Raw genomic sequence first — 55,994 nt, forward strand, 5'->3', positions numbered from 1 at the left:
CCCGACCAACGGGGAGGATTTCCTCTCCGTCCGCGTAACGAGAGGCGACCCGCGTGGTCGTCTGGAGGACAAACCACATGGCCGACAAGTCCATCACCAAGACCGAGCTCGTCGCGAGCATCGCCAGCGCGACCGGGCAGAGCCAGTCCGCCGTGTCGGGCGTGCTCGACTCCCTCTTCTCCACCGTCTCCGAGGCGGTCGCCAAGGGCAGCAAGGTCTCGATCCCCGGTTGGATCGCCTTCGAGCAGGTCGCGACCTCGGCGCGCACCGGCCGCAACCCGCAGACGGGTGAGGAGATCTCCATCCCCGCCGGCAAGCGCGTCAAGGTGACCGCTGGCTCCAAGCTCAAGGCCGCCGTCAAGTAATTCGACCGCGAGTCGTCGAGGGGGGATGCCACACGGCATCCCCCCTCGTCGTCCCCGGGCGACGTAGGCTGGGCAGGTGAACCCCCGGCTTCTCCGTGTCGCGGGACCCGTCATCCTGATCGCGGTCTCGCTCATCGCCGTCGTCGCGGGGCTCGCCTACGGCGGCGGAGCCGCCGCGCCCCAGCTGGCCGACCCGGGTCCGGTGGTGCGGTGGGGGCTCCCCATCGCCACGGTCGTGGTCAACCTGTCGGCTGCGACCCTCGTCGGCTCGCTCGTGCTGGCGCTCTTCGCTCTCCCGGCGGGGGAGCGGCCGTTCGAGATCGCCCTCGACACGGCATCCATCGGCGCCGCCGTCTTCACCGTCGCCTCGGCCGCCACGGGCTACATGACGTTCCTCAACGTCCTCAACGCCAAGCCCACCCTCGACGCCGTCTTCGGGCAGCAGCTCGGCCGCTTCCTGGTCGAGAGTCCGCTCGGGCAGGCGTGGCTGCTGACCACGATCGCCGGCGCGGTGCTGACCGTGCTGACCTTCGCCGTGCGGTCGTGGATTCCGACCCTGCTGGTCGCGATCCTGTCGCTCGCCGCGCTGGTGCCGATGGGCACGCAGGGCCACGCGGGCGACGAGGCCAGCCACGACGCCGCCGTCATCGCGCTCGTGCTGCACCTGATGGCGGCGGCCGTCTGGCTCGGCGGCCTGGTGCTGCTCGTGGTCATCCGTCCCGCGATGTCGCGCACCCAGCTGCAGGCGACGATGATGCGCTACTCCTCGCTCGCGCTGGTCGCCTTCGTCGTGGTCGCCGTGTCGGGTACCGTGCGCGCCTCGATCGGGCTGCTGGGGCTGCAGAACCTCTGGTCGGCGTACGGCGTGCTGGTGCTGGTGAAGGTCTTCGCCCTCGTCGCGATGGGCGTGCTGGGCGCCTGGTACCGGCGCCGCCTGATCTCGCGCATGGCCGATGAGAACGGCTCGCGCCGCTTCTGGGGCGTCGTCTCGCTCGAGCTGGTGTTCATGGGCATCGCCAGCGGCGTCGCCGCCGCACTCGCACGCACGCCCCCGCCGGTCGAGGCGCCGCTGGTCGGGCAGACGCCCGCCGAGGTGCTCACCGGCGCCCCGCTGCCGCCCGAGCTGACCCTCGAGCGTTGGTTCACGGCGTGGAACGTCGATCTGCTCTGGACCTTCGTCGTCGCGTTCGCGCTGTTCTTCTACCTCGCCGGAGTCTGGCGCCTGCTGCGCCGCGGCGACCGCTGGCCCATCCACCGCACGGTGCTGTGGTGCCTCGGCATGTTCGGGGTCTTCTGGGTGACCTCGGGTCCGATCAACGTGTACCAGGACTACCTGTTCAGCATGCACATGATCGGGCACATGCTGCTGTCGATGGCGATCCCGCTCATGCTCGTGGCGGGTGCGCCGGTCTCACTCGCGGCGCGGGCGATCCGCAAGCGCGACGACGGCTCCCGCGGCGGTCGCGAGTGGATCCTCTGGGCGGTGCACAACCCGGTCGCCAAGGTGCTGACCAACCCCTACGTCGCCGCCGGGCTGTTCATCGGCTCGCTGTGGGGCTTCTACTACACCGACCTCTTCCGCTGGTCGCTGTACGGCCACGTCGGCCACATCTGGATGGTCGCGCACTTCCTCATCACGGGATACCTGTTCGTGCTGAGCCTGATCGGCATCGACCCGGTGCCCTACCGCCTGCCCTACCCGATGCGTCTGCTCGTGCTCATCGCGATCATGGCGATGCACGCGTTCTTCGGCATCGCGATCATGATGAACTCCGGCCTGATGGTGGCGGAGTGGTTCGGGGCGATGGGCCGCACGTGGGGCGCCACACCGCTGGAGGATCAATACGTCGGCGGTGGAGTCGCGTGGTCGGTCGGCGAGATCCCGACGCTCATCCTCGCGATCACCGTCGCGATCCAGTGGAGCCGCAGCGACGAGCGCCACCAGAAGCGGCGCGACCGCCACGTCGACCGCGTGGGCGACGTCGAGCTCGACCAGTACAACGAAGAGCTTGCCCGGCTGGCCGCCCGCGACGCCCGCGTCGCCGCCCGCGGCGGCAGCTGAGCGGGGTCAGTCCGACCCGGTTCCGCCTCCGACGAGGATCGACGCCGACCCGTCGGGCAGCACGCTGATCTGCCCGTCGACGCGGAAGGCGATGTCTTCGCTGACCGTGCGCACCGAGCCGTCGAAGATCGAGCGCACGTCGACGTCGATGTGGGCCACGGCCTTGGCCGAGGGGATGCGCCAGCCCGCGCCGTCGGGCACGACGGTCACGACGGGCTGCTGGACGATGGACCAGGTGGGCGCGTCGTCGATGCGGTTGCGCACCGTGTAGCCGAACGGGCAGCCGGTGGGCTGCAGCACCTGCTGCTGCGTGCAGGCCGAGAGGAAGTCCTCGACACGCTGCTGCACCACCTCGATGAACTGCTCGGTGGGCTGTGCCTGCACCGACACGGGGATGCCCGCCAGCGGGGCGTCGGCGAGCACGGCGACACCCGGGGTCGACGAGATCGCCGTGTCGACGGCGACCGAGTACAGCCCCGGCGAGAAGACGAGCAGGGGGAGGGATGCCGAGGGGTCGGCGTCGGCGCCGTCGACGGACACCTGTCGCTTGTCGACCTCGAAGCCGTTCACCGAGAAGCGCATCGACCCCTGAACGGACAGGTTCATGACCGACAGGGGGCTGCGGGCGAAGCGCCACCGCGGCAGCAGGCTCGATCCGGTGTCGTGGGCGACGGCGAACGTCGTCGTGCCGGTGTAGCCGCCGGCGGAGTAGGACACCGTCACGAGCGTGTCGTCTCCGTCGACTTCTTCGCCGGTGATCTCGGCATCCGTCAACGTCGTCAGCACGTCGGGGCGCAGCAGCGCCTCGGACGACGTGGCCGGAAGCCCCGCCGCCTCGAGCTCGGCGGAATCGACCACGACGCCGGGCACGGCCAGCGCCTCGGGGGTGCGGTGATCCTGCAGCAGTTCGAGGTAGTGCAGCACGAACGCCCGGGGGCTGTAGAAGTCGCGGTACAGGGACGCGGCTCCGGCCCCGAGCGCGGCGACCAGCAGCACGCCGATCAGGACCATCGCGGGGATCTCGAGCGGATGGCGCACGCGCGCACCCCGAACGCCCTCGGGCGTCGCGGGGCCCCCGCCTGCGTTGTCCACGCCTCCAGTGTAGAAAGCCCTCCTGCGAAGGTGCCCCGCGCGTCAGTCCATGACGAGCGACTGCACCACGGCGACCGCCGCGAGCTGCCCGCCCGCGATGGCCGCGGCGAGCGAGAACAGGGGACCGGGCAGGTGATCGGGGTGCGCGATGTCGCCCACGGCGTACACGCCCTCGACGCTGGTGCGCCCGAACGGGTCGGTGCGAGCGGCTCCCGACTCCTGCCGTTCGACGCCCAGGGCATCGAGCAGGTCGCTGCGCGAGCGCCACACGGGGGCGACGAAGGCGCCGGCGACCTCGAGGGCGCGGTCGGTCAGGTGCAGCACGAGACCGCCGTCGGAGCCCTCGACCTCGCGCACCTCGGCGGGGTCGATGACGTGCACCGCGGATGCCACGGGCTCGAGCATGCGCGCCAGCATTCCCGCGTGGGCCGTCGCGTTGATCACCGCGACCGGGCGCCCGGCGAACTCGTGGCCGTGGCAGAACGGGCAGTTGGCGACGGTGTCTCCCCAGTGCTCCGCGAGACCGGGGATCGGCGGGAGCTCGTCGGTCACCCCCGTGGCGAGGATCACCGCGTGCACGCGGAGGCGCTCGTCGCCGACGGCGACCGTGAGGGAGCCCTCGTCGCGCGTGACGGCCGCGGCCGCGGCATCCCGGATCTCGACCGTGTCGTACGCGGCGATCTCGGCGCGGGCGATGCGCCGCAGCTCGGCGGGGTCGCGTCCGTCGTTGGTGAGGAGGTTGTGCGCGTGACGCACGGTGGAGTTGCGGTACGTGCCCGCGTCGAGCAGCAGGGTGCGCCGGTGCATGCGGCCGAGGGTGAGGGCCGCCTGCAGCCCCGCGGGGCCGCCGCCGATGATGATCGCGTCGTACATGAGGAGTCCTTCCGCTTGCGTTCGCCTCCATCGTGTGACTTCATGTCGACATGAAGTCAAGCGCGTCGGTCGAGTCCATCGGAGAGACGGCGGCGAGGTTCGGCCTCGAGACCCACGTGCTGCGGCACTGGGAGGACGAGGGGCTGCTCCGCCCCGTCCGCGACGCGGCCGGCCGGCGGCGCTACGGCGACGACGACAGCGTGCGCGTCGCGGTGATCCTGCGCAACAAGGCGGCGGGCATGTCGCTCGAGCAGATCCGCGTGCTGCTCGACGAGGGGGCGCACGACCGGCACCGCGTGCTCGAGGAGCACGTGGCCGAGCTCGATCGCCGCGCCGCCGACATCGCGCAGGCCCGCGCCATGACCGAACACGCGCTGCGCTGCCGCGCGCACGACATCACCGCGTGCCCGCGCTTCCGCAGCCACGTCGCCGACGTGCTGTCGGGCGAGGCCCGGTGGCTGTTGGCCACGACCGAGCCGATGGGCGGCCCCGTCCCCCGCCCGCCGACCGAGGCGACGTGCGCGAACTAGCATGAACCGGTGACCACGCCGCCCCTCTCCGCCGAGCAGCAGGCGCTGTTCCGCCTGATCGAGGACACGCGCGAGCACGTCTTCGTCACGGGCCGCGCGGGCACGGGCAAGTCGACGCTGCTGCAGCACCTGGCGTGGAACACCAAGAAGCAGATCGCCGTGTGCGCGCCCACCGGCGTCGCCGCCCTCAACGTCGAGGGCCAGACGATCCATTCGCTGTTCCGCCTGCCGATCGGGCTCATCGCCAACGGCGACATCGACCAGAACGACGCGACCCGCAAGCTGCTCAACGCCATCGACACGCTCGTGATCGACGAGGTCTCGATGGTCAACGCCGACCTCATGGACGCCATCGACCGCTCGCTCCGGCAAGCGCGAGGGCGCCGTGCCGAGCCGTTCGGCGGCACGCAGATCGTCATGTTCGGCGACCCCTACCAACTCGCTCCCGTGCCGCCGCGGGGCGACGAGATGCGCTACATCCAGGACCACTACCGCTCGTTCTGGTTCTTCGACGCCAAGGTCTGGTCGGGGGAGTCGGCCAGCGACGGCCTCATCGACATCGGCCGCCACGGCGCCGACCTGCACGTCAACGAGCTCGTCGAGATCCACCGGCAGTCCGACCCGGGGTTCAAACAGCTGCTCAACGCCGTGCGGTACGGGCGGGTGACGGCCGAGATGGCCGGCATCCTGAACACCGCCGGAGCCCGCACGCCCCCGCATCCGGCCGACGGCGAGCACCCGATCATCACGCTCGCGACCCGCAACGACCGGGTCAACACCATCAACCGCAAGCACCTCGACGAGCTCATCGGCCGCACGCAGACCGCCAACGCCGAGATCTCGGGCGACTTCGGTCGGGGCGAGGCCAACTATCCGGCCGAGATGGAGCTGACGCTCAAGGTCGGCGCGCAGGTGATGTTCCTGCGCAACGACGCGGCGCAGTTCGGCGAGGCGCCGCGCTGGGTGAACGGCACGATCGGCACGGTCACCCGCATCGCGGGCGACAGCGTGCGGGTCGAGGTCGACGGCATCGAGCACGACGTCGAGCCGGCGGTGTGGGAGAGGTACCGGTACGCCTACGACCCCGGGACGAAGAACCTCTCGCGCGAGATCGTCGCCGAGTTCACCCAGTTCCCGCTGCGCCTGGCCTGGGCCGTGACCATCCACAAGTCGCAGGGCAAGACCTACGACCGCGCCGTCGTCGACCTCGGGGCGGGGGCCTTCGCCCCGGGGCAGACCTACGTCGCGCTCAGCCGGCTGACCTCGCTCGAGGGGCTCTACCTCACGCGCCCGCTGCGCCCGAGCGACATCCGGGTCGACGAAGACGTGCGCCGCTTCATGAAGCAGGCGTGGCTGTCGCGGCAGGACGCCGCGAAGGCGTGAGCCTCAGGCGACGCGCGAGCGCTTGGCGCGCGTGAGGTCGGCGAACAGCTCGGTCGTGAAGCGATACGCGACAAGCACCTCGGCGATCACGCGCTCCTTCTCGTCGTCGTCCCAGGGAGCCGCGTCGAGCTGCTCGCGGTAGACGCTCTTGAAGGCCTTCGGGTCGGCGATGTCGCCGAAGAGCAGGAAGCCGATGCCGTTGGTCTCGAACCCGAACCGGCGCTGCATGAGACGCCCGATCGACGGTCCGCCCGACAGGTCGCCGACGAAACGCGTGTAGTGGTGCGCCACGAAGCCGCCCGGCCAGGTCGCCGCGACGCGACGGATGCGCGAGACGTAGGCCTGCGTGGTCGGCAGCGGGGCGATGCGGTCGCGCCAGTCGGGACCGAGGAGGAAGGACAGGTCGGCCTCGAGCGCGGGCAGTCGCGAGTGGGTGCCGGTGAGGAACACGGATGCCACGGGGTCGGTCCGCAGGTGAATCGCGGCCTCTTCGAGCGCGGCGTAGATGAACCAGTGCTGGGCGATCAGCGCGATGTAATCGTCGCGCGTCCCCGACCCGGTGAGCAGCTCAGTCATGAAGCCGTCGCACTCGCGGGTCGAGTGCGCGCCGCTGGAGCGCTCGCGCAGGGCGGCGGAGAACGGGGCGACGGCGTTCATGCGGCCATCATACGCACAGGGTTAGGTTCGCCTAACCCTGATTTCACCGGGAGTCGGCGCTGTCGCGGCCCGTTCGTGATGCAGACGTGACGGCCCACGAGCGCAAGGGCCCGATTCGCCCAGGTGCCGTGTGTTTGAATCGAGAGAGTACGCGCTTCGTCGTGCGCGGAAGTCCTGGGGGTACACATGCGGGGATGGCGTCGTCCTGCGGCCATCGCGATCGTGGGCGCGAGTGCGCTCGCCGCGCTCCTCAGCGGCTGCACCGCGCAGGGATCCGTGTCGATCGACGTTCCCGCCCAGGTCGAGGCCGCGCTGCCCGACGCGACGGTCTCCGAACTGCAGGACGCGGTGAACGCCGCGATGACCGCGACCGGCTCCACCGGCGCGATCGTCGGTGTCTGGGCACCGTGGAGCGGCACCTGGGTGGCCGGTCTCGGCACGCAGGGGCCGGGCGGTGCCGCGGTGACCTCCGACATGGAGTTCCGCGCCACCGACGTCACGCGCGCGATGACCTGCGACGTGCTCTACAGCCTCGCCGCCGACGGCACGCTGAACATGAGCGACCCGGTCACCACGTGGGTGAGCGGCGTCCCCGGTTACGAAGACATCACCCTGCGTCAGCTGTGCGACAGCACGTCGGGGCTGAACGCCTACACGCCGGTGCTGCAGGGCCTGCTCGCGAACAACCCCGACCGCGTGTGGAACCCCCGCGAGCTGATGGCCTACGGCATCGCCGGCCCGCGCCTGAACGAGCCCGGCGCCACGTTCGCCGACGTCGACACCAACTACGTCCTCGCCGGCCTCGCCGTCGAGCGCGCGACGGGCCAGTCGCTGACGCAGGCCATCGCCGAGCGCGTCACCGGACCGCTGGGGCTGAGCGCGACCGGTCTGCCGGCGCCCGCTCCCGCCGCAGCGGGGACGAACGCGCTCGAGGGCTACTGGTCGCAGCGCAACGCCGAGGGCGCATTCACCTGCACCGACCCGGCCGATTACACGGTGCTGTCGTCGAGCTTCGGCGGAGCCAACTCGGGCGCGGTGACCGACATCACCGATCTCGGGCGCTACGCCCAGGCGCTCGCTGCAGGATCGCTGCTGCCGGCCGGTGACGACCGCTTCGCCACTCCCTACGCCGTCACCCCCGACAGCCCCACCTGGTTCACCGCCGCCGGCGGCGCCTACCAGGCCGGCTCGCTGATCGGACAGTACGGCGCGACCCCGGGCTACATCGTCGGAGCCTTCGCCGACCCGAAGACCGGAATGTCGGTCGCGGTCGTGCTGAACAACTCGGGCGGCGGCAAGAACTTCGGCGCCTGGCTCGCGTGGGAGCTCGCGGCGATCGCCTCGAAGGCCCCGGCTGCCCAGGGGCAGACCGCGCCCGAGGCGGGCCTGCCGTGGACTGCGCAGCAGATGCGCGACAACATCGCCGGCAACGCCATCTGCGCCCCTCCCGCCGGATGACCTCGACATGACCGCACGCGGCGGCCAGGGGTCGGCCGCGGCGCTGGTGTTCGCGGGCCTCGTCTGCCAAGAGGTCGGCGCCTCCTTCGCCGTCATGCTGTTCCCCGACACGGGGCCGCTCGGCATCGTCATGCTGCGCCTGGTGTTCTCGGCGCTCCTGCTGCTGCTCATCGCCCGGCCGCGGTGGCGCGGGCACACGGGGTCGGCCTGGCGCTCCGTCGTCGGCTTCGGCGTCGTGCTCGCCGCGATGAACGGACTCTTCTACCTCGCGCTCGAACGCCTGCCGCTCGGAGTCACCGTCACGATCGAGGTGCTCGGTCCGCTGACCCTGTCGATCCTCACGGCCACCGGTGCCGCGCGCTGGCTGTGGGCGGGGCTTGCGCTGGCGGGCGTGGTCGCCCTCGGCGCCGGCGGGTGGGACCGCCTCGACGCGCTCGGAGTGGTGTTCGCCCTCGGGGCCGCCGTCAGCTGGGCGCTGTACATCCTCGCGTCGGCCCGCGTGGGGCGGCAGTTCCCTCGGCTCGACGGCCTGGCCATCGCGATGACGGTCGGTGCGCTGATCGCCCTCCCGTTCGGCATCGTCCAGGCCGGCGCATCCCTGCTGCGCGTCGACATCCTCGCCCTCGGCGCGGCCGTCGCTCTGCTGTCGTCGACCATCCCCTACGCCCTCGAGCTCATCGCGCTGCGCCGGCTCGCGGCATCCGCCTTCGCGATCCTCATGAGTCTCGGCCCGGCCACGGCCTCGGTCGCCGGCTTCCTGCTGCTCGGCCAGCACCTATCGTGGCTCGAGATCGTCGGGATCGCCCTCGTCATCGTCGCCAGCATCGGCGCAGTGCTCGCCGCTGCGCGCCGCAGCGCCGGGGCACGGCATCCGGGACCCGACGCCGATGAGCCGCTGAGCGAGCCCGTCGGCTGAGCGGAGCGCTCTCGGCGTAAGGGATCCGTGAGGACCGGCGCCACGGGGGCCGTGCGCATAGGCATCCGGGGTACAACGGACTCATGCCCATCATCGACAGCGCCGTCTACGTCGACGGTCACCGCATCGAGAACCCGGCGAGCCTCGACCAGACCTTCGAATACATGGAGGCGCACGGGGGCATGGCCTGGATCGGGCTGCTGCGTCCCTCGCCCGAAGAGCTCGAGCGCGTCGCCGCCGAGTTCTCGCTGCACCCGCTCGCCGTCGAGGACGCGCTCGCCGGTCACCAGCGCGCCAAGCTCGAGCGCTACGGCGGCAACCTCTTCGCGGTGCTGCGGCCCGCGCGCTACCTCGACGAGACCGAGACGATCGACTTCGGCGAACTGCACGTGTTCATTGGCTCCGACTACGTCGTGACGGTGCGTCACGCCGAGGTCCCCGACCTCTCGCAGGTGCGCAAGCGCCTCGAGCACAACCCCGACCTGCTCAAGCGCGGGCCCGAAGCGGTGCTCTACGCGATCCTCGACGAGGTCGTCGACCAGTACGACCCCGTGGCGCGTGGGCTGCAGAACGACGTCGACGAGATCGAAGACGGCCTGTTCAGCTCGGGCGGCGCCGACCTCACGCAGCGCATCTACCAGCTCGCTCGCGAGGTCATCCACTTCCAGCGGGCCACCGAGCCGCTGCGCGACATGCTCGAGGCACTGCTGCGCGGCTCCGACAAGTACGGCGTCGACATCGAGCTGCAGCGCTCGCTGCGCGACGTGCTCGACCACGTGCTGCGTCAGTGCGAGAAGCTCACCGCGCTGCGGGCGATCCTCGACAACGCGCTCACCGTGAACGCCACGCTCGTCACCCAGCGCCAGACCGACACCGCCCTCGAGCAGAACGAACAGGTCAAGAAGATCTCGGGGTGGGCGGCGATCCTGTTCGGTCCGTCGCTGGTGGGCGGGATCTACGGCATGAACTTCAAGAACATGCCCGAGCTCGACTGGACTTTCGGCTACCCGATGGCGCTCGCCTTGATGGCGGCGACCTCGTTCGGGCTCTGGCTCACGTTCAAGCGCAAGCACTGGCTCTGATCGCCCGACCCGCGCTTGTCGGATAGCCCGTTGCGCGAATCGAGTGGTTCGATGGGTGGCATGAACGACACCCCTTCGCGCCCGGGCGACGCCGCCGAGCCGACGACCACCTCGACCGTGCAGCTCGAGGACAGCGGCTACCACAAGCGCCTGACGTCGCGACAGGTGCAGATGATCGCCATCGGCGGTGCCATCGGAACGGGCCTGTTCCTCGGCGCCGGTGGCCGCCTCGCGCAGGCCGGCCCCGCGATCGTCATCTCGTACGCGGTCTGCGGACTGTTCGCGTTCTTCATCCTCCGCGCGCTCGGCGAGCTGGTGCTGCACCGCCCGACGTCGGGCTCGTTCGTCTCGTACGCGCGCGAGTTCTTCGGCGAGAAGGCCGCGTTCGTCTCCGGCTGGTTCTACTGGATCAACTGGGCGACCACGACGATGGTCGACATCACCGCCGCGGCGCTCTACATGAACTTCTTCGGCAAGTACGTGCCCTGGATCGGAGCCGTTCCGCAGTGGGTGTGGGCCCTCGCCGCCCTCGTGACGGTCCTCGCCGTCAACCTCGTCTCGGTCAAGGTGTTCGGTGAGCTGGAGTTCTGGTTCGCGCTCATCAAGGTCGCCGCCCTCGTGGCGTTCCTGCTCGTGGGCATCTACTTCGTCGTGTTCGGTACCCCCACGGGCGCCCCCACCGGGTTCTCGTTGATCGCCGACAACGGCGGGTTCTTCCCCAACGGCATCCTGCCCGCGATCATCCTCATGCAGGGCGTGGTGTTCGCGTACGCCTCGATCGAGCTGGTCGGCACCGCCGCCGGCGAGACCAAGAACCCCGAGAAGGTCATGCCCCGCGCGATCAACTCGGTGATCTTCCGCGTCGCGATCTTCTACGTCGGCTCGGTGCTGCTGCTGGCCCTGCTGCTGCCGTACACCGCGTACACGAAGGACGAGAGCCCGTTCGTGACGTTCTTCGGCTCGATCGGTGTGCCGGGCGTCGACGTGATCATGAACCTCGTCGTGCTGACGGCCGCGCTGTCGTCGCTGAACGCGGGGCTGTACTCCACCGGCCGCATCCTGCGCTCGATGGCGGTGGCGGGCTCCGCCCCCAAGTTCGCCGCGCGCATGAACAAGGCGGGTGTGCCCTACGGCGGCATCGCGATCACGGCGTTCGTGGCCCTGTTCGGCGTGGTGATCAACTTCGTGGCACCGAGCGACGCGTTCGAGACGGTGCTGAACGTCGCCGCCGTCGGCATCCTGGTCACCTGGGCGACCATCATGCTCTGCCAGATGAAGTTCAAGCGCCTCACCGACCGCGGCGAGCTGGTGCGGCCGGCCTTCCGGCTGTTCTGGGCGCCGTACACGGGATACGCGACCCTGCTATTCCTCGCGGTCGTGCTCGTGCTGGTGTTCGTCGACTCCCCGCCGACCCTGCTGGTCGCGGTGCTCGCGAGCATCGCCATCACGATCGGCTGGTTCGCCTGCCGCAAGCGCATCGCGGCGCTCGCCGCCGAGCGCGAGGGCTTCACGGGCACGGTGCCGGTGGTGCCGAGCCCCTTCCCGAAGGCGCGCGACACGAAGGACTGAGCCCGCGGGCTCCGCGCGGCGCTCGGGCTTCGGCTCGGGCGCCGCGCTCGCGTGGGCGGGGCGTGCGTTGAGTGTCCAAAACGCGCCGCTGGAGCTCGAGCTCTGCGGCGTTTCTTGGACACTCAACAGGGGATGAGCCGGGCCTGCGGCGCGCGCGGGTCAGTCGATGAACGGCCAGCCGCAGTACGCCTCGGCGAGGGAGGCGCGGCCGTGCTCCGACTCCACGACGGTGCGCAGCTCGCCGACCTGGCGTCGGCGGTCGAAGTCGGTGGCATCCGGAGCCACGTGCAGCAGGCTCGTCATCCACCACGAGAAGTGCTGGGCCTTCCAGATGCGCCGCAGGGCCTTCTCGGGGTAGGCGTCGAGGCCCCGCTCGTCGCCTTCGAGCAGCAGGCGCCGCAGGGCGTCGGCGAGCAGGCGCACGTCGGCGATCGCGAGGTTCATGCCCTTCGCGCCGGTGGGAGGAACGGTGTGCGCGGCGTCTCCGACGAGGGCTACGCGACCGCGGCGCAGCTCGTGCGCGACGAAGCTGCGGAAGCGCAGCACGTCGCGCTGGAAGATCGGCCCCTGCTTCAGCGTCGTTCCGGGCACGCGCTTCTGCAGTTCCTCCCACAGCTGTTCCTCGCTGAAGGCCGCCGTGTCGGTGTCGGGGTCGCACTGGAAGTACATGCGCTGCACGGTGTCGGAGCGCTGGCTGACCAGCGCGAAGCCGTCGGGGGAGTTGCTGTAGATGAGCTCGTCGGCGCTCGGCGGCGCCTCGCACAGGATGCCGAACCACGCGAACGGGTACTCGCGGAAGAACCCGCCCTGGCTCGATCCCGACACGGTGGCCCGGGCGATGCTGCGCGACCCGTCGGAGCCCACGACGAACTCCGCCTCGATCTCGAAGGGCTGCCCGTCGGCGTCGCGCGCGATCACGCGGGGGCTCGAGGTCTCGGCATCCGCGATGCCCTCGGCGGTGACGCCGAAACGCAGGTCTTGACCGGCCGCGAGGCGCGCGGCGACCAGGTCTTTCAGCACCTCGTGCTGCGGGTACAGCCACACGGCACGGCCGACGGATGCCGCGAAGTCGATGCGGTGGCCCTCTCCCTCGAAGCGCAGCTCGATGCCGTCGTGACGGTGTCCCACGGTGCGGGCGCGCGAGTGCGCACCGAGGGTGTCGAGCAGCTCGACGGTGCCCTGCTCGAGGATGCCGGCGCGGATCGTGCTCTCGATCTCGTCACGCGAGCGCTGGTCGATCACGACCGAGGCGATGCCGGCCTCGTCGAGCAGGTGCGAGAGCAGGAGCCCCGCGGGGCCGGCGCCGATGATGGCGACCCGGGTGCGGACGGTGGTGGTCATGGCGTCTCCTTCGACGGTGGCTGTGTCCGATCGTGCGCGCCGCGCCCCCTCCGCACGGCACTATTCCCGTTCATCAGGAACCCGCGCGCTGCGCGTGAGGGGTCAGAATCTGTCGCCTGGACGGCCCGTAGGCGACAGGTTTTGACACCTCAGGCGAGGAAGACGCGAGGATCGGCCGGGGTGCAGGCAAACGGAGGCGGCAGGTCAGCGGCGGTAGCCCAGAGCGCGCTCGGTGTCGCGTGCGGCGCGGTGCAGCTCGACGAGGGCGAACTGGGTTTCGGCGTCGCGCGGGAGAACGGCTGAGAGGGCGGCGATGACCGCGCCGGTTTCATCCCGCACCGGCACGGCGACACCCGTCGAGACCTCGTCGACGTAGCCGGGGGCGACGACGCGTCCGAGGGTGCGGATCTCGGCGAGGGTGCGGCGGAGCGCCGCGGGGTCGACGATCGTGTCGGCCGTGACCCGCGCGAGAGGGCCCGCGAGCACGCGCTCCTGCAGGTCGTGCGGGGCGAAGGCGAGCAGAACGAGTCCCGACGACGACGCGTGCAGGGGAAGACGCCCGGCGACGCGGGTGATGTTCGCGCCGGAGTCGGGAGCGCTCAGCCGCTCGAGGAACAGCGCCTCGTCCTGCTCGAGGATCGCGAGCTGCGTGTGCTCACGCACGCGCTGCTGCACGCGTTCCATGTAGGGCAGGGCCGCCTGGCGCAGGCGCAGCGCGTGCGAGGAGCGGGTCGCCAGCTCCCACAGCCGCATGCCCACGCGCACGCGGCGTTCGTCGTCGCGCTCGAGGAGCCCGGCATCCACCAGTTCGTTCACGATCCGGTGCGCCGACGAGCTCGGCAGGCCCGCCCGACGACCGATATCGGCCGTGGTCTGCGCGGTGCGCGTGGGGGTGAAGGTCTCGAGGATGCGCACGAGTCGATCGGTCACCGAATCGCCGGAGGGGGAGTTCGCCACGACTCCACCCTGGCACGACTCCCATTCAGCGGGAACGCCTGGCCACGATGCGGGGCGGTGGCGGAGCATGGAGGGGTCGAAGGAGACCCCATGACGAACGCCCCCGCCGCGGCCCCCGAATCGCTGCTGGCCGCTCCCGACCAGGCGACGCAAGACGAAATCGTCCGCGAGATCAACACCCGCCACGCGCAGCTCGACGCCCTCGACGCCGCGGGCGAGCGCGTCGCCGCGACCGCGCACGACTTTCCGGCCTATCGGTCGAGCGTGCTGCGGCATCCGACGAAGAATCCGAAGCTCGTCGACCCCGAGACCATCGAGCTGTTCTCGCCCGCGTTCGGGCAGCGCGACGTCGCGGCCATCGAGTCGGACCTCACCCTGCAGCACGCGGGGGAGCCGCTGGGTGAGCGTATGACGGTGCAGGGCCGGCTGCTCGACTCGTGGGGGCGCCCGGTGGCGAACCAGCTCATCGAGATCTGGCAGGCGAACTCGGCCGGCCGCTACATCCACCAGCGCGACCAGCACCCCGCGCCCCTCGACCCGAACTTCACGGGGGCCGGCCGCGCGGTCACGAACGACGACGGCGAGTACCGCTTCACGACCATCAAGCCCGGCCCCTACCCGTGGAAGAACCACCGCAACGCGTGGCGCCCGGCGCACATCCACTTCTCGGTGTTCGGGTCGTCGTTCACGCAGCGGCTGGTGACGCAGATGTACTTCCCGGGCGACCCGCTGTTCGCGCTCGACCCGATCTACAACTCCATCCACCGGCAGAAGGACCGCGACGCCCTCGTCGGCGTCTACGACCACGACCTCACCTCGCCCGAGTGGGCGACGGGGTACCGCTTCGACATCGTGGTCGACGGGCCGGACGCGACCTACTTCGAGTCGGCGGGCGACGAATGATCCCCGCCAAGACGCACCGCGCCACCCCCGGCCAGACGGTCGGGCCGTTCTTCGCCTACGGCCTGGAGTTCCCGAAGCAGCACGAGGTCGTCTTCCCGCACTCGCCCGGCGCCATCGTGCTCTCGGGCACGGTGTACGACGGGGCGGGAGCGCCGATCCCCGACGCCCTCGTGGAGATCTTCGGGGCGGATGCCGACGGCTCGGTGCCCCGCGCCCGCGGCGCGTTCCGCCGTGACGACCACACCTTCACCGGGTTCGGACGCGCCTTCACCGACGACGAGGGGCGCTACTCGTTCTGGACGCGCGAGCCGGGCGGCATCCGGGGTCGTGCGGGGTTCTTCGCGGCGATGGTGTTCGCGCGGGGATTGCCCGACAAGCTGCACACGCGCATCTATTCGCCCGCGGACGACGACGCTCTCGCCGCCGACCCGCTGCTGTCCGCTCTGACGTCGCAGGAGCGCGCTAGCCTCGTCGCGACCCGGACGCCCGACGGGTACCTGTCGCACGACATCCGGTTGCAGGGCGAGAACGAGACGGTGTTCCTTGCCTTCTGAACCTCTCCCGCGCATCGATCTCGGGCTGCTCTCGCCCGTGAGCGTCGGTCACGACGCCCTGCTGTCCGACGAGTTCGTGCTGACCACGATGATCCGCGTCGAGTGCGCCCTGGTCGCGGCCTACGTCGCGGTAGGGGCCGCCCCGCGTGAGGCGCGCGCGGAGGTCGATCACGTCTTCGGGATCGACGAGAAGGGCGGCGCGTCCGCGCGCGTGCTCGACGTCGACGCCCTCGTGCGCGACGCGGTCGCCGGGGGAAACCCCGTGATCCCCCTCGTCGGTGCGCTGAAAGCCCACGTGCCGGCGGAGCACCGCGGGTGGATCCACCGCGGGGCGACGAGCCAAGACGTGCTCGACACCGCGCTCATGGTGGTCGCCCGCCGCGCGGTCGAGCAGACGAGCCGCTCGGTCGCGAACGCCGCCGTCTGGGCCCGACAGCTCGCCACCGCGCACGCCGACGAGGTCGCCGCAGCGCGCACCCTCACGCAGCACGCGGTGCCCACCACGGTCGGTGCGCGCGCCGCGACCTGGGCGCGCGGACTCGAGCGGGCCGCCGTGCGGCTCGATGCCCTCGTCTTCCCCGCTCAGCTCGCGGGGGCGGGCGGGACGCTCGCGTCGTTCGTCGAGATCACCGGATCGACGGATGCCGCCGACGCCCTGCCCGCGGCCTTCGCCCGGGTGCTCAAGCTCGATGCCCCCGACGCTCCCTGGCACGTGACCCGCTGGCCCGTGACCGAGATCGGCGACGCGCTCGTGCAGGCGATCGACGCGCTCGGCAAGATGGCCGCCGACGTCGCGACCCTCAGCCGCACCGAGATCGGCGAGGTGTCGGAGGGCGTGGGCGGCGGATCGTCGGCCATGCCGCAGAAGCAGAACCCCGCCGAGGCGGTGCTCATCCGCTCGGCCGCCCTGCGAGCACCGCAGCTGGGCGCGACCCTGCACCTCGCCTCGGCCCTCGCGGTCGACGAGCGCCCCGACGGCGCCTGGCACGCCGAATGGCCGACGCTGCGCGAGCTCCTGCGCCTGGCGGTGGGCGCCGCGGCGCACGGGTCGTCGTTGCTCGCGCGCCTGCGGGTCGACACGGCCGCCGCCGCCGCCGCCGCCGGTCTGACCGGCGGGCGCATCGTCAGCGAGCGCCTGCGCGGCGTGCTGGTGCCGCTCATCGGCGCCGAGCGCTTCGCGGCCCTGCTCGACGGCGACGACGACCTCGCCCCGCGCCTGCGGGCGCTGCCGGAGGCGGCCGGTCTCGACGTCGACACGCTGCTCGACCCGGCCGCCTATGTCGGCCTCGCCCCCCGCCTCGCCCGTGGCACCCGCCATGCCGGCGGAGGCACCGCGCACGACGAAGGAGCCGACGCATGAGCCTCGTCGCCCTGACCGAGCCGGTCGGACCGGCCGACGCGCCCCTCGTCGTGCTCGGGCCCTCGCTCGGCACCTCGACCATTCTGTGGGACGACGTCGTGCCCCTGCTCGCCGACGACCACCGCGTCGCCGCGTGGGACCTCCCCGGGCACGGGGCCGGGCCGATCGCGAGCGAGGCGTTCACCGTCGCGGATCTCGCGGATGCCGTGGCCGCCGCCGTCCCCGATGACACGTTCCTCTACGCCGGAGTCTCCCTCGGCGGGGCGACCGGCCTCGAGCTCGCGCGGCGTCACGGCACCCGGCTGCGGGGCGCCGCCATCGTGGCATCCGGAGCCGTGCTCGGAGACCCCGCGTCGTGGACCGAGCGGGCCGCCCAGGCGCGGTCGCAGAGCACCTCGAGCCTTATCGTCGGCTCGGCCCAGCGCTGGTTCGCGCCCGAGTCGATGGCGCGGCGCCCCGAGCTGAGCGGCCGCCTGCTGCACGCGCTGCAGGACGCCGACGACGACAGCTACGCCCGCTGCTGCGAGGCGCTCGCCGCGTACGACGTTCGCGCGACCCTGGGCGAGATCGCGGTTCCGGTGCTCGCCGCGTGGGGAGCGTTCGACCAGGTCGCCCCCGAAGCCAAGGCCGTCGAGATCGCCGAGGGCGTGCAGCGCGGGAGTATCGCCCGCATCGACGACGCCGGCCACCTTCCCCCGGCCGAACAGCCCGAGGCCGTGGCGGCTCTGCTGCGGTCGTTCTTCGCCTCCGCCTCGACGACCTCGTCTTTCCGAAAGGACGCCTGATGCCCACCGATCAGGAACGCCACGACCAGGGCATGACCGTGCGCCGCGCCGTGCTGAGCGACGCGCACGTCGACAGCTCGATCGCCGCGACCACCGACCTCACCGCCGACTGGCAGGACTTCATCACGCGCGTCGCGTGGGGAGACGTGTGGTCACGGCCCGGCCTCGACCGCCGCTCGCGCTCGATCGCGGTGCTGAGCTCGCTCATCGCGCACGGCCACCACGAGGAGCTCGCGATGCACCTGCGCGCGGCGCTGCGCAACGGCCTGAGCGTCGAGGAGATCCGCGAGGTCATCCTGCAGTCGGCGATCTACTCCGGCGTGCCGGCGGCCAACTCGGCCTTCCGCATCGCGTCGGAGGTCTTCGCGACGCCCGAACCGGCCTCGTCGGAGACGAACGAGGGGGCCGCGCCGTGATCGACAAGACCGTTCCCGACGTCGCGGCCGCCGTCGCCGGCATCAGTGACGGGGCCACCGTGATGATCGGCGGCTTCGGCCGCGCCGGGCAGCCCGTCGAGCTGATCGACGCGCTGATCGCGCACGGGGCCGGCGACCTCACCGTCGTCAACAACAACGCCGGCAACGGCGACACCGGTCTTGCGGCCCTGCTCGCCGCGGGCCAGGTGCGCAAGATGATCTGCTCGTTCCCGCGCCAGAGCGACTCGTGGGTGTTCGACGGGCTGTACCGCGACGGCAGGATCGAGCTCGAGCTGGTGCCGCAGGGCAACCTCGCCGAGCGCATCCGCGCCGCGGGCGCCGGTATCGGCGGGTTCTTCACCCCGACCGGCTTCGGCACCCAGCTCGCCGAGGGTAAGGAGACGCGGCGCATCGACGGCCGCGACTACGTGCTCGAATACCCCATCCACGCCGACGTCGCGCTCGTGAGCGCCCGCGCCGCCGACCGCTGGGGCAACCTCGTGTACCGCGAGACCGCCCGCAACTTCGGGCCCATCATGGCCGCCGCCGCCACGACCACCATCGTGCAGGTCGATGGGATCGTGCCGTTGGGCTCCCTCGACCCCGAGGCTGTCGTCACGCCCGGCCTGTACGTCGATCGCGTCGTCGCGGTCGGCGAGCGGGCGTGGCTGCGCGACGGTGCCTTCGTCGGCGGCGTCGACATCGAGGGCCGCGCGCTGGCCCCTGAGGAGGAAGCATGACCACCCGCATCTCGCGGCGCGATCTCGCCGCCCGCGTGGCATCCGACATCCCCGAGGGCGCCGTCGTCAACCTCGGCATCGGGGCGCCGACCCTCGTCGCCGACTACCTGCCCGCGGGGCTCGAGATCGTGCTGCACACCGAGAACGGCATGCTCGGCATGGGCCCCGCTCCCGAGCGCGGCCAGGTCGACCCCGACCTCATCAACGCGGGCAAGCAGCCCGTCACAGCCCTCGCCGGAGCGGCGTACTTCCACCACGCCGATTCGTTCGCGATGATGCGCGGCGGGCACCTCGACGTGTGCGTGCTGGGCGCGTTCCAGGTGTCGGCCGGTGGCGACCTCGCCAACTGGTCGACCGGCGAGCCCGGCGCGATCCCGGCCGTCGGCGGGGCGATGGACCTCGCGATCGGCGCGAAAGACGTCTACGTCATGACCGACCTGCTCACCAAGGGCGGCGAACCCAAGCTCGTCGCCGCCTGCAGCTACCCCCTCACCGGGGTCGGCTGCGTCTCACGGGTCTACACCGATCACGGCGTCTTCGACGTCACGCCCGACGGCTTCCGCGTGCGCGAGCTGTTCGGCGACAACACCCACGCCGAGATCGAGCAGCTCCTCGGTCTGACCCTTCTCGACCAGGAGAGCTGACCATGCCCGCTTCGTTCGTGTACGACGCCGTCCGCACCCCCTTCGCCCGGCACGCCAAGGCCTTCGCCGATGTGCGCCCCGATGATCTGGCCGCCACCGTCATGGCATCCGTCGTCGAACGCACCGGCCTCGACCCCGCGCGCATCGAAGACGTCATCTTCGGCGACGCGAACCAGGCCGGCGAAGACAACCGCAACGTCGCGCGCTTCGGCGCGCTGCTCGCGGGCTTCCCCTCGTCGGTGCCCGGCACGACCATCAACCGCCTGTGCGGATCGTCGCTGGATGCCGTGATCCAGGGGTCGCGCGCGATCGAGGCGGGCGATGCCGAGGTGATCCTCGCGGGCGGCGTCGAGTCGATGACGCGGGCCCCGTTCGTGGTCGAGAAGAGCCCGCGGCCCTTCCCCGCCGCCAACCAGACGATGTGGAACACCTCGATCGGCTGGCGCATGACCAACCCGCGCCTGCGCACGGACTGGACGATCTCCAACGGCGAGAGCGCCGAGAAGCTCGCCGAGATCTACGGCATCTCCCGCGAGGAGCAGGACGAGTTCGCCGCCCGCAGCCACCGCCTCGCCGCGGCCGCGTGGGCCGCGGGGCGCTTCGACGACGAGATCGTGCAGGTCGAGGGCCACGCGCTCGCGCGCGACGAAGGCATCCGCGACGACTCCACCGCCGAGGTGCTGGCGGGCCTGCGCCCGGCCTTCCGGCAGGGCGGGTCGGTCACCGCGGGCAACTCCTCGCCCATCAACGACGGCGCCTCGGCGGTGCTGCTGGGGGCGGAAGGGGCGATGGATGCCGAGCCCCTGGCCCGCATCGCCGGTCGGGCCGCGTTCGGGAACGACCCCGACGTGTTCGGTGTGGCCCCCGTCGAGGCGGCCAACCGCGCCCTCGCGCGCGCCGGGAAGACGTGGGCCGATGTGACCTTCGTGGAGCTCAACGAGGCGTTCGCGTCGCAGACGCTCGCGTGCGCGAAGCTGTGGACCGAGCTCAATCCCGCCCGCCTCAACGAGAACGGCGGGGCGATCGCGATCGGCCACCCCCTCGGCGCGTCGGGCGGCCGCATCATCGCGCGCGCGGCCCACGAGCTCAAGCGCCGCGGCGGGGGCGTCGCGGTCGCGGCGATCTGCATCGGTGTGGGGCAGGGGCTCGCGGTGGTGCTCGAGCGCTGACGGCGGGTGCCGGGCGGCTCAGGCGGGGTGGGGCGGGGCGGGAGGCGCCACGATGAGCCACACCGTTCGCGAGAGGCGGTCGAGCAGTTCCTGCCAGTCGTAGGCGCTCTGCGGGATCGCGGTCGCGGTGACGCCGAGGCCGAGGTAGCGCACGCTGAGGCTGTAGAACACCTCGAAGGCCCAGTGCGCGCTCTGGCCCGACAGCTCGACGCCGTGCTCGGCGGCGGCGGTGAGCACGGCGCGGATGAACACGTCCTGTCCCCCGTTTCCGGAGCGCCGCCCGCGCTCGAGGATGACCTCGTCGTCGACGCCGAGCAGGAAGAACGGCGACAACAGCTCACGGTGGCTCCGCAGAAGCTCGGCGTAGGCGGTGACGATCTGCGCGGTGGCGCGGGCGAAGCTCGACGCACCGACCCCCGCGGCACCGACCCGTCGGGCGGTCTCGACGTCGAGGTGATCGAACTCCTGGCTCTGCACGAGACGGAGCAGCTCGGCCTTGCCCGCGACACGGCCGTAGATCGACCCGATCGAGACTTCGGCGCGCGCGCTCACCTCCGCGAGCGAGAACTGTCCCGTCCCGCGTTCCTGCAGCAGCTCGAGTGCTGCGGCGCGCACCTTCGCGAAGGAATCGCGGCTGCGTTGCTGTTTGGGCTCCGACAGGCTGCTTCGGCCCGGTCGCGTCGTCACGGCACTTCCTCGTCTCCGTCGCCCGACGTCAGGCCGTCACCTCGATGAGCAGAGCCGATTGTGGCGGGAGGGCGAACTCCAGCTGAAGGGCACCCGCGGCCGACACGGCGACCTCGGTCGGCCCGTCGATGGAGCCTGTCAGCGAGGTCGTCGTGACGCTCGCCGTACGCCCGGTCCACGGGAGGCGGGTGAGCTCGAGGCGGACCGCGTCCACCCCCGACGAGGCCAGCTCCGCGCGCTGCGGAGGCAGCGTGAGGCCGAGCTCGATCCGCTGTTCGCCGATGGGGATGCGGAAGGTGAAACGGTCGTCCTCGCGGGGCGCGAGGGCGCTGTCGGGCGCGACGTAGTTCGTCACGAGCACGCGCACGTGCTCACCCTCTCGGCCGGCGATACCCACGAAGCCCGATTCGTCCGCGCCCTCGATGCCGAGGCGGCGACCCCGCATCGCACGCCCGGCCAGCGCGAGAGCACGGGAGCGCTCGTCGGGGCGCCCGTCGACGTCTCCGACGCCGCCCGGGTCGACGAAGCCGTAATGCGGGTCGCGGCCGCTGTCGGCGCGGAAGAAGAACGCGTGGTCGATCACCGTGTCCTGCAGGTAGATCGCGGTCGCGGCCTGGAACGCGCCCTTCTCCGCCGCGGGTGCGGAGCTGCTGGGCACGGCGAGGTAGTTCCAGTAGCAGAGCGTCAGCTCGGTCTCGGCGAAGCCGTGATCGTCGAGGAGGGCGCGCAGCTCTCGCGACACGTGGCGGTAGTCGAGCGGATCGCGGCTGCCGTCGGTGAACCAGAGGAATGAGAAGAAGTCGAGGGGGAGTCCGTTCTCGCGCACGTAGGCGAGGAACCCCTCCCGGTAGGGCGCGTCGTCTTCGAGGGGGAAGGCGACGGCGGGCCCTCCGACCGTCAGCGTCGGGTCCACGCGCTGCACGGCCTCGCAGAACGCGCGGTACATGGCGTAGAACTCCTCGGGGCGGCCGGCGAAGTGCAGCGGTCCGAAGTCGGGCTGATCTCCGAACTCGTAGATGCGGACGGGCGTGGCGGGGCCGTCCGCCCACCCCTGGGAGTAGTGCCGCACGATGTGCTCGACGACGCGGCCGTAGACCTCGACGTCTTCCGCCGGAAGCTTGTTGCGCGGGATCGAGCTGGCCACGGTGAACATCACCTCGGCACCGATCGCGTGCACGGACTCGACCCATCGGTCGGTTGCGGCGAAGTTGTAGCTCGCGGGATCGTCGACGTCGGCGCTCCAGTCGGGGAAGAGGCTCGTGGGGTCGTTCCGGGTGTCGAGGCGCGAGACCCAGTCGAACGAGCGCACCACGGTCACCCCCGCCTCACGCCACAGCGGCGTCATGTCGGGGAAGTCGGGGTGGCCGACGGCGGGGCCGGGCACGCCGCCGACTCCGTTCAGCGATCGGAAGCTGCTCTCGTCGGCGGCATCCACCACCAGGGTCCGCGTGCGGGATGCCGGGGTCGCGGCGGGGGCGTCGGGGTGCGACATGTCGACTCCTCAGAGGTCAGTAGGGCATCCGCAGAAGGCGGTTCGCGTATTCGTTGGCGATCGGCTCGTCGTGTCGCAGGTGGTCGATGCGCGCGCGGTAGGTCTCGTCGGTGACGGAATCGAACTCCTCGAGCATCGACTCGATCGAGCGGTCGTGCACCGCGCGCACGCGCGGCAGGCGCCGCTTCATGAAGTCGAACTGGGCGTCGAGCACCGCGTCGTTCCGAGCGAGTTCCTGCGCGAGGACGACTCCGTCCTCGATGCTCATCGCGGCCCCCGACCCGAGGTACGGGGTCATGGTGTGCGCAGCGTCGCCCATGATCATCACGCGGCCGCGGAACCAGGGATACGGCACCCAGACCGTCGAATAAGGCGTGTACGCGACGTTCTCGGCGTGGCGGACGTCGTCGAGCGCGTCGGCCAGGAACTCCGAGCCGCGGGTCAGGGTTGCGGCGCGATCGTGCATGATCTCGGCCATCCTGCTCGCGTCGTAGCGGGGGCGCCCCTCTTCGGCGACGGTGAGCACCATGTACATCGTGTCTTCCGACAGCGGGGTGAGCATGATCTTTCCGCCGTACCCCTGGCAGATGATCGGCTGCATGATCCGGCGTCGGTTGGGCAGCCCCACGCGCCATGCGACACCTCCGACGGGGCGCGGCGCGTGCTTCTCGCCGAAGTAGTCGCGGCGGATCTGCGAGTGGAGCCCGTCGAAGCCGAGCACGAGGTCGTAATCGGCGCTGTCGCCCCCGCTGAAGGTGACCGTCGCCGTGTCGTCGTGCTGCTGTATGTCCGCGACGGTCGTGCTCATGCGGAAGGTGCAGCCGTTGTCGAGGGCGTGGCGCGCGGCGAGTTCGAGGAAGGCGATCCGCGACATCGTCACGCACCCCGGAAGCCCTTCGTCCTGCGTGCCGTAGCTCATCGTGCTGAGCAGGTTGCCCTCGGCGTCGTAGTTGTCGATCCCCGGCGCGGTGTGCCCGATCTGCAGCACCTTCTCGAGCAGACCGATCTCGCGCACGGCGCGCAGGCCGTTGATGCGGAGTCCGAACCCGACGCCGGCGACGCTGATCTCCGGCTTGTCGTCGATCACGTCGACACGGGCGCCGATCCGGGCGAGAGCAGACGCGGCGCTCAAGCCGCCGATTCCGGCGCCGACGACGAGGATCCTCAGCGGGCGTGTCATGGGTGCTCCTCTTCGAGCGGTCGGGAATTAGAACGGTGATTCGGATTGCGACGCTAAACGCCCCGCCGGACACGCGACAAGCGATCGGGTCTGCGCCTCGCTAATGCGCGGCATCAGAACCCCTTATGTCTAATACCTGCAAAAGACGGATACCGTCGTACCGACCCCAGAGAGAAGGAGCGACGATGCTTCTCGAAAGAGACCTCATCCAGTCCGTCGGATTCCGCAACATCCGCGAGGGCGGCGAGATCACCGGATTCCAGTTCCGGGTGCGGATGCCGTCGTATCGCGGAATGTCCGCCTCGCTCATCGACGGCATCGGGGTGCGCATCCCGGGCCTCGTCGACGTCGCGCCCGACGTTGCGCTGTGGACCCTGCAGGGTCGGCAGTACTCCCTCGCCGAGCTCTGGGACGGCGACGGCGTGCGGTGGCCTCTCGAAGACGCCGCGCTCATCACGGTTCCCTTGGCCGGCGGTCTGCCCGACGGCGTGCACGAGCTCTCGATCGAGCTGCGCCTGCGCATGTCGTACATCCCGCAGGAGCACCAACCGAGCACCTACCGCGTCACCAAGAGCGTGACGCTCGCCCCCGAGGCATCCGGAGCCCCCTTCCGCTACGGCGTCTCGCTGTACAGCTACATGACCGACTTCGGCACCGTCATGGACCTCGAGACCGCCATGGCCTCGATCGCCGACCTCGGCGCCACCGGACTCGAGATCCTCGGCGAGGCCCACGTGCCGAACTACCCGAACCCGTCGCAGGAGTGGGTCGACGCCTGGTTCGCGCTGCTCGCGCAGTACGGCCTCGAGCCCACCAACTACGGCTCGTGGATCGACACGCGTCTGCACTCGAGCGGCCCGAACGGTCGCGACATGACGGTCGACGAGGGTGTCGCCGCCCTGCAGCGCGACCTGCGCCTCGCCAAGCGTCTCGGCTTCCGGTTCGTCCGGCCCAAGATCGGCGTCGTCTCGAGCGACCTGATCCCGCATCCGATCTGGACCGAGGTCGTCGAGGCATCGCTGCCGCTCGCCGAGGAGCTCGACGTCGTCATCTGCCCCGAGATCCACTCGCCGACCCCCATCAAGCACGAAGTCGTCGACGACTACATCGCCCTCATCCGCCGCACCGGCACGAAGCACTTCGGCCTGCTGCTCGACACCGGCATCTTCCAGGACCGCCCGATCCCGCTGAAGCCCGGCGAGCTGCCCGGACAGCGCCCGGCCTTCCTCGACGGCATCCACGTCGACCCCGCCGACGTGTTCGACGTGATCGAGAACGTCGTGTTCATCCAGGCGAAGTTCCACGACATCGACGAGAACCTGGACGACCAGCAGATCCCCTGGGAGCCGGTGCTGAAGGCCCTGAAGGACGCGGGCTACACCGGCTACCTCTCCAGCGAGTACGAGGGCGAGCGCGAACCCTGGCGCTCCATCGAACAGGTCAGGCGTCAGCACTCGCTGATGCGCCAGATCGCCGACCGCATCTGAAGGAACACGACATGCCCAATGGACTCATCCACGACGACAGCCTGCGCGCGCACCCCGACGGGCTCGCGTTGCGCCTGACCATCCCCTGGTACCGCAGCCTCTGGCTCTCGTCGGTGACGACGCTCGCCCTCACCGTCGACGGAGAAGAGGTGGATGCCGCCGACCTCCGCGTCGAGTTCGGCGACACCTCGTACGGCCTCGACGAGCTACCGGAGCAGAGCGAACGGCTGTGGTTCCTGCAGGAGCACCCGCTGCTCGTGGCCCGCCGCGCCCAGCCCGTCGCGCTCGGCGAGTCGCACGACGTCGTGCTGCACGGCGAGCTGCGCCTGCCGTACATGCAGATCGCGCCCGGTCGGGACGGCGGCCCCGGCCTGTACGTGCCCAACGTGGTGCACGACGTGAAGACCCTCACCGTCGTCGACGCGGATGCCGCGATCCCGGCGCTCGTGTCGGACGTCACGGCCCCGCCCCCGGCGGCCGAGGCCGACCCGTTCCAGCTGGGCCTGACGCTGTACTCGGCCAGCGCCGAGTTCCGCGCCGGGTACTTCGACTTCGATGGTCTGCTCGACCGGGTGGCCGAGCTCGGCATCGGACCGGGGATCGAGATCGTCGCCTCGCAGATGGTGCCGACCTACCCGGTCGTCGGCGACGACTTCGTGCGCACGTGGCGTGCGGCGTTCGACCGGCACGGGTTCGTCGAGAGCTCGTTCGGCGCCAACCTCGACATGGGCCGGCGCCGCGACCGCGACATGACGCCCGATGAGGAGTTCGCCTTCTCGAAGCTGATGTTCGAGGGGGCGAAGAAGCTGGGCTTCCCGCTCGTGCGCATCCAGAGCGCCAAGCCCGATCTGCTGCGTCGGCTGCTGCCGATCGCCGAGCAGCTCGAGTTGAAGCTCGCGTACGAGATCCATGCGCCGATGGGACCGAACTCCGACGCGATCCTGCGCGTGCGCGAGACCTACGCCGAGCTCGACTCGCCGCTGCTGGGCTTCGTGGCCGACTTCTCGTCGACCATGCACGCGATGTCGCCGACCCTGTTGCGCGCCGTCCGCCGTGCCGGCCTCGACGACGACGCGGTCGAGACCCTGCAGCGGATCTGGGCGACGGATGCCACGATGCAGGAGCGTCAGCAGGAGTTCCTCGGCTACCTGCGCGGTCGCGATTTCGACCCGGGTCGTCTGGGTTCGTTCGCGCACCTGGCCTTCAACATGCACGGGCACGTCGACCCGCGCGAGTGGGCCGACATCATGCCGCAGATTCTGCACGTGCACGCGAAGTTCTACGACATCGACGAGTCGGGTCGGGAACCCGCGATCAACTACCCCGAACTCGTGCGGGTGTTCGTCGAGGGCGGGTACCGGGGCTTCTGGTCGAGCGAGTGGGAGGGCCACGCCTTCGCCGAGCTCGGCGAGGTCGACCCGCTGCTGCTCGTGCGTCGCCAGCACGATCTGATCCGGTCGGCGATGCGGGCGGTTCCCGCGCGAGCGTGAGGTGCCGCGTGGCCCGACCCGGCGATGACGGCGCCGTGTCGGACCACGCGTGCTCGTCAGGCGGGAGACGTCCGTACGAGGATGCGTGCACCAACCTGTGGATAACTCTGGGGAGAACTGTGGGGAACTCCCCGTTTCCTGTGCAGGCGACCTGGGGATAACCCTGTGAGCGAGAGGATCTTCGAAACTACATCGGTGTTATTCGAAGGGGTGCGGGAGGCGTCCGAGCGGTGAGGGAGCGGCTCGGGCATCTTCGGCGTCAATGCGCCGGATCATCGATGTCTGCTTCCCGGCGCCCACCGCCGGGAGTCCAATGGAGTCGTCCTCGCGCCGTTGCGAGAGAGCCCAGAGGAAGGCACGACGATGACGTCTGCATCGACCACCACCCACCGAACTCACCGCGCGGGAACCCTGCAGGGCATCCTGCTTCTCGCGGGCAGCTGCATGCCGGTCCTGGGCTCCGTGCTCATCACCCCGGTTCTGCCGCAGCTGTCGCAGCACTTCGCCTCGACGCCGGGGTCCGAGGTGCTGGTGCCCATGATCGTGGCGCTGCCCGCGCTGTTCATCGCCCTCATGGCGCCCTTCGCGGGCCAGATCGTCGATCGGGTCGGACGCAAGGCGCTGCTGATCGTCGCCATGGTCGCGTACGCCCTGGTCGGCACCGCGCCGGCCTGGATGGACGGGCTGGCCGAGATCCTCGCCAGTCGTGTGCTCGTCGGCATCTGCGAGGCGGCCATCATGACCGTCTGCACGGCGCTCATCGTGGACTACTTCCACGACCAGCGACGCAACCGCTACCTGGCGGCGCAGACCGTCGCCACCACGCTCGCCGCGACCGTCTTCATCGCCGTCGGCGGTGCGCTGGGCGGAGGCGGATGGCACACGCCGTTCTGGGTCTACACGATCAGTCTGGTCATCGCGGTGCCGATGATCTTCGTGCTGTGGGAGCCGCGGTCGTCGGCCGGAGCGCGCGCGATGGAGTCGTCCGTGCGCGTACCGATCCCCTGGCGGCGCATCGGAGGGCGACTGCTGGTCAGCGTGTTCGCCGGGTTCACCTTCTACGTCATCGTGATCGAGGTCAGCTACCTGGTGGTCGGGTCGGGTGTCGCCCCGACCGACACCGGGGTGATCGGCGCGGTCGCTGCCGGAGCCTCGCTGGCCACCGCCGTCGGCGGCATCCTGTTCGCGCGTCTCGCCCGCCGCTTCGATCTGCGACTGATCCCCGTCGCCTTCGCGCTGCAGGCGCTCGGCATGATCGTCATCTGGGTCGCACCGGCGCTCCCGGGGCTCGGCGTGGGCGCCGTCGTGGCCTCGTTCGGCTCGGGCCTGCTGCTGCCGTCGATGCTGCGATGGGTGGTCGCGACGACCGGCTTCGCCGAGCGAGGTCGCGTCACGGGGCTGTGGACCGCCGCGTTCTTCTTCGGGCAGTTCCTCACTCCGGTGCTCGTCGGCGCACTGGCGGCGGCCGCGGGTGCGCTTCCGACGGCGGTCGGCCTCGTGGGCGTGGCGGCAGCCGCCGTCGCGCTCGTCACGGGGCTCGTCCTGCGCGGAGCGCGCAACGACGAGGTCGACGAGACGCGCGCGCCGCAGGGCGCCGCGCGAGAAACCGCCCGCTGACCCGCGAGCGCTCAGGCCGGGGCGTGGCCGGCGGCGATCCGTCGGCCGGCCTCGGCGAACAGCCCGCGCATCCACTCGTGCTCGGGGTCGCGGGTGTGGGAGGGATGCCACCACAGCGCGCTCACCAGCGGCGTCGCCGCGAAGGGCAGGGGCACGACTCGGATGCCGCCGATGCGGAGCAGGTGCGGAGCCAGGGCCGACTGCACGAGCCCGACCCGCCGGGTGCCGCTGACGAAGTGGCCCACCGACAGGAAGCTCTCGAGCACCACCTCGATGTGCGGCTCCACGCCGAGCTGCTGGATCTGACGCGCGGCGGAGGTGAAGGCCGAGCGCGATTGGAACGTGAGCACCCACGGCAGGTCGGCGAGGTTCTGCATCGTCAGCTCGTCGCCGACCTCGTCGTTGTCGTCCGACACGACGGCGAGCCAGTCGTCCTGCCACAGGTCGAGGTAGGGCATGTCGGAGACGGGACCGTGCGGGATGACCATCCCGTCGGCCGAGCGCAGGCGGGTCGCGGCGTCTTCGACGATGCCGGGGTTGTGCAGCATGTAGCGGAAGCGCACGCCCGGGGCCCGCTCTGCGGCGAGTTGGGAGACGAGCGTGCCGATGGTCACGAAGCCGTAGTCGGAGCCGTAGATCGAGAATTCACGCGTCGATTCCGCGGGTGACCACGAGGCCTGGCTCTCGAAGACCCGGCGGGCCGCCTCGAGGGCGGTCGTGGTGTGTTCGGTGAGGCGCACCGCGAAGGGCGTGAGCTCGTACGTGTTGCCCCGGCGCGCGAGGATCTGGTCGTCGAAGTGGGTGCGCAAGCGCGACAGCGATGCGCTGAGGGCGGGCTGGCTGAGGTGCAGGCGCTCCGCGGCGCGCGTCACGCTGCGCTCGGTCAGCAGCGCGTCGAGCGCCACCAGCAGGTTGAGGTCGAGGCGCGAGAGAGTCGCATGATCGGTCACCACGTCGTGATCCTTCGCTCGGGAAAGCTGTCCCGCGATCGTATCAACGGCGTCTATGCAGGGGCTAGGGCTCATATCCGCGGGCGATGGACGACCGTCGGTCACGCCTTATGCGCCGCATCGCGAAGACTTATGTGCGTTTTCGGCGCAACGCGCCGATACTGAGTCACACAGCACAGGCGCTCCCACCGAAGGGCTCGCCGACAACGTCGTCAGAAAGGCTGGCCATGACTCAGCATCGCCGCGTCACGCGGATCGCAGGTCTTCTCGCTCTTCCCGTCACCGCCGCTCTCGTCCTCGCCGGCTGCTCCGGCTCGGGCTCGGGAGACGCCGGTGGCGATTCGAACTCGTTCACGTTCACCTTCGCCACCTCCAACAACCTGGAGAGCCCGTACGAGACGCTCGCCAAGGAGTACATGGAGCAGCACTCGGGCGTGACCATCACCACCAATCCGACGCCCAACGACAAGTACGGCGAGACGATCCGCACGCAGCTGCAGGCGGGCAACGCCTCGGACGTCATCCAGACAACGCCCGGCTCGGGCGATGCGCGCGGCATCATCCCGCTCGCTCAGGCCGGCTTCCTCGAGCCCCTCGGTGACACGGCGACGAAGCTGATCATCCCGGGCAGCGAGACGGTGTACACGGTGGACGACAAGGTCTACGGCCAGCCCCTCGACTTCACGATCGGTGCGATCGTCGCGAGTCTCGGCACCGCCAAGATGAAGGGCCTGTCAGACTTCCCGACCACGATGGACGAGTTCACCTCGGCGTGTTCGACTCTGCAGGGCCAGGGAGGCTCGCTCCTCGCACTGGCCGGAGCCGCCGGCCCCAACGTCGGCCTCACCATCCAGGGCATCTCCGCCACGCGGGTCTACGCCGACACTCCCGACTGGAACGAGCAACGCGCCGAGAAGAAGGTGACCTTCGCCGACAGCCAGGGCTGGAAGGACACCCTCCAGGCCTTCGTCGACCTCAAGAACGACGGGTGCTTCCAGCCCGGTGCCGAGGGTGGCGGCTTCGACGCCATCACCAACGGCCTCGCGCAGGGCACGTCGGTGGGCAGCTTCATCCCCTCCGGCTCCGCGGTCGAGATCGCCAAGGCCGCACCGGCCGAGGCCGAGTTCGCGGTCGAGCCCTTCCCGGCCGCCGACAGCGGCAAGGAGATGATCCTGGGCAGCTCGAACTACACGCTCTCGATCAACGCCAAGGCGAAGAACAAGCAGGGCGCCGAGGACTTCCTCTCCTGGATGGCCGAGCCCGCCCAGCAGCAGCGCTACTACGAACTGTCCGGCGAGCTGCCGGTGTCGGCCTTCGACACCCTCGACCTCACGGGCACCATCTACGCGCCGGTCGCCGACCTGCTCAAGGAGAAGAAGTACACCCCGCTGCCGAACAACATCTGGCCCAACCCCTCGGTGTACGAGGCGCTGCAGACCGGCGGTCAGGGACTGCTGACCGGCCAGACCAGCATCGACCAGGTGCTGCAGAGCATGGATGCGGCCTGGGGCAACTGAGTGATTCCGCCGCCCGGGCCCCTGGACCCGGGCGGCGGAGCCGCACCCCTTCGAGGATGACGAGGACGCCATGAGCACCACTTTCCGAGCCGGCGAGGTCGCCGCAACCGAGACCGAACGTGTGGTCCTGCCGCGCCGCGGCGGACGTCGCCGCTCCGCTCCCACGCCGCGCCGCAGAGGCCTGCTGCAGTTCGGATACTGGTGGTGGGCTCTGCCCGGCATCCTCTTCGTCATCGGCATCCACTACGTCGCCACCAGCGTCGGCGGCTTCTTCGCCTTCACCAACTGGACCGGCATCGGCGCCTTCGAGCTCATCGGGCTCGACAACTTCGTGCGGATCTTCCAGGATCCGACCAAGCTCGGGGCCCTGTGGAACACGCTGTTCCTCGCCTTCGGCTCCGTCGTCCTCAGCAACATCCTGGGCCTCGGCGTCGCGCTCGGGCTGAACCGGGGACTGAAGACCCGATACGTCCTGCGCACCCTGTTCTTCATGCCCGTGGTGCTCAGCCCACTCGCCACCTCGTACATCTGGAAGTTCATCTTCGACTACAACGGTCCGCTCAACCTCGTGCTGCGGGGGGTGGGCCTCGACTCGGTGGCTCGGGCGTGGATCGCCGATCCCACCTGGGCGATCTGGACCATCCTCGTGGTGCTGGTGTGGCAGAACATCGGCTTCGCGATGGTCATCTACATGGCCGGTCTCGCGGCCGTCCCGATCGAGATCGAGGAGGCCGCCGCGATCGACGGGGCGAACCTCTGGCAGCGCTTCTGGCACGTGACCCTCCCGTCCATCCGTCCCGCTGTCGCGATCGCGACCACCCTGGGTCTCGTGAACGGCCTGCGCGTGTTCGACCAGATCATGGCGCTCACCGGCGGTGGGCCCGCAGCGGCCACCGAGACCCTGGCGACGCAGGTCTACAAGCAGTCGTTCGCCCTCGGCAACTTCGGCTACGGCGCGGCCCTCGCGCTGCTGCTGACCCTCATCATCCTGGTCTTCGCCGTCGTGCAGCAGCGTCTGACCAACGGTCGCTCGGAGGAGAACTGACATGTTCCGCTACACCAAGCTCACCGGCCTCAGGGAGTTCCTCTTCTGGGTCGCTGCCCTCGCGTTCCTGCTGCCGTTCTACTTCCTCATTACGACCTCTCTGAAGTCCGACCGCGAGGTGATCACGTCGTCGACGCTCGCGCCCCCGGTCGCGCCCGACTTCGGCAACTTCGTCAAGGTGCTCACCGCGACCGGCAACTCGAACGTCGTGATGGGCCTGGTCAACAGCATCATCATCACGGCGGGCAGCATCGTGCTGATGGTGCTGCTCGGCTCGCTCACCGGCTACGTCATCGCCCGCAGCACCCGGCGGTGGAGTCGCGTGGTGTACTACCTGTTCCTCGTCGCGATCGTGCTGCCGACGCAGCTGGGCACCGTGCCCCTGTACATCGGGGCCCGCTCGCTGGGGCTCACCGGATCGGCGTGGGGCATGATCATCCTCTACACGGGCATGCTCCTCCCGCTGGCGATCTTCCTCTACGCAGGCTTCTTCCGCGGGCTCGGCACCGAGTACGAAGAGGCCGCGACGATCGACGGCGCGAGCAGGACGCAGATCTTCTTCCGCATCGTCCTGCCGCTGATGTCGCCCGCGACGGGAACCGTCGCGATCCTCGCCGGCCTCATCGTCTGGAACGACTTCTTCACCTCGCTGATCTTCCTCGGCGGATCGGCGAACCAGACCCTCCCGGTGGCCATGTACTACTACATCGGTTCGCTCGTGTCGGCCTGGAACCAGATCTTCGCGATCGTGATCGTCTCGATGATCCCGATCCTCGCCTTCTACCTCTTCGCCCAGAAGCGCTTCATCCAGGGCTTCGCGGGCGGCCTGAAGGGCTGACGCCTTCTCATCATCGAGGCCGGACCACCGGCCTCACAGGCAGAGCCTGCCCAGATGGATGCCGCCTCGCACGGCATCCGTCGATCGTCGCGCCCGCGCTTGTCGAAAGGACACCCCATGTACCAACTCGCCCCCAACATCGAACTGCTCTTCACCGAGGCCGGCGACTACCACGACCGCGTGCGCGCGGCGGCGGCGGCGGGCTTCGACGCCGTCGAGATGTGGGGTCCGACCGGCGTGGACGCCCCCGCGACCCCGAAGGACCTGCCCGCGCTGAAGGCGGCGCTGCAGGAGACGGGCGTGCAGCTCACGGCGCAGCTGGCCGAGCCGCGCACGCAGTTCATGATCCCGCCGTGGGACCACTCGGAGTTCTTCCGCAAGCTCGACGAGGGCGTCGGGATCGCCCGCGACCTGGGCTGCCCGCGCCTCGTCGTCGGCAGCGGCACGGGCTTCGGCGGGTGGAAGCGCCAGGTGCAGCTCGACAAGCTCGTCGAGATCTACCAGAAGGCCATCGCGCAGATCGACGGTTCGGGGATCGGCCTCGTGCTCGAGCCCGTGAACGTGCGCGTCGACCACCCCGGGTCGCTGCTCGACCGCACGGCCGAGGCCGTGTACGTCGCCCGCGGCGTCGCCTCGCCGCAGTTCGGCGTGCTCTACGACATCTACCACTCGGCCGTGGAGGGCGAGGACATGGAGGCCGAGCTCGCGAACGCCGGCGACCTCATCCACTACGTGCAGCTCGCCGACGCCCCCGGTCGCGGGGAGCCTGGCGCGGGCGCGCTGGATTGGACCGAGCGCTTCCGCCTGCTGCGCGACAGCGGCTACACCGGTCCCGTCGGCCTCGAGTACTACCCGACCACGGCGTCGGAGCAGTCGGTCGCCCACGTCGTCGAGATCGCGCGCGCAGCATGAGCGCCCGGCAGTACCCCGCATCGGTCGACGTCGTGATCGTCGGCAGCGGGCCCACCGGTGCGGCGTACGCCCGCATCCTGTCGGAGCGGGCCCCCGGCACGACCATCGCCATGTTCGAGGTGGGTCCGACCGTGTCGGACCCGCCCGGCGCCCACGTGAAGAACATCGCCGACCCGGCCGAGCGCGCTCGCGCGCAGGCGGCGTCGGAGGGGCCGGGTGAGCGCGGCGAGAAGGTCGCCAATCCCGGGGCGGCCAAGGCGGGCGTGCGCGGAGCCCGCCCCGGCACCTTCCTGCTCGACGACGGCTACGCGTTCGAGGGGGAAGACGGCATGCCCGTCGCCGCGATGTCGAGCAACGTCGGCGGCATGTCGGCGCACTGGACCGGCGCCTGCCCGCGCCCGAACGACAGCGAGCGCATCCCGTTCCTCCCCGACCTCGACGAGCTCCTCGATGAGGGGGAACGCCTCCTCGGCGTGCGCACCGACGCATTCGACGCCGCTCCCTTCGGCGCGATCGTGCGTGAGCGCCTGTCGGCGGCGGTCGACGCAGGTCGTGTGGATCGCACGAAGGTGCAACGGATGCCGCTGGCGGCGCACCGTCGCGACGACGGACGCCTCGTGTGGTCGGGGTCGGATGTGGTGCTGGGCGACGTCACGCGCGCGAACCCGGGTTTCACGCTGATCGACGAATCCCTCGTGACGCGGGTCGTCGTCGAGGGTGGCCGCGCGTCGGGCGTCGTCGTGCGCGACCTGCGCTCGGGCGAGCAGCACGAGGTCGCCGCGCGCGTCGTCGTCGTCGCGGCGGATGCGCTGCGCACGCCCCAACTGCTGTGGGCATCGGGGGTGCGACCCGAGGCGCTCGGTCGCTACCTGAACGACCAGGCGCAGATCGTCTTCGCCTCCCGCCTGCGCGACGTCGCGCCCCTCGGCGCCGATGCGCCGGCGACGGGTCTCGCGGAGTACAGCGGCGTGAGCTGGGTGCCGTTCACCGACGACGTGCCCTTCCACGGTCAGGTCATGCAACTCGATGCCTCGCCGATCCCCCTGGCCGAGGACGACCCCGTCGTGCCCGGATCGATCGTCGGGCTGGGTCTGTTCTGCGCGAAAGACCTGCAGGCCGACGACCGCGTGGCCTTCGACGACGAACACCTCGACGGGTACGGGATGCCGGCTCCGCGCATCCACTACACCCTCACCGCTCGCGACCACGGGGTCATCGACCGGGCGCGCGCGGAGATCGTGCGCCTGGGCGAAGCGGTGGGCGACCCGCTCGACAGTCGCCCGTTCACGCTGCCGCTCGGCTCGTCGCTGCACTATCAGGGCTCGACGCGCATGGGTCTCGCCGATGACGGCACGAGCGTGTGCGACCTCGACAGCGAGGTGTGGGGCGTCCCCGATCTGTTCGTCGCGGGCAACGGCGTCATCCCCACCTCGACGGCCTGCAACCCGACGCTGACCTCGGTCGCCCTCGCCGTGCGCGGGGCCCGCAAGATCGCGTCGGTGCTCTCCCGTGAGCAGGTCGCGAGGGGCGCGGCATCCGTCTGATTCTCTTGCTTATGCAGGAATTAGACATTAGACTGTAGAAATCAAGACAAAGAGGTCTGCGACCGCGGTCGCACCGACGAGGAGGTCATCGTGATCCCGGATCGCATCATCGAGCAGGGCACGCTCAGCGCCCACGACGGGCGGGTCTCGGTGGAGGTGCGACTGCCCTGGTACCGCGCCCTGCCGGCGTCCTGCATCTCGGGCGCGAAGCTCGCCATCGACGGCGTCGAGGCGCCGGCCGACTCGTTGCGCTGGCAGATGAACGGCGAAGAGTTCACCTTCGCCGATATGAAGACGAACACCGACCAGTGGTGGTTCCCCACCGACTCGGCCGTGCTCTCGGGAGACATCGGGGCGGATGCCGGGGAGCACGAGGTGCGCGTCGACCTCGAGCTCTACATCCCGTACATCATCATCGACGACGACCAGGTGCTGCACATCGAGGAGCACGACACGAAGACCATGACCGTCCGCCAGGTCGAGGAGGCCCGCGCATGACCCTTCAGGCTCAGGGACCGGACAAGGGCACGCCCATCCAGGGCGTCACCCTTTACAGCTTCACCCGCGCCTTCCACGGGCGCGAGTACGACCTCGACCAGCTCATCCGCAAGACCGCGGCCGAGGGCTTCGGGCCGGGCCTCGAGATCATCGGGTTCTCGAGCTTCCGCGGATTTCCCGAGATCGACGATCACTTCGCCGGACGCTTCTCCGACCTCGTCGACGAGGTCGGGCTCGTGCGCACCTCGCTCGCGGTCAACGCCGACATCGGCCTGCGCCCCGACAAGCTCATGAACCAGGACGAGCTCCTCGCCTACATGCGCAAGCAGATCGCCGCGGCGGCGAAGCTCGGCTTCCCCATCGCGCGCGTGCAGATCTCGATCACCCCCGACTCGATGGAGGCGCTCGCCCCCATCGCCGAGGAGTACGGCGTGACGCTCGCCCTCGAGGTGCACGCCGACCAGTACGCCTCGCACCCGCGCATCCTGGCCCTCCGCGACCGCTACGAGAAGGTCGGTTCGCCCTTCCTCGGCTTCACGATGGACTGGGGCGCCACGGTCTCGGGCTTCGCTCCCTCGCTCATCGAGGCCTACCGCCGGCGCGGCGCGTCGGAGGAGCTGCTGACGGCGGTCGTGCAGCTCTGGGACGAGTTCTACCAGCAGGGTCCTCCCGCCGACCAGGCCGACCACGGCCAGCGCTTCGGCCGCTTCATCGGTCTCGCGCACCAGCACGGTCGCCCCGATCTCGGCATCGACTTCGGCATCAACGGCACGGGGCTGTTCGGCCCGGCGCGCGTGGACGACTGGCTCGAGATCATGCCGTGGGTCAAGCACGTGCACGGCAAGTTCTTCGGCATCGACGAGAACGGGAACGAGCCCTCGGTGCCCGTCGGCGACCTCATCACCCTGCTCGTCGACAACGGCTACAGCGGAGCCGTCTCGAGCGAGTACGAGGGCTGGCACTGGAACCACTGGCAGAGCCCGTTCGAGATCATCCGCGGCGAGCAGGCCCTCCAGCGCACCGCGGCCGAGAAGGCCGGCTCCCGCATGATCACCGATGCCGCCGAGGCGCGCCGCGCCCTGAACGCCCACCTCGCGCACGCCGTGCGTGCGTGACCCTTCGACAAGCTCAGGGACCGCCCTTCGACAAGCTCAGGGACCGCCCTTCGACAGGCTCAGGGACCGCCCTTCGACAGGCTCAGGGACCGCCCTTCGACAGGCTCAGGGACCCCGGACGAGGTGGCTGAGCCTGTCGAAGCCACCGGCACCACCCTCCGACTCATGACCCAAGGACCGAAATGACGCACGACACGAACGGCATCGCCGGAACCGGCATCAAGCTCGGCACCACGCTCTACTCGATGACGAGCGAGTTCGCCGCGGGGCAGTACACCCCCGAGACCCTCATCAAAGAGGTGCACGACCAGGGCATCGGCCCGGGCGTCGAGTTCAACTTCGCGCAGCTGCTGCGCTCGTACCCCGACGTCGACGCGGAGTTCGTGAAGCTCTGGTTCGACTCGCTCGAGAAGTACGGCCTCGAGGCGAGCGCCGTCGGCACCAACCTCGACATGGGGCGCCGCAAAGACCGCGACATGACCCCCGACGAGGAGCACGAGTTCCTCGCGCGGCAACTGAAGTCGGCGCACACGCTCGGCTTCAAGAAGATCGTGATCCGCTCGCACGGCAAGGAGCTGCTGCGCAGCCTCCTCCCCCTCGCCGAGAAGTACGACCAGAAGCTCGGCTACGAGATCCACGCCCCCTCGGGGCCGAACGATCCTAAGGTGCTCGAGATGCGCGAGATGTACGACGAGCTCGGCAGCGACCGGCTCGGGTTCACCGCGGACTTCTCCTCGACCATGCACTCCCTGTCGCCGACGCTGCTGCGCACGCTCGGGCAGATGGGCATGGACGAGAAGCACTTCCCCGTCATGGAGGAGATCTGGCACGAGCCGACGCCGATGCACGTGCGCAACCAGAGGTTCGAGGACTACCTCTCGGGCGAGGGCGTCGACTTCCTGCGCTTCGGGCCGTTCACCCGCCTCGCCTTCAACATGCACGGTCTCGTCGCCCCCGAGGAGTGGCTCGACATCATGCCGCAGATCTTCCACGTGCACGCGAAGTTCTACGACATCGGCGCCGACGGCGAAGAGCCGGCCATGGACATCCCGCGCATCGTGAAGCAGTTCGTGGTCGGCGGGTACGAGGGCTACCTCTCGAGCGAGTGGGAAGGCCACGCCTTCAGCGACCTCGGCGAGAGCGACCCCATCGACCTGGTCAAGAAGCAGCACACGCTCATGCGCCAGGCCATCGAAGACACCGTCGCCGCCCGCGACTCCGCCGCACAGCCGGTCTGATCCACGCACATCACGAAGGAGTGAGCATGTCCAACACCACCGCGACGGCATCCGTCGAAGATCTCATCGCCGAGGTCGCCCGCCTGCGCGAGCAGGTCGAGGCCGCCCACCGCCTCGCTCAGCGGGCCGAGGACCGGGGGCAGGTCGAGAACCTGTTCAACCGCTACATGTACCTGCACAACGCCTTCGAGGACGAGCAGATCATCCCGCTGTGGGTGAAGGAGGGGACCGAGGGCATCCGCGCCCGGTACACCAACGCCGGTCAGTACACGACGTGGAAGAGCGTCACGGACTACCACCGCGGACGCCCCCACCCCGAGGGCAAGCTCATCCTGCACGCCACGAACACCCCGGTGATCGAGGTCGCCGCCGACGGCGAGACCGCGAAGGGCGTCTGGATGATGGCGGGCACCGAGTCGGGTCTGACCGATCCGACGGTGGCCGAGGCGTTCCCCGACATGTACTCGCCCGACGAGGTGCTCGGCAAGAAGGTGTGGGCGCACTGGGTCTGGTGCAAGTACGCGATCGACTTCCGCAAGCAGGACGGCGAGTGGAAGTTCTGGAAGTTCCGCTGCTACGAGCTGGCGCGCGCCCCGTTCGAAGAGAACTGGGTGAGCTTCGGCCTGAAGAACCAGGGCGCTTTCGACCTCGACCTCATGTACTTCGGCGACGACGGCAAGCCCGTCTTCATGCCTCCGGCCGACGAGGCGGTGCCCTCGACCAACCACCCGTACAGCCCCGAGACCACGCAGAAGCTCGAGCCCGTGCCGCCGGTGGCGCACGACCGCTTCACCGACACCTTCGCCTAGGAGCCACCATGGCCACTCACAACTCCCTCTTCGCCGAGAAGGACGTGCGTCGGACCGACGACGGTCTCGCGGTGTCGCTGCAGCTCCCCTGGTACCGCAGCCTGTGGCTGTCGGCCGTCGACGACGTCGCCGCCACCATCAACGGCGTGGCCGTCGACAAGGGCGACCTGCGCTTCTCGCTCGAGGGGCGCGAGTACCGCATCGAGGAGCTGCCCGAGCAGTCCGACACCCTGTGGTTCGTCGCCGACCGACCCGACGTGCTGATCCACCTCGACACCCCGCCGGCGGCGGGCGAGAAGATCACCGTCGAGGTCGTGCTGACGATGCGTCTGCTCTACATGCAGATCATGCCGGGCGCCGACGGGGGCCCCGGGCGCTACGTCACGAACCGGGTTCCGGTCGAGCGCGAACTGGTGCTCGCATGACCCTTCGACAGGCTCAGGGACCCCATCGACAGGCTCAAGGACCCGAAGCGCCGCTCCGTGTCGCCATGATCGGCTACGGCTTCATGGGGGCAGCCCACTCCGTGGGCTGGCGCCAGGCGCCGCGCATGTTCGACCTGCCCCGCGCGGTCGAGATGACGGTGGTGGTGGGTCGGAACGCGGATGCCGTGGCCTCCGCGGCCGCGAAGTGGGGCTGGGCGGAGTCGGCCACCGACTGGCGCGAGATCATCGCGCGTGACGACATCGACATCGTCGACATCGTGACCCCGGGCGACTCGCACGCCGAGATCGCGATCGCCGCCCTCGAAGCGGGCAAGCACGTGCTGTGCGAGAAGCCGTTGGCCAACACCGTGGCCGAGGCCGAAGCGATGGCCGAGGCGGCCGAACGGGCGCGGGCCCGCGGCATCCGCTCGATGGTGGGGTTCACCTACCGTCGCGTTCCGGCGGTCACTCTGCTGCGCGACATGATCGCCGAGGGTGCCGTCGGCACGGTGCAGCAGGTGCGCGCGGCTTACCGGCAGGACTGGCTCGTCGATCCCGAGATGCCGCTGGCATGGCGTCTGCAGAAGGAGCACGCCGGATCCGGCGCCCTCGGCGACATCGGTGCGCACATCATCGACATGACCCAGTTCGTGACCGGCCAGGGCGTCGAGAAGGTCTCGGGCACGATCGACACGATCGTGACGGAGCGCCCGCTGCCGAGCGACGGATCGATGGGGCTCGCCAAGGGCGCCGGCGCCGCGGAGACGGGAGCGGTCACGGTCGACGACGTTGCGATCTTCACCGGTCGCCTCGCGAACGGCGCGTTGGTGTCGTTCGAGGCCACGCGCTTCGCCACCGGTCGCAAGAACGCGCTGTCCATCGAGGTCTCGGGTGACCGCGGCGCTCTCGCCTTCGACCTCGAAGACCTCAACAGCCTGCGCTTCTACGACCGCACGGCCCCCGACGGCCGGCAGGGGTTCACGCAGATCCTGGTGACCGAGCCCCAGCATCCGTACATCTCGGCCTGGTGGCCCGCGGGGCACATGCTCGGCTACGAGCACGGCTTCACCCACCAGGCGGTCGACCTCGTCACCGCGATCGCCGACGGCACCGACCCGCACCCCTCGTTCGCCGAGGGGCTGGCCGTGCAGCGCGTGCTCGACGCCGTCGAGCGCAGCAGCACCGCCGACTCCGCGTGGACGCGCGTCGGCGCACCCGTCCCCGCTCTCTGACAGATCCGCCCCCGCTTCCCGAAGGACTTCCATGGCTCGCCCGATCACCCTGTTCACCGGCCAGTGGGCCGATCTGCCGTTCGAAGAGGTCGCCCGTCTCGCGGGGGAGTGGGGCTACGACGGCCTCGAGATCGCCTGCTGGGGCGACCACATCGACGTCTCGCGCTGGGACGACGAGGCCTACGTGCGGTCGCGCCTCGACATCCTCGAGCGCAACGGTCTGAAGGTGTGGACGATCGCGAACCACCTGGTCGGCCAGGCCGTCTGCGACGACCCGATCGACGAGCGTCACCACGACATCGTCCCTCCGCGCGTCTGGGGTGACGGCGATGCCGAGGGCGTACGACAGCGCGCAGCCGAAGACCTCAAGAACACGGCGCGCTTCGCCGCCAGACTCGGCGTGAAGACGGTGACGGGGTTCACCGGGTCGAGCATCTGGAAGTACGTCGCGATGTTCCCGCCGGCATCCGAGGCCATGATCGAGCGCGGCTACCGCGACTTCGCCGATCGCTGGAACCCGATCCTCGACGTCTTCGACGAGGTCGGCGTGCGCTTCGCTCTCGAGGTGCACCCCTCCGAGATCGCGTACGACTACTGGACCGCGAAGAAGACGCTCGAGGCGATCGGCCATCGCCCGAGCTTCGGCTTCAACTTCGACCCGTCCCACTTCGTGTGGCAGCAGCTCGACTCGGTCGCGTTCGTGCTCGACTTCGCCGACCACATCTTCCACGTGCACTGCAAGGAGTCGACGACGAACCTCGACGGTCGCAACGGCGTGCTCGGCTCGCACCTGTCGTGGGACAACCCGCGGCGCGGGTGGACGTTCGTCTCGACCGGTCACGGCGACGTGCCGTGGGAGCCGCTCTTCCGTGCGCTCAACGCGATCGGCTACGACGGGCCCACGAGCGTCGAGTGGGAGGACGCCGGCATGGACCGCCTCGTGGGCGGGCCCGAGGCGCTCGCCTTCGTGCGAAAACTCGGCGGGATCACACCGCCCCACCAGCTGTTCGACGCCGCGTTCTCGCAGAAGGGCTGACGCATGACCGACGTGCTGAACGTTCTCATCCTCTCGGGTCACATGACCATCGAGCACGACAACGCCCACCGCAGCTTCCGCCTGCACAACCAGTGGATCACCACGCTGCTCGAGGACACCGGCCGGTTCACGGTCCGTGTCGTCGAAGACCCCCGGGGCCTGCCCGCGAGCGTCATCGACAAGTACGACGTGCTCATCGTCATCTTCGAGGGCCGCGACGGCTACCACGACATGGCCACCGGGTTCGGGGCCGAGACCGACGCCGCGATCCTGCGCTTCGTGCACGATGAGGGCAAGGGCATCGTCTGGTTCCACGGTTCCGCCGCACAGGAGGACCGCTGGGGCTACCCCGAGGAGTACAACGTCATGCGCGGCGCCAAGCTCAGCGCGTGGGAGACGGGCCTGCGCCCCCGGCCGTGGGGCGAGGCGCAGCTGCACACGACCGAGCCGCGGCATCCGATCACCGAGGGCATCAACGCGACCTGGACCGTCACGGGAGACGACATCCTCGTCGGCGTGCAGATGTACGACGGGGCCCAGGTGCTGCTGACCACCTTCGACGACCTCGAGGCGTACGAGAAGGCGCCCGTGTGGCCGATGTCGCACTACCCGGTCGACATCCCCGAGGGCGGCATCGCCGACCTGCCCGGGATCAACACCGAGCAGCCCCTCGCGTGGATCAACGAGTACGGCGCGGGTCGGTCGTTCACCATCACGATCGGCCACGACATCGACACGTTCCGCCGCATCGAGTTCATCCGCATGTTCCCGCGGGGTGTGGAGTGGGCCGCCACCGGCGAGGTCGCGCTCACGGGACCCGATCGCCGCGGCGACCGCCGCATCAACCCCTGGCCGTACTACAACGGCGAGGGATGACGCGGGCCGAGGTCGCGCGGGGCGATACGGGCGCCTGGCAGCCGCGCTGACGGCGCTCGTGTGTCCGACGTCCACCCGATGGGGAGAGTGGACCTGCCAGTGGCGATTGTGTACACAATCACGTTAGTTGCTACACTTGCGACATGGATACCGTCACGACGGAACTCTCCACCCGGGAGCTCCGCAGTCAGCTGTCCGACGTGCTCGGTCGGGCGATGTACGCGGGCGAGCGTATCGGGGTGACCCGCAACGGCAAGCTGGCCGCGGTGGTCGTGAGCGTCGCCGACGTCGAAGCCCTCGAGGAGTTCGAGATGGCGCAGGACGTCGCCGCTTACCGCCAGGCGAAGAGCGACGATGACGGCGCCCGGGTGACGCTCGATGAGCTGCGGGCCGACCTCACGTCGTGAGCTACCGGGTCAAGTTCACCACCGCGGCGGCTCGTCAGGTGCGGAAGCTGCCCCGTCCCGCACGTGATCGAGTCCTCGAGGCAATCAGCGGCTTGCGCGAGAATCCTCGTCCACCCGCGGCGAAGAAGCTGGTCGGTGAGCAGACCGCCTGGCGCATCCGTATCGGCGATTACCGGGTGATTTACGACGTGTTCGACGGCGAGCTCGTCGTGACGGTCGTTCGGGCCGGTCATCGTCGCGACGTGTACGACCGATAGGGCGCGTCGCCGATGCGGCGGGCCTCACGCCCCGCCCAGAGCCTCCCGCGCGAGTGCGAAGTGGGTGCGCGTGACGTCCCACGGATCGTCGTCGAGTCACTCCTGGCCGCCCCACTCGCTGCACGACGTGCCGCGGAAGCCGCTGCGGCGAAGCTCGGCGCCGGTGTCATGGAGATGATGCGGACCGAGGTCCCGCGCGCGCGATGCGGGCGCTCTGCAGCCGTGCTGACGGCGGGCACCCGCGTCACCAGAACAGGGGATGCGACGAGAACAGGCCGCTTCCGCGCAGATCGACCTGTTCTCGTCGCGCGGCCTGTTCTCGTGACGTCGCGAGCCGCGCGGCGGCCTCAGCTCGTGCGACCGAAGTGGAACGGGCACGACGACGGCGCGTCCGCGCGGCGCACACGTCCTCCGGATCGCGGCTTGGTCGGCATCCGTCGTCTGTTCACGTCGAGTCCGCGGCCGCTGATGCGGATGCGCGGGTCGCTGAGGACGGCGATGGATGCCGCGAGCCCGGCGATCGCGAGCTTCTCTCCGGGGCAACGGTGGCCGGTGCGTACGTCGGCGCCGCCGTGGGGGACGAACGCGCGAAGCGCCTCGTAGTCGTCGACGCCGACGAAGCGCTCGGGAGCGAAATCGGAGGGGCGCTCCCACTCGCGGGTGTCGGTATCGGTGCCGAGGATGTCGAGCACGACCCGACCGCCGGCGGAGACGCGGTGGCCATCGAGCTCGATGTCGGTCTCGGCCCACGCCGGCAGCATCGGCACGAAGGGCGCGGTGCGGCGGATCTCCTGCGCGAACGCCGTCGCGAGCTCTCCGCCCACGAGGGTCTCGCGCTCTGCGGTCTCGGCGGCGATACGCTGACGCCATTCGGGGCGGTCGTGCAGTTCTTTCGCGGCGAACGCCACGAAGCGCGAGACGGCGATCATCGGCCGGAAGCTGTTCTGCAGCTCGACACCCGCGGTCTTCGCGGACAGAAGCTCGCCGCCCTCGTCGCGGTGGTGCGCCCACGCCCACAGGGCCGTGTTCTCGGCGGGGCGAAGGGTGTCGGCGCGGACCGCATCGATCAGCTCGGCGGCGTGACGGTCGGACCAGCGGCGGTTCAGCAGCGCGAGCGCGAACTCGGGGGAGTACGGAACGCCGAACCCGTCGACGATTTGCGCCTGGCGCTTCGCCCAGCGGGTCTGTGCGGCCGCGGTGCCGGGGATTCCCGCCCAGCGCATGATCGCGCGACCGAGCGCTCCCACGGCGGCGTCGTACGCCGATCGCTCGCCCCCGTCGATCCAGGCGTCGAGCTCGCCCCGCCACTGCCGGTCGAGCTCGGGGAGCAGCCGCTCCACCTCGGCGTCGTCGTACAGCACGTCGACGAAGGTCGCCTTGCGGTGACGGTGCTCGGCGCCGTCGAGGCTGTGCACCGAACCGTGGCCGAAAAGAGATTCCTGGATGAAGGCGGGCATGGCACCGTGCCGACGGATGCGCGATTCGTCGTAGAAGAGGGCCACGCCCTCCTCGCCGCGCACGAACAGCGCTTGGCGCCCGAGCAGGCGGAACGGGACGGCGCGCGCACCGCGGTCGGAGCGACGCCACAGGTGCGAACCGAAGCCGTAGCCGCGCGTGAGAAGCGAGAGCGAGTCGTCACGGAGGAGGGCGAGGGGGGATGCCATGCCCCCACGGTTCCACGCGGAATTCCGACGACCGAGGGGGCGGCGCGTCTTCGGCGCGTGTGGTACCGCGTGAGGGGGCGGTCGGTCGTCAGTGCGCGCCCGCATCCCGCACGGGTGCGGCACGATCGGAGAGCAGAGCACCGGCCACGGCGAGGTGACGCGAGGTCATCTCCCACGGATCGTCGTCGAGCCACTCCTGACCGCCCCACTCGCTGCACAACGTGCCGCGAAAGCCGCTGCGGCGCAGAGCTGCGCCGATGTCGTGGATCGGCTGCGAGACGCGGGCGTCGGCGTCGTCGAGATCCCAGAACTTCAGGTGGATGCCGCCTACCAGCGGCAGCACCGGGGCGAGCTCGTCGACGGAGGAACGCCCGAAGCGCACCAGCAGGTTCATGAACAGCGTGTGCACGGGACCGGGAACCCGACCGCCGCGCAACGCCTCGAGCGCCGCGTCGTTCGTGGCCGGGTCGCGCCAGCCGTCGCGCAGGCGCGCGATCAGCGCGGGCTCGACGCCGCCGCCCTCGAGGCGTTCGAGGTACGTCACCGGCAGCGCCGGCATGAGCATGCTGATGTCGATCAGCAGCCGCACGCGCGGGGAGCCCAGCTGGGCGAGGCGGTCGTAGGCCTCGGGGCGAGCGGCGGGTGTCTCGTGGCCTTGCGCCTCTTCGAACAGCACGAGATCGAGGTCGTCGAGCAGCGGCACGAGCCTCTCGAGCAGTGTCCCCGCCTGACCGATAGGCAGACGCACGCCCGTCGCCCCCGCGGCGGCGGCCGCGCGCAGTTGCGGCTGGAGGAACGCGAAACGTTCGTCGTCGGTGCGTCGGCGGCCGCGGATCCAGTCGTCGATGCTCGCGCCGACGATGCTCACTCGACCCCCGGCCGCGCTCAGTCGGTCGCGGAACGCGCGGGCGTCGTCGGCGGGGGGATCCGGGAAGCCGCGCCACATCTGACCGAGCTCGATCTCGATGGCCGAGGCGATGCCCTGCTCGACCAGGGTCGCCGCCAGGTCGGGTGCGGGGCGCTCGGCGCGGATCACCTCGGGGGTGAGGTTGAAGGCGCTGGCCGAGAGGGTCCAGGCGTCGGGGAGGTTCATGCGGTCACCCCCACATCGCGGGCTTCGCGCTGTTGCGGCATCTGATTGCTCAGCTCCCGCGCAAACCTGAACGGCAGCCGCAGCGGCGAGTCGGGCCCGCCCGGCAGGTACGGGATCTCGAGCCCGAACGACACCGCGATCTCGTGCGTGCCCGGGGCCACGGCATCCGGAACGTGCAGCACCACCCGGTCCTGCACGAACCACCACGCGTCTTCGGCGATGAGGTCGGCGGGGGCGACCCGGCGATCACCGAGAGCGATCTCGGCGGGGTGCTCGAGGCCGTCGATCGTCACCGTCGGGTCGATCAGGCTCGACAGCGGCAGCGAGCGGATCCAGGGGAGCGAGAGGCGCAGTTCGGTGTGGTCGGGGGCGCAGAGCAGCGCGTCGTCGCGCAGCGCGGTCAGGGTCATGGGCACGTCCTCGTGTCGGTGCGCCCACGGTAACCGACTTATGTCGGAAAAAGGAAGAAGCGGGACGAATTCAGACCGCGGCGGCGGCGCCGTGCACGGCGGTCAGTGTCGGCCGCCCCTCGCCGAACCACCGCGGCAGCGACACCTCGAACAGCTGCTCTCGCGCGAGGTCGACCCCGCCGCGCACCGGCTCGCTCACGTCGTTCTCGCTCGTCTTGATCACCAGGTCGCGCGTGGCCAGCGGCAGCGACAGCTCGTACACGCGGTGGCGCACCTCGGCGAGGAACAGCTCGCCGGCCGAGGCGATCGCCCCGCCGATGACGATCACGCTCGGATTGAACATGTTGACCAACGCGGCCAGCGCTTCGCCGACGTGTCGCGCGCTGGCCTGGATGAGCGAGATCGACAGCGGGTCGCCGCGTTCGGCCGAGCGGGCGATGTCTTCGGGGGTGAGTTCGGCACCGGATGCCGAGATCTCGCCGAGCATCCCCGTCGCTCCCTCCGACAGGGCGGCCTCGGCGTCGCGCACGAGGGCCCATCCGCCGGCGACGGCCTCGAGGCAGCCGGTCTTGCCGCAGCGGCACACGTGCTCGCTGCCCGGCACGCGCACGTGCCCCACGTCGCCGGCGGCGCCGTTCGCCCCGCGGTGCAGGCGGCCGCGCGACACGAGCCCGGCGCCGATACCGGTGCCGACCTTGCAGTAGATGAGGTCGACGGCCTCGTCGCGGCGGCGCGCCCGCTCGCCCGCGGCGAGGAGGTTCACGTCGTTGTCGACCCAGACCGGGGCGTCGTAGCGGTCTTCGAACACGCGGCGCACGTCGGCGCCGTTCCAGCCGGGCATGATGGGCGGGGCCACGGGGCGGCCCGTCTCGAAGTCGACCGGGCCGGGGAGGCCGACGACGACCGCCCACACGGCCGTGCCGTCATCGGCCTGCAGAAGGCCGTCGATCAGCGCCGTGGCGGCGGCGAGGGTCTCGTCGGGGCCGGTCGCGATGTCCCAGGCGCGGTGCGTCTCGGCGAGGATGTCGCCGGCGAGGTCGGTGACGCCGACGTGGATGTGCAGGCCGCCGAGGGCGCACACGACGAGGCGTCCGCGCTCGGCGCGGAAGCGCAGGGTGCGGGGCGCGCGGCCGCCCGACGAGGGCGCGTACTCGGCGTCTTCGAGGAAGCCCATCTCGACGGCGCGATCGATGCGCTGCGCGACGACGCCGCGGCCGAGTCCCGTCACGCGGCCGATCTCGGGGCGGGTGACCGCCTCGCCCGTGCGCACCATGTTGACGATGCGCAACAGGCTCGTGACTTCGTCGGTCTGCGCGCCGAATCGGAGGGTGGACTCGTTGGCCATGCTCGATCTTCACACAGCGCGGATGCCGGACTGCCGGTTTCGTCACATCTATGGTTCATTAGTCTCTGACTTCTGCGCGTTTGGTGCTGAAGTAGCGCGAAGGGGCGAGCATGGCGTGGGGCGTCGGCATCATCGGGGCGGGACCGGGGGTCGCCGCGCTGCACGCCCCGACCCTCGCGCGGACCGACGGCGACTTCCGCCTCGTGCACGTGTGCGACGCGGGCAGCGGTCGCGCGGCCGAGATCGCAGAGCGGTTCGGCGCGCGGCATTCGTCGGGAATCGACGAGCTGCTGCAGGACCCCGACGTCGACGTCGTCGCCGTCTGCAGCCCGCCCGCCCACCACGCCGATCACGTGCGCGCGGCGCTCGCCGCGGGGCGCCGGGCGATCTTCTGCGAGAAGCCCCTGGCCACCAGCGCCGAAGAGGCCGAGCGGATCGTCGCGGAGTGCGCGGCGGCGGGTGCGCTGCTGGTCGTCGGCACGAATCACCTGTTCGACCCCGCGTGGGCCCGCGCGACCCACCACCTCGCCGCTGCGGGCGGGCGGATCGCCGCGGTCACCGTAACGCTGAGCCTGTCGCCGAACGACCGGTATCACGCGCTCGTCATGGGGGAGCCGCTGACTCCCAGGCCGGGGCCGGCCCGACCGCCCATCGATCTCGACGACCCCGACCAGGCGGCGGACGTCGTGCGCCAGCTCGTCGCCGGACTCGGTGTGCACGATCTGCCTCTCGTGCGCGATCTCGTTCCGGATGCCATGCGGGTGGTGTGGGCGCGAGCGATCGCCCCTCTCGGCTTCGACCTGGCGATGCGCGCGGCCGAGGCCCTCGTGCGCTTCACGGTCGTAATGGCTCCGGGCGGCGCGGATTCGCTGTGGCGGGTCGAGGTGGCGACCGCCAGTGCGCGGGTCGAGGTGGAGTTCCCCCCGCCGTTCGTGCACGTGGGCGGCGCGCGCACCACCGTGCGCGATGCCCAGGGGGTGCGCACGGTCTTCCCGATCGATCGCCGCGACGGCTACGAGGCCGAGTGGCGCGCTCTCGCGTCGCTCTTGCGGGGCGAGACGGCCATGGAGTACGACGAGCTGCGCGCCGACGCGGCCTTCGTGATCGCGGTGGCGGATGCCGCTGCGGTCGCTGTGCGCGAAGGAGGACGACGATGATCCGGCTCGTCACCACCGAGGTCCCGGCGTTCCGTGCCGCGATCGCCGAGCTCGCCCCGCGGGTGCGTTCATCGGTGGACGCTGCGGGGAGCGGCATCCGGATCCTTCCGGGCACCGGGGCGTGGTGGGAGCGGCTCGGCGACCCGGCGGAGGGGTATCTCGTCGACGAGCCGAGCCCCGCTCCCGCCGACGTGCATGCGCGCCTGGCCGACCTGACGGTTCCGGTGGTCGTGTCGCGTCGCCGCGTGCGCCCCGACGTCGCTGCCGACGCCGCCCCGCTCGAGACGCCACGACACGTCGTCGTCGACGCGTGGGGTGGGCGTGCCGAGGCGGCGACGCTGCTGCGCGACGCGGTGGGATGGGCGCGCGTGCTCGCGGGAGGACCCCTCGCCGTCGTCGCGCGTGACGCCGGCTCCGTCGCGGAGGTGCTCGCGCTCGCGGGGGCGGGCGGAGTGGGCGTGAGCGTGACCCGCGCGGTCGGAGGAGGGGTGGGGGCGACCCTCACGGCGGTCGCCCTCGGCGCGCGGCGGGTCGAGGTGCGCGTCGACTCGGCCACGCCTGTGGTCGAGGTCGTGCACGAGGACGACACCGGCCGCTCGGTGCGCCCGGCACGGCGCGAGTCGGCCGAGCGCCTCGCTCTGCGGCGACTCGTCGACGCTCTCGATTTAGAGGAGGGCGTGCGGGATCTCGCCGATCTCGCCGCCGACGACCTCCTCGTCTCGAACGGATAAGTCAGGCCGATAGTCGGCATCGACGGGATCGGCTTCCCTGATATCCACTTCGGTCGGATAGTGGAAGAAGAGTCGGAACGACCCGATTCACCCGAAAGGATCGAAGATGATCAAGCTTCTCTCTCATCTGTCGTTCGTCGCGATCACGACTCCCGATGTCGAGGCGTCGGTGGACTTCTACGTCAACCAGGTGGGTCTGACCGAGGTCGCGCGCGAAGGCGGCCGTGTCTACCTGCGGTGCTGGGGCGACTACTACGCCTACTCCGTCGTGGTCGCGAAGGGCGACGAGCCCTCGCTCGAGACCATGGCCTGGCGCACCTCGTCGGCCGAAGCGCTCGAAGAGGCTGCGAAGCGCGTGCAGGCCGCCGGCATCGAGGGCGAGTGGTTCGAGGGTCGCGGCATCGGCCGCGCCTTCCGCTTCACCGGACCCCAGGGCCACAACATGACGCTGCACTGGGACGTCGAGCGTCACCGCGCCGAGCCCCACACCGCGTCGATCTACCCCGACCGTCCCGAGAAGCGCAGTCCCGTCGCCGGCGCCCCGCGTCAGCTCGACCACGTCACGGTCGCCGCGAAAGACGTCGACGCGTTCGTGCAGTGGTACGTCGACACGCTCGGCTTCCGCTTCATGGCCCGCACCGTGCTCGACGAGGCGCCCATCTCGGTGTTCTCGGTGCTCACCACCAACGAGAAGTCGCACGACCTCGGCGTCGTGCTCGACGGCTCGAGCCGCGCCGGACGCATCAACCACTACGCGTTCTGGGTCGACACCCGCGAAGAGCTGCTCATCGCCGCCGACACCCTCATGGAGAACGGCGTGCCGATCGAGTACGGCCCCAACATCCACGGCATCGGCGAGCAGACGTTCCTCTACTACCGCGAGCCCTCGAGCCTGCGCATCGAGCTGAACACCGGCGGGTACCGCAACTACGTGCCCGACTGGGAGGCCAACACCTGGAAGCCCTCGCTCGGCTCGAACAACATGTACCGCAACGGCGCCATGCCGATGTCGATGACCGAGTCGTTCCCGCCCGCCGACGGCCCCAGCGCCACCGAAGAGGGCGTGCCCGACGAGATCAAGGACGCCCTTCTCAACCCCTACGCCGTCCAGGGCCGGGGCTGAGTGTCGATCCCGGTCGGGGAGAGTGAGCACCACATGACGACCGCACCCTTCGCGCTCGCGCGCTTCCGAGACGCGGATGCCGTCCGCGTCGGCCTCGTCGCCGGCGACCGCATCCGCGCGCTCACCGACGACGATCTGGGTGGGGGTCTGAACGCGTTCCTCGCCGACCCCGACTGGGATCGCCTCGAAGCCCTGGCCTCGGCACAGGATGAGGCGCCGGGGGAGTGGCATCCGATCTCGGAGGTCACCCTCACGGCGCCCGTCGAGCCGCGGCAGGTGCTGCAGACCGGCGCGAACTACCGCGAGCACGTCATCCAGCTCGTCGCGGCGGGCCTGACGCAGAACACCGACCGCACGCCCGAAGAAGCCCACGCCTTCGCCGCCGAGATGATGGACGAGCGCGCCCGCAGCGGCGAGCCGTACTTCTTCATCGGCCTCACCGCGTGCGTGGTCGGCGACGACGTGCCGCTCGTGCTGCCCGGCTACAGCGAGGTGCACGACTGGGAGCTCGAGCTCGCGGTCGTGATCGGCCGCGAGGCGTTCCGCGTCTCGCGCGACGACGCGCTCGACCACGTCGCCGGCTACACGATGGTCAACGACATCACCACGCGCGACCTCGTGTTCCGCAAGGACATGAAGGAGATCGGCACCGACTGGTACCGGGCCAAGAACGCCCCCGGATTCCTGCCGACCGGTCCACTGCTCGTGCCCGCGCGCTTCGTCGACCCCGCCGACACCCCCGTGCGCCTCGAGCTGAACGGGCAGGTGATGCAGGATGCCAACACCTCCGACCTGCTGTTCGACGTCGCGGCCCTCGTCTCGGCGGCGTCGCAGACCCATCCGCTGCTGCCCGGCGACCTGCTGCTGACCGGCAGCCCCGCCGGCAACGGGCAGCACTGGAAGAGGTTCCTGCGCGACGGCGACGTCATGACCGGCACCATCGGCGCGCTCGGCACGCAGGTCGTGCGCTGCGTGGGGGAGCGGTCGTGACCCTTCGACAGGCTCAGGGACCCCATCCGTCGGAGGACCCGGCCGACCTCGACCGGCAGAACCCCGAGGCCGAGATCGCGCTGCGCGCCGAGGCGTTCCGCAATTGGGGGCGCTGGGGTGAAGACGACGTGCTCGGCACGCTCAACTTCATCGACGACGGCATCCGCCGCGCCGCCGCCGCCCTCGTCCGCGAGGGGCGGCCGATCTCGCTGTCGCAGCCCTTCGACACCGACGGCCCGCAGAAGGGCTGGCGCCGCCGCACCAACCCCGTGCACACGATGACCGACACCGGAACCGACGCCGAGCGCGGCAACCAGGGCTTCCCGCACGGCATCGGCGGCGCCGACGACGTGATCGCGATGCCGCTGCAGTGCTCGACGCAGTGGGACGGGCTCGGCCACATCTTCGACCACGGCTACGCGTGGAACGGCCGGCGAGCGGGCGACGTCGTCACCAGTGACGGCGACCTCGTCACCGGCATCGAGCACGCGGCATCCGTCATCGTCTCGCGCGGCGTGCTGCTCGACGTCGGCCGCCACCTCTCGCCCGAGACCGGCGAGCTGGCCGACGGCCACGCCGTCACCGTCGCCGACCTCGAGGCCTGCGCCGCCGCGCAGGGCGTCGAGGTGCGCCGCGGCGACATCGTGCTCGTGCGCACCGGCGCCTACACGCGCGCTCATCGCGACGGCTGGGGCGATTACGCCGGGGGCCCCGCGCCCGGGCTCTCGCTCACCACCGCGGGGTGGTTGCACCGCACCGAGATCGCCGCGATCGCGACCGACACCTGGGGGTTCGAGGTGCGCCCGAACGAGTTCGACGTGCCCGCCTTCCAGCCGCTTCACCAGGTCGTCATCCCGAACATGGGCCTGACGATCGGCGAGATGTGGGACCTCGACGAGCTGGCCGAGGCGTGCGCCGCGGCCGGTCGCTGGGAGTTCCTGCTCTCGGCCCCGCCGCTGCCGATCACCGGAGCGGTCGGTTCGCCGGTGAACCCCGTCGCTCTGCTGTAATTCCTTCACCGTTCACAGAACAGAGAGGTTCTGACATGACCGCCGTTCAGAAAGTCGCGATCGCCGGAGCCGGCGTCGCGGGCCTGGCCACCGCCATCTTCCTCGCGAAGGAGGGCGTCGAGGTCGACCTCTACGACGCCCAGCCCGCGCTCTCGACGCGCGGCTCGGGCATCACCCTGCAGGGCAACGCCCTGCGTGTCTTCGACGAGCTCGGCGTGTGGGACGAGGTGGCCGCCGCCGGCAAGGCGTTCGAGGGGCTCAACCTTCGCGCCCCCGGCCCGGGCGCTCCGGTCGTCGCGGCCCTGCCCGACCTGAAGACCGGCGGTCCCGACTACCCCTCGACGATGGGCATGTCGCGCCCCGACCTCGCCCGCATCCTGCTCGCGGCGGCCGAGGGTCACGGTGCCCGCGTGCACTTCGGCACGCGCGTGACCGGCGTCTCCGAGACCGCGGACGGCGTCGCGGTCGAGGTCGACGGGCAGCCCGCCGGCACCTTCGACCTGCTCGTCGGCGCCGACGGCCTGCACTCGGCGGTGCGCGAGATGATCGGCATCCACGTCGACCCCGAGCAGACCGGCATGGGCATCTGGCGCACCTTCGTGTCGCTGCCGCCCGACGTCGACCGCAGCGAGCTGTACTACGGCGGGCCGATGTACATCGCCGGCTACACGCCCACCGGCGACGACACGATGTACGCCTTCCTCGTCGAGAAGGCCCAGGACCGCTCGCAGGTGGCGCCCGACGAAGCCCGACGCATCATGGTCGAGCAGTCGCGCGCCTACGACGGCCCGTGGAACCACATCCGCGCCGACATCGAGGCCGGCGCCGACGCGAACTACACGTGGTTCACCCGCCACCTCGTCGACGCCCCGTGGAACCGCGGTCGCGCCGTGGTCATCGGCGATGCCGCGCACAGCTGCCCCCCGACGATCGCTCAGGGTGCGGCCCAGGGTCTCGAGGACGCCGCGGTGCTGAGCGAACTGCTCGTGCAGCGCGACGCTGTCGACCAGGACCTGTGGGACGCCTTCCACGAGCGCCGCGTGGCGCGGGCGAAGGCCATCGTCGACGCCTCGGTGCAGCTCGGGCAGTGGCAGCTCGACGGCGTCCGCGACGCCGACATGGGCGGCCTCATGTTCGGCGTCGCGCAGCTCACGGCGGCCCGCGCATGAGCGCGACCGAGGGCCACGAGGTCACCGACGTCCACGCCCACCTGCTCATGCCGGGGCTCCACGCCGAGGTCGAGCGTCGCGTGCCCGACGAGGTGCAGGCCGCGGCCGACCTCGAGCTGCGTCGTAACGGACTCGCCAGCCTGCAGGCCTCGGGCCGCATGATCGGCGAGCGCTTCCCGCGGCTGACGTCGGTCGAGGCGCGCCTGGCCGCGATGGACGAACAGGGCGTCGACCGGCAGTGGGTGAGCCCCTCGCCGAACCACTTCTACCCGTGGGCGAATGAGGGACTGGCCACGTGGGCCACGGGTGAGGCCAACCGCCTCGTCGCCGAGCACGTCGCCCTCGCCCCCGACCGTCTGGTCGGCCTCGGCACCGTGCCGCTGCAGCACCCGCACCTCGTGGTCGACGCGCTCGACGACGCGGTGCTCGGGCGCGGGCTCGCCGGGGTCGAGATCTCGTCGTTCGCGGGTGACGTCGAGCTCAGCGACGAGCGCCTCGAGCCCTTCTGGGCGCGGGCGGCGGAGTTGCGCGCAGTGGTGTTCCTGCACCCCTTCGGCTGCTCGCTCGACGAGCGCCTCGACCGGTTCTACCTCTCCAACGCGGTCGGCCAGCCCACCGAGAACGCCGTCGCGCTGTCGCACCTCATCTTCGCCGGCGTGCTCGATCGGCATCCGGGACTCCGCCTGATCGCGGCGCACGGCGGCGGATACCTCCCCACCGCGATCGGTCGATCCGACCGGGCGTGGGCGGTGCGCCCTGAGGCGCGCGGGTGCGCGCACAAGCCGTCGAGCTACCTGTCGAAGCTGTGGTTCGACACCGTCGTGCACGACGAGCGGGCGCTGCGCTGGCTCGTCGAGGCGGCGGGCGCCGACCGGGTGCTGCTCGGCAGCGACTTCCCGTTCGACATGGGCCTCGACGACCCCGTGGCCTTCGTGCGCGGTGCGGGACTGGCCGACGCCGAGGTGACCGGCATCCTGGGCGCGAACGCCGCGGAGCTGCTGCGCACCCGGGTGCACGCGTGAGGATCGCGCGCTGGGCCGACGGCGCCGACGTGGGCGAGGGGTTCGTCGAGGCGGATGCCGTGGTGCCCTTCCCCGACGGGCTGCGGGTGGCCGAGGTGCTGGCGCAGGGCTTGTCGGCGCTGCCGGAGCTGTTCGCCCGCCGCGACCGATCGCGCGCGCGGCCGCTCGCCGAGGTGCAGCTGCTCGCGCCTCTCGTGCCCGTCTCGATCCGCGACTTCGTGGCCTTCGAAGAGCACGTCGAGGGCGTCAGCGCCTCGGTCGACGGCAAGAGCGAGGTCGTGCCCGAGTGGTACGAGGCGCCGACCTTCTACTTCACCAATCCGCACACCGTGCGGGCGACGGGCGAGGTCGTGGCGATCCCCGAGACCCAGCGCCTCGACGTCGAGCTCGAGCTCGCCGCCGTCATCGGCGGGGTGGCGGGTTCGGACGGCGAGAACCTGGATGCCGCGACCGCGGCGACCCACATCTTCGGCTACACCGTGATGAACGACTGGTCCGCTCGCGACCTGCAGTCGCGCGAGATGAAGGTGCGACTGGGGCCCGCCAAGGGCAAGGACTTCGCCATGACGCTCGGCCCGTGGATCGTCACGGCCGACGAGCTCGAGCACTTCCTCGACGACGACGGCTTCCTCGCGGTGCGGGCCGAGCTGTTCGTCAACGGCGAGCTGATCGGCCACGACCTCGTGTCGAACATGGGGTGGCCGTTCCCCGAGCTCGTCGCCTACGCGGCGCGCAACTCGGTCGTCGTGCCCGGCGACGTGCTCGGCTCGGG

At 70.5% G+C, this 55,994-nt stretch carries 55 protein-coding genes (1 of these 55 only partly in view); 42 read left to right on the forward strand and 13 right to left on the reverse strand.

What is annotated here, in order from left to right; genetic code table 11:
* Positions 1–77 precede the first annotated feature (77 nt).
* A complete protein-coding gene (locus ABXS86_RS11000) occupies positions 78–365 on the forward strand; it encodes an HU family DNA-binding protein (protein WP_013584778.1) in 288 nt (95 codons plus the stop codon).
* A gap of 76 nt (positions 366–441) precedes the next feature.
* On the forward strand, positions 442–2,427 hold the full coding sequence (locus ABXS86_RS11005; RefSeq protein ID WP_353664469.1) for a cytochrome c oxidase assembly protein: 1,986 nt from the start codon (positions 442–444) through the stop codon (positions 2,425–2,427).
* A 6-nt stretch (positions 2,428–2,433) separates the two neighbouring features.
* Here the strand turns inward: ABXS86_RS11005 and ABXS86_RS11010 are convergent, their stop codons facing one another.
* Together ABXS86_RS11010 and ABXS86_RS11015 are read right to left on the reverse strand one after the other, a co-directional pair.
* Entirely contained in the window at positions 2,434–3,519 is a 1,086-nt protein-coding gene (locus ABXS86_RS11010; protein ID WP_353664470.1) for a hypothetical protein, read from the reverse strand.
* A 42-nt stretch (positions 3,520–3,561) separates the two neighbouring features.
* Complete coding sequence (locus ABXS86_RS11015; RefSeq protein ID WP_353664471.1) at positions 3,562–4,392, reverse strand: NAD(P)/FAD-dependent oxidoreductase; 831 nt, start codon at positions 4,390–4,392, stop codon at positions 3,562–3,564.
* A 50-nt stretch (positions 4,393–4,442) separates the two neighbouring features.
* Here ABXS86_RS11015 and ABXS86_RS11020 point away from each other — a divergent pair, with 50 nt between their 5' ends.
* Both ABXS86_RS11020 and ABXS86_RS11025 read left to right on the forward strand, forming a co-directional pair.
* Positions 4,443–4,922, forward strand: coding sequence for a MerR family transcriptional regulator (locus ABXS86_RS11020; protein ID WP_307207320.1), 480 nt, complete (start codon positions 4,443–4,445; stop codon positions 4,920–4,922).
* A gap of 9 nt (positions 4,923–4,931) precedes the next feature.
* Positions 4,932–6,305, forward strand: coding sequence for an ATP-dependent RecD-like DNA helicase (locus ABXS86_RS11025; RefSeq protein ID WP_353664472.1), 1,374 nt, complete (start codon positions 4,932–4,934; stop codon positions 6,303–6,305).
* Between the two features lie 3 nt (positions 6,306–6,308).
* On the opposite strand, the gene ABXS86_RS11030 is transcribed toward ABXS86_RS11025, so the two are convergent.
* Positions 6,309–6,962, reverse strand: a complete 654-nt coding sequence (locus tag ABXS86_RS11030) for a heme oxygenase (biliverdin-producing) (protein WP_307207316.1) — start codon at positions 6,960–6,962, stop codon at positions 6,309–6,311.
* A gap of 186 nt (positions 6,963–7,148) precedes the next feature.
* Between ABXS86_RS11030 and ABXS86_RS11035 the strand changes: the two genes are divergently transcribed.
* From ABXS86_RS11035 to ABXS86_RS11050, 4 genes are all read left to right on the forward strand, one after another.
* Positions 7,149–8,420, forward strand: a complete 1,272-nt coding sequence (locus tag ABXS86_RS11035) for a serine hydrolase domain-containing protein (RefSeq protein WP_353664473.1) — start codon at positions 7,149–7,151, stop codon at positions 8,418–8,420.
* A gap of 7 nt (positions 8,421–8,427) precedes the next feature.
* Positions 8,428–9,336, forward strand: coding sequence for an EamA family transporter (locus tag ABXS86_RS11040; RefSeq protein WP_307207312.1), 909 nt, complete (start codon positions 8,428–8,430; stop codon positions 9,334–9,336).
* A gap of 83 nt (positions 9,337–9,419) precedes the next feature.
* Positions 9,420–10,418 carry a magnesium/cobalt transporter CorA gene (gene corA / locus ABXS86_RS11045; RefSeq protein WP_144831326.1) on the forward strand — a complete coding sequence of 333 codons (999 nt, stop codon included), beginning with the start codon at positions 9,420–9,422 and terminating at the stop codon, positions 10,416–10,418.
* A 60-nt stretch (positions 10,419–10,478) separates the two neighbouring features.
* Positions 10,479–11,987, forward strand: coding sequence for an amino acid permease (locus tag ABXS86_RS11050; RefSeq protein ID WP_307207309.1), 1,509 nt, complete (start codon positions 10,479–10,481; stop codon positions 11,985–11,987).
* 159 nt (positions 11,988–12,146) lie between these two features.
* On the opposite strand, the gene ABXS86_RS11055 is transcribed toward ABXS86_RS11050, so the two are convergent.
* Entirely contained in the window at positions 12,147–13,328 is a 1,182-nt protein-coding gene (locus ABXS86_RS11055; RefSeq protein WP_353664474.1) for a 4-hydroxybenzoate 3-monooxygenase, read from the reverse strand.
* 204 nt (positions 13,329–13,532) lie between these two features.
* A complete protein-coding gene (locus tag ABXS86_RS11060; RefSeq protein ID WP_144783919.1) occupies positions 13,533–14,285 on the reverse strand; it encodes an IclR family transcriptional regulator in 753 nt (250 codons plus the stop codon).
* Between the two features lie 90 nt (positions 14,286–14,375).
* Between ABXS86_RS11060 and pcaH the strand changes: the two genes are divergently transcribed.
* From pcaH to ABXS86_RS11100, 8 genes are read left to right on the forward strand one after another with little or no spacing between them, the layout of a single operon-like run.
* Positions 14,376–15,188, forward strand: a complete 813-nt coding sequence (gene pcaH, locus ABXS86_RS11065) for a protocatechuate 3,4-dioxygenase subunit beta (protein WP_353664475.1) — start codon at positions 14,376–14,378, stop codon at positions 15,186–15,188.
* A complete protein-coding gene (pcaG, locus tag ABXS86_RS11070) occupies positions 15,185–15,742 on the forward strand; it encodes a protocatechuate 3,4-dioxygenase subunit alpha (RefSeq protein ID WP_307207301.1) in 558 nt (185 codons plus the stop codon). The genes pcaH and pcaG overlap by 4 nt, the downstream gene beginning before the upstream one ends.
* Complete coding sequence (locus tag ABXS86_RS11075; RefSeq protein WP_353664476.1) at positions 15,732–17,102, forward strand: lyase family protein; 1,371 nt, start codon at positions 15,732–15,734, stop codon at positions 17,100–17,102. The genes pcaG and ABXS86_RS11075 overlap by 11 nt, the downstream gene beginning before the upstream one ends.
* Positions 17,099–17,887, forward strand: a complete 789-nt coding sequence (locus ABXS86_RS11080) for an alpha/beta fold hydrolase (protein ID WP_353664477.1) — start codon at positions 17,099–17,101, stop codon at positions 17,885–17,887. Before ABXS86_RS11075 ends, ABXS86_RS11080 begins: the two co-directional genes overlap by 4 nt.
* Positions 17,887–18,303, forward strand: a complete 417-nt coding sequence (gene pcaC, locus ABXS86_RS11085) for a 4-carboxymuconolactone decarboxylase (RefSeq protein ID WP_353664478.1) — start codon at positions 17,887–17,889, stop codon at positions 18,301–18,303. The genes ABXS86_RS11080 and pcaC overlap by 1 nt, the downstream gene beginning before the upstream one ends.
* Positions 18,300–19,043 carry a 3-oxoacid CoA-transferase subunit A gene (locus ABXS86_RS11090; protein WP_353664479.1) on the forward strand — a complete coding sequence of 248 codons (744 nt, stop codon included), beginning with the start codon at positions 18,300–18,302 and terminating at the stop codon, positions 19,041–19,043. The genes pcaC and ABXS86_RS11090 overlap by 4 nt, the downstream gene beginning before the upstream one ends.
* Positions 19,040–19,687 carry a 3-oxoacid CoA-transferase subunit B gene (locus tag ABXS86_RS11095; RefSeq protein WP_353664480.1) on the forward strand — a complete coding sequence of 216 codons (648 nt, stop codon included), beginning with the start codon at positions 19,040–19,042 and terminating at the stop codon, positions 19,685–19,687. Before ABXS86_RS11090 ends, ABXS86_RS11095 begins: the two co-directional genes overlap by 4 nt.
* Before the next feature lie 2 nt (positions 19,688–19,689).
* Positions 19,690–20,856: a thiolase family protein gene (locus ABXS86_RS11100; protein WP_353664481.1), complete on the forward strand. Its 1,167-nt coding sequence runs from the start codon at positions 19,690–19,692 to the stop codon at positions 20,854–20,856.
* A gap of 18 nt (positions 20,857–20,874) precedes the next feature.
* On the opposite strand, the gene ABXS86_RS11105 is transcribed toward ABXS86_RS11100, so the two are convergent.
* From ABXS86_RS11105 to ABXS86_RS11115, 3 genes are read right to left on the reverse strand one after another with little or no spacing between them, the layout of a single operon-like run.
* Positions 20,875–21,543 (reverse strand): TetR/AcrR family transcriptional regulator, encoded by a 669-nt coding sequence (locus ABXS86_RS11105; RefSeq protein WP_353664482.1) that lies wholly within the window; start codon positions 21,541–21,543, stop codon positions 20,875–20,877.
* Positions 21,544–21,571: 28 nt separating this feature from the next.
* Positions 21,572–23,035 (reverse strand): GH39 family glycosyl hydrolase, encoded by a 1,464-nt coding sequence (locus ABXS86_RS11110; RefSeq protein WP_307207288.1) that lies wholly within the window; start codon positions 23,033–23,035, stop codon positions 21,572–21,574.
* A 16-nt stretch (positions 23,036–23,051) separates the two neighbouring features.
* The gene (locus ABXS86_RS11115) at positions 23,052–24,215 is read right to left on the reverse strand and encodes an FAD-dependent monooxygenase (RefSeq protein ID WP_353664483.1); all 1,164 of its coding nucleotides are present in this window, start codon (positions 24,213–24,215) and stop codon (positions 23,052–23,054) included.
* Positions 24,216–24,400: 185 nt separating this feature from the next.
* Between ABXS86_RS11115 and ABXS86_RS11120 the strand changes: the two genes are divergently transcribed.
* The 3 genes from ABXS86_RS11120 to ABXS86_RS11130 all read left to right on the forward strand — a co-directional run bounded on the left by ABXS86_RS11120 (position 24,401) and on the right by ABXS86_RS11130 (position 28,809).
* Positions 24,401–25,702 carry a DUF6379 domain-containing protein gene (locus ABXS86_RS11120; RefSeq protein ID WP_353664484.1) on the forward strand — a complete coding sequence of 434 codons (1,302 nt, stop codon included), beginning with the start codon at positions 24,401–24,403 and terminating at the stop codon, positions 25,700–25,702.
* Positions 25,703–25,713: 11 nt separating this feature from the next.
* Entirely contained in the window at positions 25,714–27,192 is a 1,479-nt protein-coding gene (locus ABXS86_RS11125) for a DUF6379 domain-containing protein (protein WP_353664485.1), read from the forward strand.
* A 363-nt stretch (positions 27,193–27,555) separates the two neighbouring features.
* The gene (locus ABXS86_RS11130) at positions 27,556–28,809 is read left to right on the forward strand and encodes an MFS transporter (protein ID WP_353664486.1); all 1,254 of its coding nucleotides are present in this window, start codon (positions 27,556–27,558) and stop codon (positions 28,807–28,809) included.
* An 11-nt stretch (positions 28,810–28,820) separates the two neighbouring features.
* Here ABXS86_RS11130 and ABXS86_RS11135 read toward each other — a convergent pair whose 3' ends face one another.
* Positions 28,821–29,759, reverse strand: coding sequence for a LysR family transcriptional regulator (locus ABXS86_RS11135; RefSeq protein ID WP_307213958.1), 939 nt, complete (start codon positions 29,757–29,759; stop codon positions 28,821–28,823).
* Between the two features lie 227 nt (positions 29,760–29,986).
* Here ABXS86_RS11135 and ABXS86_RS11140 point away from each other — a divergent pair, with 227 nt between their 5' ends.
* The 15 genes from ABXS86_RS11140 (at position 29,987) to ABXS86_RS11210 (ending at position 43,508) form a co-directional block, all read left to right on the forward strand.
* Positions 29,987–31,276 carry an ABC transporter substrate-binding protein gene (locus tag ABXS86_RS11140; protein ID WP_353664487.1) on the forward strand — a complete coding sequence of 430 codons (1,290 nt, stop codon included), beginning with the start codon at positions 29,987–29,989 and terminating at the stop codon, positions 31,274–31,276.
* 70 nt (positions 31,277–31,346) lie between these two features.
* Positions 31,347–32,321, forward strand: a complete 975-nt coding sequence (locus ABXS86_RS11145; RefSeq protein WP_307207270.1) for a carbohydrate ABC transporter permease — start codon at positions 31,347–31,349, stop codon at positions 32,319–32,321.
* A gap of 1 nt (position 32,322) precedes the next feature.
* Positions 32,323–33,159 (forward strand): carbohydrate ABC transporter permease, encoded by an 837-nt coding sequence (locus ABXS86_RS11150; RefSeq protein WP_307207268.1) that lies wholly within the window; start codon positions 32,323–32,325, stop codon positions 33,157–33,159.
* A gap of 117 nt (positions 33,160–33,276) precedes the next feature.
* Complete coding sequence (locus ABXS86_RS11155; protein WP_307207266.1) at positions 33,277–34,071, forward strand: TIM barrel protein; 795 nt, start codon at positions 33,277–33,279, stop codon at positions 34,069–34,071.
* On the forward strand, positions 34,068–35,615 hold the full coding sequence (locus tag ABXS86_RS11160) for a GMC oxidoreductase (protein ID WP_353664488.1): 1,548 nt from the start codon (positions 34,068–34,070) through the stop codon (positions 35,613–35,615). The genes ABXS86_RS11155 and ABXS86_RS11160 overlap by 4 nt, the downstream gene beginning before the upstream one ends.
* A 90-nt stretch (positions 35,616–35,705) precedes the next feature.
* Complete coding sequence (locus tag ABXS86_RS11165; protein WP_353664489.1) at positions 35,706–36,113, forward strand: DUF6379 domain-containing protein; 408 nt, start codon at positions 35,706–35,708, stop codon at positions 36,111–36,113.
* Positions 36,110–37,228, forward strand: coding sequence for a sugar phosphate isomerase/epimerase family protein (locus tag ABXS86_RS11170; RefSeq protein WP_353664490.1), 1,119 nt, complete (start codon positions 36,110–36,112; stop codon positions 37,226–37,228). The genes ABXS86_RS11165 and ABXS86_RS11170 overlap by 4 nt, the downstream gene beginning before the upstream one ends.
* 182 nt (positions 37,229–37,410) lie before the next feature.
* The gene (locus ABXS86_RS11175) at positions 37,411–38,466 is read left to right on the forward strand and encodes a sugar phosphate isomerase/epimerase family protein (RefSeq protein ID WP_353664491.1); all 1,056 of its coding nucleotides are present in this window, start codon (positions 37,411–37,413) and stop codon (positions 38,464–38,466) included.
* A 26-nt stretch (positions 38,467–38,492) separates the two neighbouring features.
* Positions 38,493–39,275 carry a nuclear transport factor 2 family protein gene (locus tag ABXS86_RS11180; protein WP_353664492.1) on the forward strand — a complete coding sequence of 261 codons (783 nt, stop codon included), beginning with the start codon at positions 38,493–38,495 and terminating at the stop codon, positions 39,273–39,275.
* An 8-nt stretch (positions 39,276–39,283) separates the two neighbouring features.
* Positions 39,284–39,700 carry a DUF6379 domain-containing protein gene (locus ABXS86_RS11185; RefSeq protein ID WP_353664493.1) on the forward strand — a complete coding sequence of 139 codons (417 nt, stop codon included), beginning with the start codon at positions 39,284–39,286 and terminating at the stop codon, positions 39,698–39,700.
* Positions 39,701–39,765: 65 nt separating this feature from the next.
* Positions 39,766–40,932 carry a Gfo/Idh/MocA family protein gene (locus ABXS86_RS11190; RefSeq protein ID WP_353664494.1) on the forward strand — a complete coding sequence of 389 codons (1,167 nt, stop codon included), beginning with the start codon at positions 39,766–39,768 and terminating at the stop codon, positions 40,930–40,932.
* 31 nt (positions 40,933–40,963) lie between these two features.
* A complete protein-coding gene (locus ABXS86_RS11195) occupies positions 40,964–41,968 on the forward strand; it encodes a sugar phosphate isomerase/epimerase family protein (RefSeq protein ID WP_353664495.1) in 1,005 nt (334 codons plus the stop codon).
* A 3-nt stretch (positions 41,969–41,971) separates the two neighbouring features.
* Positions 41,972–42,844 carry a ThuA domain-containing protein gene (locus ABXS86_RS11200; RefSeq protein ID WP_353664496.1) on the forward strand — a complete coding sequence of 291 codons (873 nt, stop codon included), beginning with the start codon at positions 41,972–41,974 and terminating at the stop codon, positions 42,842–42,844.
* 143 nt (positions 42,845–42,987) lie between these two features.
* Positions 42,988–43,251, forward strand: a complete 264-nt coding sequence (locus tag ABXS86_RS11205; protein WP_353664497.1) for a type II toxin-antitoxin system prevent-host-death family antitoxin — start codon at positions 42,988–42,990, stop codon at positions 43,249–43,251.
* Complete coding sequence (locus ABXS86_RS11210; RefSeq protein ID WP_353664498.1) at positions 43,248–43,508, forward strand: type II toxin-antitoxin system RelE family toxin; 261 nt, start codon at positions 43,248–43,250, stop codon at positions 43,506–43,508. The genes ABXS86_RS11205 and ABXS86_RS11210 overlap by 4 nt, the downstream gene beginning before the upstream one ends.
* A 347-nt stretch (positions 43,509–43,855) precedes the next feature.
* Here the strand turns inward: ABXS86_RS11210 and ABXS86_RS11215 are convergent, their stop codons facing one another.
* The 4 genes from ABXS86_RS11215 to ABXS86_RS11230 all read right to left on the reverse strand — a co-directional run bounded on the left by ABXS86_RS11215 (position 43,856) and on the right by ABXS86_RS11230 (position 48,020).
* Positions 43,856–45,172: a cytochrome P450 gene (locus ABXS86_RS11215; RefSeq protein ID WP_353664499.1), complete on the reverse strand. Its 1,317-nt coding sequence runs from the start codon at positions 45,170–45,172 to the stop codon at positions 43,856–43,858.
* Between the two features lie 88 nt (positions 45,173–45,260).
* Positions 45,261–46,265: a restriction endonuclease subunit R gene (locus ABXS86_RS11220; RefSeq protein WP_353664500.1), complete on the reverse strand. Its 1,005-nt coding sequence runs from the start codon at positions 46,263–46,265 to the stop codon at positions 45,261–45,263.
* A complete protein-coding gene (locus tag ABXS86_RS11225) occupies positions 46,262–46,675 on the reverse strand; it encodes a hypothetical protein (protein WP_307207240.1) in 414 nt (137 codons plus the stop codon). Before ABXS86_RS11225 ends, ABXS86_RS11220 begins: the two co-directional genes overlap by 4 nt.
* Before the next feature lie 70 nt (positions 46,676–46,745).
* Entirely contained in the window at positions 46,746–48,020 is a 1,275-nt protein-coding gene (locus tag ABXS86_RS11230; RefSeq protein ID WP_353664501.1) for an ROK family protein, read from the reverse strand.
* Positions 48,021–48,130: 110 nt separating this feature from the next.
* On the opposite strand from ABXS86_RS11230, the gene ABXS86_RS11235 reads away from it, so the two are divergent.
* From ABXS86_RS11235 to ABXS86_RS11270, 8 genes are all read left to right on the forward strand, one after another.
* On the forward strand, positions 48,131–49,177 hold the full coding sequence (locus ABXS86_RS11235; RefSeq protein WP_353664502.1) for a Gfo/Idh/MocA family protein: 1,047 nt from the start codon (positions 48,131–48,133) through the stop codon (positions 49,175–49,177).
* Positions 49,174–49,908, forward strand: coding sequence for a hypothetical protein (locus ABXS86_RS11240; protein ID WP_353664503.1), 735 nt, complete (start codon positions 49,174–49,176; stop codon positions 49,906–49,908). Before ABXS86_RS11235 ends, ABXS86_RS11240 begins: the two co-directional genes overlap by 4 nt.
* 106 nt (positions 49,909–50,014) lie before the next feature.
* The gene (locus ABXS86_RS11245) at positions 50,015–51,031 is read left to right on the forward strand and encodes a VOC family protein (RefSeq protein ID WP_353664504.1); all 1,017 of its coding nucleotides are present in this window, start codon (positions 50,015–50,017) and stop codon (positions 51,029–51,031) included.
* Between the two features lie 33 nt (positions 51,032–51,064).
* Positions 51,065–52,021, forward strand: coding sequence for a fumarylacetoacetate hydrolase family protein (locus ABXS86_RS11250; protein WP_353664505.1), 957 nt, complete (start codon positions 51,065–51,067; stop codon positions 52,019–52,021).
* Positions 52,018–53,031 (forward strand): cyclase family protein, encoded by a 1,014-nt coding sequence (locus ABXS86_RS11255; protein ID WP_353664506.1) that lies wholly within the window; start codon positions 52,018–52,020, stop codon positions 53,029–53,031. Before ABXS86_RS11250 ends, ABXS86_RS11255 begins: the two co-directional genes overlap by 4 nt.
* 35 nt (positions 53,032–53,066) lie before the next feature.
* Positions 53,067–54,200 (forward strand): FAD-dependent monooxygenase, encoded by a 1,134-nt coding sequence (locus tag ABXS86_RS11260; protein WP_307207227.1) that lies wholly within the window; start codon positions 53,067–53,069, stop codon positions 54,198–54,200.
* Positions 54,197–55,222: an amidohydrolase family protein gene (locus ABXS86_RS11265; RefSeq protein WP_353664507.1), complete on the forward strand. Its 1,026-nt coding sequence runs from the start codon at positions 54,197–54,199 to the stop codon at positions 55,220–55,222. The genes ABXS86_RS11260 and ABXS86_RS11265 overlap by 4 nt, the downstream gene beginning before the upstream one ends.
* Positions 55,219–55,994: the 5' portion of a fumarylacetoacetate hydrolase family protein gene (locus ABXS86_RS11270; RefSeq protein WP_353664508.1), read on the forward strand. The gene runs 196 nt beyond the window's last position; only the first 776 of its 972 coding nucleotides appear in the window; the start codon lies at positions 55,219–55,221; the stop codon falls past the right edge of the window. The genes ABXS86_RS11265 and ABXS86_RS11270 overlap by 4 nt, the downstream gene beginning before the upstream one ends.

The organism is Microbacterium sp. che218, assembly GCF_040436305.1.
GTDB classification, from domain to species: Bacteria; Actinomycetota; Actinomycetes; order Actinomycetales; family Microbacteriaceae; genus Microbacterium; species Microbacterium algihabitans.

Bases quoted from the DNA above. Each gene is read 5' to 3' on its own strand.
- ABXS86_RS11095 (WP_353664480.1), top strand. From the start codon at position 19,040: ATGACCACCCGCATCTCGCGGCGCGATCTCGCCGCCCGCGTGGCATCC.
- ABXS86_RS11145 (WP_307207270.1), top strand. From the start codon at position 31,347: ATGAGCACCACTTTCCGAGCCGGCGAGGTCGCCGCAACCGAGACCGAA.
- ABXS86_RS11215 (WP_353664499.1), bottom strand. From the start codon at position 45,172: ATGGCATCCCCCCTCGCCCTCCTCCGTGACGACTCGCTCTCGCTTCTC.
- ABXS86_RS11260 (WP_307207227.1), top strand. From the start codon at position 53,067: ATGACCGCCGTTCAGAAAGTCGCGATCGCCGGAGCCGGCGTCGCGGGC.
- ABXS86_RS11100 (WP_353664481.1), top strand. From the start codon at position 19,690: ATGCCCGCTTCGTTCGTGTACGACGCCGTCCGCACCCCCTTCGCCCGG.
- ABXS86_RS11225 (WP_307207240.1), bottom strand. From the start codon at position 46,675: ATGACCCTGACCGCGCTGCGCGACGACGCGCTGCTCTGCGCCCCCGAC.
- ABXS86_RS11240 (WP_353664503.1), top strand. From the start codon at position 49,174: ATGATCCGGCTCGTCACCACCGAGGTCCCGGCGTTCCGTGCCGCGATC.
- ABXS86_RS11030 (WP_307207316.1), bottom strand. From the start codon at position 6,962: ATGAACGCCGTCGCCCCGTTCTCCGCCGCCCTGCGCGAGCGCTCCAGC.
- ABXS86_RS11130 (WP_353664486.1), top strand. From the start codon at position 27,556: ATGACGTCTGCATCGACCACCACCCACCGAACTCACCGCGCGGGAACC.
- ABXS86_RS11190 (WP_353664494.1), top strand. From the start codon at position 39,766: ATGATCGGCTACGGCTTCATGGGGGCAGCCCACTCCGTGGGCTGGCGC.
- ABXS86_RS11120 (WP_353664484.1), top strand. From the start codon at position 24,401: ATGCTTCTCGAAAGAGACCTCATCCAGTCCGTCGGATTCCGCAACATC.
- ABXS86_RS11125 (WP_353664485.1), top strand. From the start codon at position 25,714: ATGCCCAATGGACTCATCCACGACGACAGCCTGCGCGCGCACCCCGAC.
- ABXS86_RS11140 (WP_353664487.1), top strand. From the start codon at position 29,987: ATGACTCAGCATCGCCGCGTCACGCGGATCGCAGGTCTTCTCGCTCTT.
- pcaH (WP_353664475.1), top strand. From the start codon at position 14,376: ATGACGAACGCCCCCGCCGCGGCCCCCGAATCGCTGCTGGCCGCTCCC.
- ABXS86_RS11220 (WP_353664500.1), bottom strand. From the start codon at position 46,265: ATGAACCTCCCCGACGCCTGGACCCTCTCGGCCAGCGCCTTCAACCTC.
- corA (WP_144831326.1), top strand. From the start codon at position 9,420: ATGCCCATCATCGACAGCGCCGTCTACGTCGACGGTCACCGCATCGAG.
- ABXS86_RS11055 (WP_353664474.1), bottom strand. From the start codon at position 13,328: ATGACCACCACCGTCCGCACCCGGGTCGCCATCATCGGCGCCGGCCCC.
- ABXS86_RS11000 (WP_013584778.1), top strand. From the start codon at position 78: ATGGCCGACAAGTCCATCACCAAGACCGAGCTCGTCGCGAGCATCGCC.
- ABXS86_RS11155 (WP_307207266.1), top strand. From the start codon at position 33,277: ATGTACCAACTCGCCCCCAACATCGAACTGCTCTTCACCGAGGCCGGC.
- ABXS86_RS11245 (WP_353664504.1), top strand. From the start codon at position 50,015: ATGATCAAGCTTCTCTCTCATCTGTCGTTCGTCGCGATCACGACTCCC.
- ABXS86_RS11185 (WP_353664493.1), top strand. From the start codon at position 39,284: ATGGCCACTCACAACTCCCTCTTCGCCGAGAAGGACGTGCGTCGGACC.
- ABXS86_RS11175 (WP_353664491.1), top strand. From the start codon at position 37,411: ATGACGCACGACACGAACGGCATCGCCGGAACCGGCATCAAGCTCGGC.
- ABXS86_RS11250 (WP_353664505.1), top strand. From the start codon at position 51,065: ATGACGACCGCACCCTTCGCGCTCGCGCGCTTCCGAGACGCGGATGCC.
- ABXS86_RS11050 (WP_307207309.1), top strand. From the start codon at position 10,479: ATGAACGACACCCCTTCGCGCCCGGGCGACGCCGCCGAGCCGACGACC.
- ABXS86_RS11115 (WP_353664483.1), bottom strand. From the start codon at position 24,215: ATGACACGCCCGCTGAGGATCCTCGTCGTCGGCGCCGGAATCGGCGGC.
- pcaG (WP_307207301.1), top strand. From the start codon at position 15,185: ATGATCCCCGCCAAGACGCACCGCGCCACCCCCGGCCAGACGGTCGGG.
- ABXS86_RS11180 (WP_353664492.1), top strand. From the start codon at position 38,493: ATGTCCAACACCACCGCGACGGCATCCGTCGAAGATCTCATCGCCGAG.
- ABXS86_RS11020 (WP_307207320.1), top strand. From the start codon at position 4,443: ATGAAGTCAAGCGCGTCGGTCGAGTCCATCGGAGAGACGGCGGCGAGG.
- ABXS86_RS11080 (WP_353664477.1), top strand. From the start codon at position 17,099: ATGAGCCTCGTCGCCCTGACCGAGCCGGTCGGACCGGCCGACGCGCCC.
- ABXS86_RS11200 (WP_353664496.1), top strand. From the start codon at position 41,972: ATGACCGACGTGCTGAACGTTCTCATCCTCTCGGGTCACATGACCATC.
- ABXS86_RS11235 (WP_353664502.1), top strand. From the start codon at position 48,131: ATGGCGTGGGGCGTCGGCATCATCGGGGCGGGACCGGGGGTCGCCGCG.
- ABXS86_RS11195 (WP_353664495.1), top strand. From the start codon at position 40,964: ATGGCTCGCCCGATCACCCTGTTCACCGGCCAGTGGGCCGATCTGCCG.
- ABXS86_RS11205 (WP_353664497.1), top strand. From the start codon at position 42,988: ATGGATACCGTCACGACGGAACTCTCCACCCGGGAGCTCCGCAGTCAG.
- ABXS86_RS11170 (WP_353664490.1), top strand. From the start codon at position 36,110: ATGACCCTTCAGGCTCAGGGACCGGACAAGGGCACGCCCATCCAGGGC.
- ABXS86_RS11160 (WP_353664488.1), top strand. From the start codon at position 34,068: ATGAGCGCCCGGCAGTACCCCGCATCGGTCGACGTCGTGATCGTCGGC.
- ABXS86_RS11015 (WP_353664471.1), bottom strand. From the start codon at position 4,392: ATGTACGACGCGATCATCATCGGCGGCGGCCCCGCGGGGCTGCAGGCG.
- ABXS86_RS11150 (WP_307207268.1), top strand. From the start codon at position 32,323: ATGTTCCGCTACACCAAGCTCACCGGCCTCAGGGAGTTCCTCTTCTGG.
- ABXS86_RS11035 (WP_353664473.1), top strand. From the start codon at position 7,149: ATGCGGGGATGGCGTCGTCCTGCGGCCATCGCGATCGTGGGCGCGAGT.
- pcaC (WP_353664478.1), top strand. From the start codon at position 17,887: ATGCCCACCGATCAGGAACGCCACGACCAGGGCATGACCGTGCGCCGC.
- ABXS86_RS11040 (WP_307207312.1), top strand. From the start codon at position 8,428: ATGACCGCACGCGGCGGCCAGGGGTCGGCCGCGGCGCTGGTGTTCGCG.
- ABXS86_RS11110 (WP_307207288.1), bottom strand. From the start codon at position 23,035: ATGTCGCACCCCGACGCCCCCGCCGCGACCCCGGCATCCCGCACGCGG.
- ABXS86_RS11265 (WP_353664507.1), top strand. From the start codon at position 54,197: ATGAGCGCGACCGAGGGCCACGAGGTCACCGACGTCCACGCCCACCTG.
- ABXS86_RS11230 (WP_353664501.1), bottom strand. From the start codon at position 48,020: ATGGCCAACGAGTCCACCCTCCGATTCGGCGCGCAGACCGACGAAGTC.